Raw genomic sequence first — 57,671 nt, forward strand, 5'->3', positions numbered from 1 at the left:
AGGCGGTCCCTGATCTCCTTCAGGATGCGGACTGCGATCTCGTTCTGCTTGGCGTTGAAGCTGTCGGGCAGCGTTTCGAACCAGTCGCGGGCGACGCGGATCGACATGTCGGTGACCTGGCCGATATGCAGCTTGTTGACCTTCACGGCAAGCGCTTCCGGCTTCAGACGGAAGCCGCCGCAGGACGGGCAGGGTGCGGCCGACATGTAGCGCTCGATCTCCTCGCGCGCCCAGGCGCTGTCGGTTTCCTTCCAGCGGCGCTCGAGGTTGGTGATGATGCCTTCGAAATTCTTGTGCGTCGTGTAGGAGCGGGCGCCATCGACGTAGTGGAATTCGATCTTCTCCTCGGTGCCGTTGAGGATCACGTCCTGCGCCTTGGCGGAGAGGTCGTTCCAGCGGGCGCCGAGCTTGAAGCCGAAGTGCTTGCCGAGCGCTTCCAGCGTCTGGTTGTAATAGGGCGAGGACGACTTGGCCCAGGGGGCGATGGCGCCGTCGCGCAGCGTGCGCTCGGGTTCCGGCACGATCAGGTTGGCGTCGATCTTCTGCTGGGCGCCGAGGCCGTCGCAGGTCGGGCAGGCGCCGGCCGGATTGTTGAAGGAGAAGAGGCGCGGTTCGATCTCGGAGATGGTGAAGCCGGAGACCGGGCAGGCGAATTTTTCCGAGAAGAGAACGCGTTCGTGCGTCTCGTTGAGCGACTTGTTGGCGGAGCCGCCGGCGGCGGTTTCCTCGACCGGCAGTGGCTTGTCGGCGAACTCGGCGATGGCGAGGCCGTCGGCGAGCTTCAGCGAGGTCTCCAAGCTGTCGGCCAGTCGCGCCGAGACGTCGGCACGCACGACGATGCGGTCGACGACGATATCGATATCGTGCTTGTATTTCTTGTCGAGCGCGGGAGCGTCGGCGATCTCGTAGAACTGGCCGTCGATCTTGACGCGCTGGAAGCCCTTCTTCATGAGCTCCGCGAGTTCCTTCTTGTACTCGCCCTTGCGGCCGCGCACGAGTGGCGCGAGGATGAAGAGACGCGTGCCTTCCTCGAAGGCGAGGATGCGGTCGACCATCTGGCTTACGGTTTGGCTCTCGATCGGCAGGCCGGTGGCCGGCGAATAGGGAACGCCGACGCGCGCGAAGAGCAGGCGCATGTAGTCGTAGATCTCGGTGACGGTACCGACCGTCGAGCGCGGGTTGCGCGAGGTCGTCTTCTGCTCGATGGAGATCGCCGGCGACAGGCCGTCGATCTGGTCGACATCAGGCTTCTGCATCATCTCGAGGAACTGGCGGGCATAGGCCGACAGGCTCTCGACATAGCGGCGCTGGCCCTCGGCATAGATGGTGTCGAAGGCGAGCGAGGATTTGCCCGATCCCGACAGGCCCGTCATGACGATCAGCTTGTTGCGCGGCAGATCGAGGTCGATGCCCTTCAGGTTATGCTCGCGCGCGCCACGGATTGAAATCGTCTTCAGTTCGCTCATCGTCTTCTGCTTCTGTGCTGGAACAAGCCCCTTATTTAGTGATGCCGGCGGGCGAGTCGAGGCTGAATATCTTGAAGGTGCAAGGTTTTCGATTCGGTTGACACGATCATAGGGATAAAATAGAACAAATAAAGAACAAAATTCCTTGTGGATGAACCGCTATGGACGTCCATCGCACCGCCTCTATGGTTTAAGGTGCACCGATTGTTTCAAGCGCCGCCGGGCAGGGCGGCAGGTAGGGTGAAAAGTATGGCTGGCAGCGTGAACAAGGTAATTCTGATCGGAAACGTGGGTGCAGACCCCGAGATCCGTCGGACGCAGGACGGCCGGCCGATCGCCAACCTCCGCATCGCGACCTCCGAGACCTGGCGCGACCGCAATTCCGGCGAGCGTCGCGAAAAGACCGAGTGGCACACTGTCGTCGTGTTCAACGAAGGCCTGTGCAAGGTCGTCGAGCAGTATGTCAAGAAGGGCGCCAAGCTCTATATCGAAGGCGCGCTGCAGACCCGCAAGTGGCAGGACCAGCAGGGCCAGGACCGTTATTCCACGGAAGTCGTGCTGCAGGGCTTCGGCTCGACGCTGACGATGCTCGATGGACGCGGCGAAGGCGGTGGTGATCGTTCTGGCGGTGGTTACGGCGGTGGCCGTGGCGGCAATGCCGGTGGTGGTGATTTCGGCGGTGGCGGCGGTTATGGCGACGATTACGGTTCGCCTTCGCAGTCGTCGGGCCGTGGCGGCTCGGGCGGCGGTTCGTCTTCCGGCGGTGGCGGTAATTTCTCGCGCGACCTCGACGACGATATTCCGTTTTGATCGGACGACAGACCGCAGGGTTTCAAACGGCGCGCCAGATGGTGCGCCGTTTGCGTTTTGACTTGGGTTTGACTTCGAGCGATGGCCTTGACCGGGAGCGATGGGCTCAGACGGGCGAGGGAGCGAGGTTCATCGCCGACTTGATGCCATCGACGACGAACTGGGTCGCCAGCGCCGCCAGGATAACGCCGAGCAGCCGGGTCAGGATGGCGCGGCCGGTGACGCCGAGGAAGCGGTCGAGCCGGTCGGCGATCAGGAGTGCCAGGAAGAGAAGCAGCAGGCTTGCGGCGATGACGATGATGAGCTGCGCCAGCTCGAAGGCCGTCTGCATCGAGCCTGCGATCAGGATGGTCGCGGAGATGGCGCCCGGGCCCGAAATCAGCGGAATGGCCAGCGGGAAGACGGCGATGTTCTGGATGTGGTCGACGGTGATCGCGGCCGTGCCGGTCTTCTCCTTGCGGTCCTGGCGCTTCTCGAACACCATTTCGAAGGCGATCCAGAAGAGCAGCAGGCCGCCGGCGATGCGGAAGGCGCCGATCGAGATGCCGAGGACGCCGAGCACGCTCGATCCGAAGAGCGCGAAGACGGCGAGGATGATGAAAGCGATGATCGTGCCGCGCAGCGCCACCTGCTTGCGCTGGGCCCTGCTCATGCCGACGGTGAGGCCGAGAAAGATCGGCGCGAGACCGGGCGGATCGATCGTCACGAGCAGGGTGGTGAAGGCGTTGATCAGTTGGTCGGCGCTTGCCATCATGTCTCCGTATGCCCATATCCGGGCCTGATTTTCGCGCGATTGTGAGGTGGGCAAACCAATTTTGCAAACGGCGCGGCGTGCGTGACGGAGATTGGGGCCGATAAGCCTCGTTTTGCCCTGATTAGACCGTAAAAGCCTGTTCAAAACCTCCGGCAAAATTGGCTTAGGAACAGCCTTTCCGCTATAAATCTTCAAGTGATTCTAGAAGAGATGTGATCCATTTTGACTGAGCAAACACCCCCCGGCGGCGGGAAGCTCCCGCCAGGCATCGAGCCCATCTCCATTATGGAGGAAATGCAGCGGTCGTATCTCGATTACGCGATGAGCGTCATCGTCAGCCGCGCGCTTCCTGACGTGCGCGACGGCCTCAAGCCCGTGCACCGGCGCATCCTCTACGGCATGTCCGAGCTCGGCATCGACTGGAACAAGAAATACGTCAAATGCGCCCGCGTGACCGGGGACGTGATGGGTAAATACCATCCGCACGGCAACACCGCGATCTACGACGCGCTGGCGCGCATGGCGCAGGACTGGTCTCTTCGCCTGCCCCTCATCGACGGCCAGGGCAACTTCGGCTCCGTCGACGGCGATCCGCCGGCGGCCGAACGCTACACCGAATGCCGTCTCGAGAAGGCGGCGCATTCGCTGCTCGACGATCTCGACAAGGAAACGGTCGATTTCCGCGATAACTACGACGGTACGCTCTCCGAGCCCGTGGTCGTTCCCGCGAAATTCCCGAACCTGCTCGTCAACGGCGCCGGCGGTATCGCCGTCGGCATGGCGACCAACATTCCGCCGCACAATCTCGGCGAGGTGATCAATGGCTGTATCGCGCTGATCGACGATCCGGCGATCGAACTGCCCGAGATGATGCAGATCATTCCCGGTCCCGATTTTCCGACCGGCGCCAAGATCCTCGGCCGCTCCGGCATCCGTTCGGCCTACGAGACGGGCCGTGGTTCGGTGATCATGCGCGGTGTCGCGACGATCGAGCCGATGCGCGGCGATCGCGAGCAGATCATCATCACCGAGATCCCGTATCAGGTGAACAAGTCGACGATGATCGAGAAGATGGCCGAACTGGTGCGCGACAAGCGTATCGAGGGCATCTCCGACCTGCGCGATGAATCCGACCGCCAGGGCTACCGCGTCGTCGTCGAGCTGAAGCGCGACGCCAATGCGGACGTCATCCTCAACCAGCTCTACCGCTACACGCCGCTGCAGACCTCTTTCGGCTGCAACATGGTGGCGCTCAACGGCGGCAAGCCGGAACAGATGCAGCTGCTCGACATGCTGCGCGCCTTCGTCTCGTTCCGCGAGGATGTCGTTAGCCGGCGTACCAAGTTCCTGCTGCGCAAGGCTCGCGAGCGCGCGCACGTCTTGGTCGGTCTGGCGATCGCTGTCGCCAATATCGACGAAGTGATCCGCGTCATCCGCCAGGCGCCGGACCCACAGTCGGCCCGCGAAGAGCTGATGACCCGCCGCTGGCCGGCGCATGACGTCGAAAGCCTGATCCGGCTGATCGACGATCCGCGCCACCGCATCAACGACGACATGACCTACAACCTCTCGGAAGAGCAGGCACGGGCCATTCTCGAACTGCGTCTCGCCCGTCTGACGGCCCTTGGCCGCGACGAAATCGGCGATGAACTCAACAAGATCGGCGAGGAAATCAAGGATTACCTCGATATCCTGTCGTCGCGTGTGCGCATCCAGTCGATCGTCAAGGACGAGCTCGCGGCTGTTCGCGACGAGTTCGGCACGCCGCGTCGCACCGAGATCATGGATGGCGGCCTCGAGATGGACGATGAAGACCTCATCGCCCGCGAGGACATGGTCGTCACCGTCTCGCATCTCGGCTACATCAAGCGTGTGCCGCTGACGACCTATCGCGCGCAGCGTCGCGGCGGCAAGGGCCGCTCCGGCATGACCACGCGTGACGAAGATTTCGTTAGCCAGCTATTCGTGCTCAACACGCATACGCCGGTTCTGTTCTTCTCGTCGCGCGGCATCGTCTACAAGGAAAAGGTCTATCGTCTGCCGATCGGCACGCCGACCTCGCGCGGCAAGGCGATGATCAACATGCTGCCGCTGGCCCCAGGCGAGCGCATCACCACCATCCTGCCGCTGCCGGAGGACGAGGACAGCTGGGCAACGCTCGACGTGATGTTCTCGACGACGCGCGGCACCGTGCGCCGCAACAAGCTCAGCGACTTCGTCCAGGTCAACCGCAACGGCAAGATCGCGATGAAGCTCGAGGAAGAGGGCGACGAAATCCTCTCCGTCGAGACCTGCACCGAGCATGACGACGTGCTGCTGACGACGGCGCTCGGCCAGTGCATCCGCTTCGCGGTCGACGACGTCCGCGTCTTCGCGGGCCGCAACTCGATCGGCGTGCGCGGGATCAACCTCGGCGATAACGACCGCATCATTTCGATGACGATCGTCGGCCATGTGGATGCCGAGCCGTGGGAGCGCGCGGCCTATCTGAAGCGCGCCGCCAACGAGCGTCGCCTGACGACAGGCGAGGCCGAGGAAATCGCGCTTGTTGGCGAGGAAGTCACCGAAGAGGGACAGCTCAGCGACGAGCGCTACGAAGAGCTGAAGGCACGTGAACAGTACGTGCTGACGGTTTCCGAGAAGGGCTACGGCAAGCGGTCTTCCTCCTACGACTTCCGCATCTCCGGCCGTGGCGGCAAGGGCATCCGCGCCACCGACACGTCGAAGACGGGCGAGATCGGCGAACTCGTCGCTGCCTTCCCCGTGGATGACAACGACCAGATCATGCTGGTTTCGGATGGCGGTCAGCTGATCCGCGTGCCGGTTGGCGGTATCCGCATCGCCAGCCGCGCGACCAAGGGCGTGACCATCTTCTCGACCGCCAAGGACGAGAAGGTCGTGTCGGTCGAGCGCATCCGCGATCCGGAAGACGAGGTCGAGGAAGGCGCCGAGAACGGCGACGAGACCGCCGTTTTGCCGGGCGAAGAGCCGGCCGCTGAGGCGGGTGACGAAACGCCGCCGGACGCCGAGGCGTAAGAGTTTCCGCGCACCGGCTTTCCCGGTGGGTGGATATGAATTGAAAGAGAAGGGGTCGGACCTGATGGGTTCGGCCCTTTTTGTTTCGGGTGGCGTGACCTTGCCGCAGGTCACTGCGCGCTTTCCGCGCGGGATGCAGATGGCTCTTCGGAGGCGGAGAGCCTTTGTTTTTCCTGGCAAATACCGGGGTTGCGGTCGTCGTTGCTTTTGGTGAATATTCCTCACGATGCAACCAGATGGCGATTCGCGGGCATGATGGAGGATCCGCTCGCCAATCGCTCAAGGGCCGGTGAGGAGGATGTCATGCACCCGTATCTGTTACAGTCACTCGAGACCGCTCAAGCCTCGGGCCGCCTTGAAGGGTCCGACGCCGCGCAGAAGCGTGCGCTCGTCATATTGGCCGCGAGAGCGATCAACCGCATGCATGCCGAACTGGGTATCGATCTCGCGGAAAGCGAGTTGCGGCGCGGCCATATCGTCTATGATCTCGCGGAACTTGCGACGCTGATCGATGACGGCGTGCCGGATCATGTGGTGGCCTCCGGGCTGAAGGAAGCTGCCGAGGTAATGGCGAGCCTTTGCCATTTAATGATGGAGAATGCCGCCGCGGAGTGAGCTTGCGGCGCCGTTATCTCGTGCGGCGGTGGTCGCGAGCATTGAGTATTCGGCCCAAGCCAACAGAACAAAAAGGCCGCATCGTTTCCGATGCGGCCTTTTTGTTTGTCTCTGGTTCCGCCTTAGTTCAGGCGGCCTGCCGCGTGGGCGAGCATGGTGTAGACCTTGCCGGTGTCGGAGGTCAGGTAGGACTGGGTGATCGTCCGGTCGCGGTCGGTGCGGGCGACGTCGGCGAGCAGCTTTTCGAAGTCGGCGATGTACCGGTTGACGGCGGTGCGGAATTCCGGCTCGCGGTCATACTTGTGCTTGATCTCGTCGAAGGTCTGCTGGCCCTTCAGCGTGTAGAGGCGACGCGTGAAGACGTCGCGCTCGCCGCGCTGGTAGCGGCGCCACAGATCGACCGAGGCATCGTGATCGATGGCGCGGGCGATATCGACGGAGAGCGAGTTCAGCGATTCCACCACATGGCGCGGATTACGGTTGTCGCCGGCGCGCGGCGCCTGGGGTGCCGGTGCCTCGGCGCGGGGCGCCTGCTGACGGGAAACCGCGTCCTCGGCGCTCTCGTCGCGCGATGCGCCACGCAGCAGGTCGCTGATCCAGCCGCCGGATGCCGGCGAAGCGGCGGGCGCCTGGGTTACGGCCGGGGCACGCTGCGGCGTTGCAGGCGTTGCGGCCGTCGGGCCGAGCGAACCGCGCAGGCCGAAGCCTTCGATCGAGGAGGGTGGGATCGAGGAGGGCGGGATGGCGGCGGCGGCCGGGGTCGGCAGCGGCGCGGGTGCCGGAGCCGGCACGGGAGCCGGCTGCTGCTGGATCGCGGACTGTACCGGCGCCTGGCGCGGGGCAGGTTGTGGCTGCGGCTGCTGGGCCAGCGTGCGGGCGGCGGGCTCGGAGACTTCGAGCTGCTGCGTCGAGCGGCCGACGATCTGCGAGATGTCCTGCAGCGCCTTGATCTGCTCGGAAACGGCGCGGCGCATGGCGGCGGCGCTCTCCTTGGCTTCCTCGGGCAGGTCGAACGCGCCGCGCTTCAGCTCGCTGCGCGTCATGTCGAGTTCCTTGCGGATATCGCCGGCGGAGCGGCGGATTTCCTCGGTGGCGCCGGAGAAGCGGGCGACTGCTTCGTCGACGGCTTCGCGCAGCGATTCACGCATCTGCTGTGCGGCGCCATCCGACAGACGGCCTGCGTCGCCCATCATCCGCTCGACTTCCGACAGCGATGCCGTCAGGCCGCCGCGAACGCGGTTGGCGAGTTCGCCGGAGCGGCGTTCGGCATTGCCGAGCGTGGTGTCGAGCGTCGCGTTGACGTCGTCGCTCGCCTGGCTGACGCTGCTGCGCATCGCGTCAGCTGCTTCGGCGGCGCGCTTTTCGGCATCCGAGAGCGTGGCGCTGATATCGGCGAAGGAGGACTGGACGCCCTGGCGCAGGTTGTTGCTGACCTGGTTCGAGCGCTGCTCGGCGCGATCGAATGCCGAGTCGACCATGCTGCCGAGGGCACGCATCGTCTTTTCGATGTCTTCCGAGCGCTGCACGAGGCCGACCGACAGCGTCTGCAATGCGGATTCGCGATCTTCCAGCGTCGAAACGAGGTTGGACTGCGCGGCGCCGAGCAGGTTGGACGCCTGCGTCAAAACCTTGGAGTGCTCGTCGAAGCGGCCGATGATGCTGCCGACCTGCGACAGCGTCTGGCCCGAGATGTCGGAGAGGCGGTCTACCTTGCCTTCGAGAAGGCGGGTGGAGGCCGCGACCATTTCGGCGGCCTTGGAGGCCGAGTCGGTGAAGCGCGAGGTGGTGTCGCCGAGCCGGCCATCCACGGCGCTGAGTTCCTCGGCGGCGCGGCTCATCATCTGGCCCATGACCATGCTGTTGTCGGACAGGCGGTCGATCAGGCGGTTGACGTTGGAGAGCAGGCTGTTTTCGATCGCATCGACGGCCGAGGTGGCGCGTTCGGTGCGGGCGTTGATGGCGTCGATCAGCGCGTTGTTTTCAGTGCGCAAACGCTCGGCGCTCTGCTCGCCGGCCGAGGTGATCTGCGCCGCGGCATCCCGGCCGGTCTGCGCGTAGCGATCGATCATCGGGCGGGCGGTCTCATCGAGAATGCGCGACAGTTCGGTCGTGCGGCCCGCGAGCATCGAGTTCAGTTCGCGGGTGCGGTCGTCGAGGGCGGCGCGGATGGAGCTGCCGCGTGCCTCGAGCGCCTGCTCGACGGTGTTGAGCGTGCCGTCGAGTTCGCGCGAGCGCTCCTCGAGGCCGCTGCGGATCGCATTGCCGCGGGCTTCGAGCGCGCGATCGACCTCGGCCATCGTCGAGGCGATCTCTTCGCTGGCGCTCGATATCGTCGTGCGGATATCGGTGCCGTGGCTGGCGAAGGTCGTCTGCGCGTCGTTCAGCGCCTTGGAGATGGCGCCGACCTGGCCGCTGACCAGCGTTTCGGCCTCGGCCACCTTGTTGATGATGGCGTTGCCGGCTTCGGAGAAGGTCTGGGCGACGGCTGCGGCCTGGCCGGCGAGGCGGTTCTGTGCCTCGGAGACGCGGCTGACGATCTGCTCGGAGCGCTCGCCCATGGAGCGGGCGAAATCGCTGCTCTTGGCGTCGAGACCTTCGGCGAACTGCTGGCCGGTCTGGTTGAGGGAGGCTGCGGCGCGTGCGGCTTCCTCGTCCATGCCCTGCGTGGTGTCGGCCACCGCGCTGCGCAGCGAGGCGGCGAGGCCGGCGGCCTTGCCTTCGATGGTGCGGTTGACGGCGTCGAGGCCGACATTCAGCGCGCGGTCCATGGTCGACAGGCGCTCGTCGATCTTGGCGGTGCCACGCTCCATGGCCTCGCCGATGCCAGCGGTGCGGGCGTCGATGTCGGAGGTCAGGCTTGCCGCGCGGCTGTCGATCTCGGCGGCGAGGTGGCTGGTGCGGCCATCGATCGTCTCGGAGAACTTGGCGATGCTGTTGTCAACTGCGGATGCGATGCGGCCCGAGGTCTCGTCGCTCAGCGCGCCAAGTCTGGAGATGCCGTCGGTGAGCGTGCCGGTCAGGCGTTCGCCCGCGGCATCGACCTGCTGGGCAACGCCGCCGACGCCGTCGCGGATGCGGTTTTCGAGCGCGGCGAGGCCGGCCTCGACGCGCGATCCGGTGTCGGCGAAGCGGCCGGTCATGCCCTCGATGGACTGGTCGAGGTGCGAGGCGAAGCTCTCGGTCGAGCGGGAGATTTCGTCGGCCGCGTTCTGGAAGCGACCGGCGATGTTGCCGGTGCTGTCGCGAAGGCGGTCCTCGAGCGACTGGGCGCTGTTGTCGATCGCCTGGCGAATGGAGGCTTCGCGATCTTCCAGCGACATTTCAAGCATGCTGACGCTCGCGGCGATCGAGGCGCCGATGGTCGTGGCCTGGTCGGACAGCGTCTCGCCGATCTGGGTCTGCGCTTCGTTGAGCGTCAGGTTGATCGCCTGGGTGCGGTCGTCGAGCGTCGCGCGGATGCGGGCATGCGCCGAGACAAGGCCGTCTTCCAGCCTGGTCGTGGCGTTGCCGGTCAGCGCCTCGAAGCGATCGGCGGCCGAGGTCAGGCCGCCTTCGATACGGTCGGTTCCGTCGGTGATGGTGCTGGAGATGGACGAGGCGTGTTCGGCGAGCGTGCGCTCCAGGCGCTGCTGGTTTTCCGTGTAGGCGCCGCGGATTTCCTGGGCCTTGTCGGTGAACGCGCCGGCCACGCGGGCTTCTGCTCCGGCGACGGTATCGATGAGCGCGCTGGTGCGGGCGTCCAGAACCTCGTCGAAGCGGTTCTGGCTATCGCCGAGCGAGATCGCCAGCGCCATCGACTTTTCGGCGAGCGTGTCGGCGAGGCGGTCGTGGACGTCGGCAACCGTGTCGTTGATCGACTTGGCGTTCTGCGAAAGCGTGCTCTCGATGCGATCGTGGCCGCTGACGAGCGAGCTCGCGATGCTTTCGGCATGATGGCCGAGCGTGTCCTCGAGGCGCGAATGGCTTTCGTTGAGCGCGATCGCCAGGCCCATGGCCTTGTCGTCGAGGGCTTCGCTGATGCGCTCGTGACCGGTGGAGAGCGAGGCCGCGATGCCATCGGCATGGTGCGCCAGCGTGTCGGCGAGGCGGCCCTGGCTATCATCCATCGAGATGGCAAAGGCCATGGCGCGGTCGTCGATCGCTTCTGTGAGCTTTTCCTGGCCGGCGGCGAGCGATTGCGAGATGGCCTGCGCGCGGCTGTCGAGCGCGGTCTCGATCAGGCCACGGCCCTCGTTCATCGACGCGGTGAAGGCGGCGCTGCGTTCGGCCATGGTGTCGGAAAGCTTGCGCTCGCCCGTCGCCAGCGACTGCGAGATCGCGCCGGCATGGGTGCCGAGCGTTTCCTCGATGCGGCTGTGGCCTTCGTTCAGCGAGATGGCGAGCGCCATGGCGCGGTCGTCGAGCGTCTCGGCTAGGCGATCGTGGCCGGAGGCGATCGAACCGGCGATGGCATCCACCTGCGTCCCAAGCGTCTCCTCGAAGCGGTTCTGGCTTTCGTTGAGCGAGATGGCCAGCGACATGGCCTTGTCGTCGAGCGTATCGGCGAGGCGGTCATGGCTGCCGGTGACGGCTTCGATGATCGCTTCGGAGCGGCTGGCGAGGGTGTTTTCGAAGCGCGACTGGCTGTCGGACAGGGCGCCGAGGAAGACACCGCTGCGCGCCGACATCACGTCGTCGATGCGCTCATGGGCGGAATCCAGCGCCTGGGTGATATCCTGGGCGCGCCTGGAGATCGTGGTGTTCAGCTCGTCGGCGCGGCCGAAGGCCGAGGTGATCTGATCGGTTCCGGCCGAAACCGCCGAGCTCAGATCCGAGGTCGTCGACAGCAGCGTGTCGCGGAATTCGGTGGCGCGGGCGGACAGGTTGTTGTGGAGCTCCGAGGTGCCGGAGGCAAGCGCCAGCGAGATTTCGGAGGTGGCATGGCTGAGCGCCGAGGTCATTTCGGCCGTGCGGGCGCCGATCGCGCTCGTGACTTCGTCGACCTTGCCGGAAAGCGTGCTTTCAAGCACTTCCTGGCCGGTCGAAAGCGCCGTGGTCAGCGCGAAGGACTGGTCGGTCAGCGACGAGCCGATGCGCTCGATGCTGGAGCTCAGGATGCCGTTCAGCGAGTCCGAGCCGCCGGTCAGCGTGTCGTTGATGCGGTTCAGGCTTTCCATCAGCTTGGTGTCGAGCGTGCCGGCGCGCTTGTCGAAGGCGTTGGCGAATTCGGCGACGCGTTCGTCGAAGGAGGTGGAAAGCTGCGCGACGGTCGCCTGCAGGCGCTCGTCGAAGAAGCCGGAGCGCAGGTCGAGATCCATGATGGTGTCGTCGACGCTGGACTGCAGGCTGTGGCGGAAGCTGGTGCCGCGCTCGTCGAGCGTGCTGTTCAGCTTGGCGAGAACGTCATCCAGCGTGCTGGTGATAGTGCGTTCGCCGCCCGTCAGGCTCTCGTTGATATCGCGGGTGCGCGCGATCAGGATCTCGTTCAGCTGGCGGGCGCGGTCGTTGAGCGCGGCGTTCAGCTTCTCGGCGTTGCTGTCCATGGTGGACGCACGCGTCTCGAACTGGCTGAGAATCGTGTTGCCATGGTCGCTCAGGCTAGACGTCAACAGATCCAGGCGGTTATCGAACTCGTTGGCGAGCGCGAAACCGGAGGAGGTGAGGGTCTGCAGCAGCAGATCCGTCTTGGCGGCAAGCAGCGTTCCAAGCGACTGGATGGCGGATTCCGACTTCTCGGTGATCGTGGCGGCGCGGGTGTCGATCATCGAGGCGAAGGCTTCGCCCGAGGTCGCCAGGCGCACGGCGATTTCTTCGGTCGCCAGCGACAGGTCTTCGCGCAGCTGGTCGTGAACGCCGACGATCGAGGTGCGGATACGCTCGGCGTGATTGACGATCGCCTCGCGCTCGGAGCCGAGTTCGTGAACGAGGCCGCGCACGCGCAGTTCGTTGTCGGCGTAGCTGCGCTCCAGCGCGTTGACTTCGGAGTGGACGAGGGTCTCGAGCTCGGAGGCGCGGGCGATGGTGCGCTCGATGCCTTCGTTCATGGCGGAGACTTCACGACGCACGGCCTGGCCGACCGTCATGATGCGTTCCGACGCGATCGTTTCCGGTTCGGAGAGGCGAAGTGCCACTTCCGCCATCGAGCGGGCGGCGTTTCGCATGTCCTGAGCGCGCGCCATCATGATGGCGAAGGCGTAGAACAGGAGAACAGGGATGATGATGCCGACAAGGCCGGCGATCACGCCGGGCAGGGCGACGAGGTCGGCCAGCGAACGGATCTGCCAGATCTGCGGCGAATAGAGGAGCGACATCAGGCCGAGACCGCCGACGATCCACAGAAGCGAAACAAGCGTGGCGTTGCGCAGCGCCGGACGGGCGGAGCCGTTGTCGAGCGATTTCAAAAGCGAAGCGGGGCTGACCCTGCTGCCATCGTTGGCGGCGAATGCCGGCGCGCGCGATCCCTGCTCGGCGGAGCGGGGCGTTGCGGCGGGGCGCTGCTGCTTGGCATCGTCTTTACGCTGATTGCGGACAGTTGGCTTTTCGGACACTTTTGCCTCCGAGGCGTCTTGCTTCCTGACTTGTGGAGACGGCGTATCATCGTCCTCGAAGTCGATCTGCAGGGCTTCATCAAGCGCCTTGAACGCCTTGTCCTCGATCGATTCGTTGTACTTGTTGTTCGCCATTCCGTTACGCCTCGTTACATCTCAGCCGGTTTACTACGCATCCGGGATTTCCGCGTCACCCGAACAAACCTTGCCTCTGAACCTGTCCGCCCCGAATTCGTAGAGCGGATAAGTATGTCATTTCAGAGTGGATAGCTGCTTTCGCACACTTACGGTATCAAAACATTACCATTATCCACTTGGAGAGCAAAGGCATCCACAACCCAGCTCTCCCAGTCGTATCGTAGTGACACATCCGGGCCTGCGAGACAATTAACGCCTTCGGTCAAATGCCAGGTTATTAACGCTTGATTAACCCGACTTAACGCCGGGGCGGCCTTGAAATCCAATGTGTTAGAGGCGTTTGACCGGCGTTAACCATATGGCGAGAAATTCGCCCTCATTGCGCCCGAATTTAACGCGATTGGCACCGCGCCCCCGCAACATCATTGAAACGGCGGGACCTAAGACGGGAGAATTGGCATATGGCAGCAGTCAGTATTGCGTTCGCGGCGCCAGATCATGGCAAGGGACAGGTTCCCTCGCAACAGCGGCCGGTCGACCTTGTTCACCTGGCCAACCAGACGATGGGCGACAAGACGCTTGAATTGGAAGTCCTGCAGATGTTCGCGCGCCAGGCCCGCGCCTGCCTGCAGGACATGTCTTCCGGCGACCGCAAGGCGGTTGCGGCAGCCGCCCACAAGCTGAAGGGTGCCGCGGGCGCCGTCGGCGCCTTCCGGGTGCGCGATGCCGCCGAAGCGCTGGAGGGCAATTGCGGCGATGCCTCGAACATGGCGGCCGTCGGCGTCGCCGTCATCGAGGCGGAGAATTTCATTCTGAAGCTCTGCCGCTAACGTCAGACAGCGCTGGCAAGTGTTCGATCATGGGACCCGTTGATCCATTGCGGAGCAACGGGTCTTTTTGCTCGCGGCGTGGCGCAATCTGACAAGCGTGTCGCTTCCAAATCTGGAATGAAGAGCACAAGGGCGGTCGTTGTTGACTGCCTCGCGTAATTGTTGGAAGTAAAAATCCAAACCCATCCCATTGATGATCACCGGAAAACACCATGCCTAAACTGACCATTGTCGCTTTCGACGGTACGCGCTTCGATCTTGATGTCGATCAGGGATCGACCGTCATGGAAAACGCCGTGCGCAACTCCGTGCCGGGCATCGAGGCCGAATGTGGCGGCGCCTGCGCCTGCGCGACCTGTCATGTCTACATCGACGAGGAGTGGACCGAGCGCGTCGGTCCGCCCGAAGCGATGGAAGAAGACATGCTCGACTTCGCCTTCGACGTCCGTCCGACCTCGCGGCTCTCCTGTCAGGTCCGCATGAAGGCGGCGCTGGACGGCTTGACCGTGCACGTGCCGGAGCGCCAGGCTTAATCCTCCCGAGGAAGAGCCGTCCAAAAAAAGCCTCGCTTGCCGATGTGACGAGCGAGGCGAGGTAGGCGCATTACCTACGATCGAGGGAGGATCGACCGCGGCTTCGCAACGCGCCAGGAGAACCCAGAGAACGAAAGTCCAGACTGACCGATCTGAACTTTCGAATGACTGAATATTAGCGCGTTGTGTTTCACAAAGCTATGGTGAGAAATAACCATTCATTGGCTGGGGCCGTGCCGGTTTCGCACAATTTTCATTGCGCGGCTAAGTTTCAGCCGTCGTTTTTCGCCCGGGAATCAGCTATCTTTCGCCGCCGGATGGTTTGAGGCGGTTGTTGAGAAGGCGCAGCATCCGCTTCTGGAAGTTGACCGCCTCGACCTGATCGAATCGCGCCTGCAGCCTGTCATGCTCGGCGATCCCGCGTGTCGATACCTCGGTCACCAGTTCCTGCATGGCTTCGCAATTGGGTTGCGGCGGCAGCGCGAGTATCTTGCGCTCCATGCTGCGCGCCTGGGTCCGGGCGATCTCGGCGTGGCGTTCCTCGTGCCGCTTGATGTCGCTCGACAGCGTGTCCCAGATCATCGACAGCTCGGGGCTGGCGCCGCGACGGTTGTTCCAGCGCGGCAGGATGATCTGCGTATGCACGGTGACGCGGGCGGTGCCGACGCGGCAGCGGCCGTTTTCCTCGACATAGGTGGCATCGCCGCCGAAGCGGATCTTGGTGGCGCCGGGGTGGCGGGCCGACGAGCCATTGGCCGTGGGGCCGCGCATGCTCAGCTGCTCGTCCAGTTCGTCGGCGGTTTTGCCCTTGATGCTGAAATACGAATAGCTCTTTGTGGCCACCACGGCGGCGCTTGCGGGATTGCCAGCGGACAGCGAAACGGAAATGGCGAGGAGGAGCGGCATATAACGCGACACGGACGGCATTCTGCAAATACTCATGTTGAAGTTTGCGGGAGCTTGGGGCATAGCCACGCCTAGCGCAATATGATGACGCTGTTTTTTCGATCGATAGGATGAATGCAGGTGGCACAGCTTGGCGGCGGTTTCTGGCGGGTCGGGCATGGCCGCGAGATTGAGCTCGGTTCGACGGCGGTCATCATGGCGATCGTCAACGTGACGCCGGACTCCTTTTCCGACGGCGGTCGCTACGACAGTGTCGACAAGGCCGTGGCGCATGCCCTTGATGCAGTCCAGGCGGGTGCCGGCATTGTCGATATCGGCGGGGATCCACGCGGCCGGACGCCGAGAGCGTCGATGCGCGCGAGGAGCAGGCGCGGGTGCTGCCTGTGATCGAGGCGTTGCGCGGCAGGACCGAGGCGCTGATCTCCATCGATACCTATCGCGCCGAGACCGCCCGCCTTGCGGTCGCCGCGGGCGCGCATATCGTCAACGATGTCTTCGGGCTGCAGAAGGAGCCTGAGATCGCCGATATCGCCGCGAAGACCGGCGCCGGGCTCTGCGTGATGCATACCGGCCGCGACCGCGACAAGCTGGACGACGTCATCGCCGATCAGTTGCTGTTCCTGGAACGGTCTTTGGAGATCGCCGGACGCGCAGGCGTGGCGCGGGACCGCATCGTGCTCGATCCCGGCTTCGGCTTTGCCAAGGATACGCAGGAAAACCTGGAACTGATGGCGCGCGCCGACGAGCTTCAACACCTCGGCTTTCCGATCCTGGCCGGCACGTCGCGCAAGCGTTTCGTCGGCGCGGTCACGGGCCGCGAGGCGGCTGAGCGCGACGCCGGCACGGCCGCCACCAGCGTGCTTTTGAGACTGAAGGGCGCTGCGATTTTTCGGGTGCACGATGTCGCAATCAACAGGGACGCGCTTGCCGTGACTGATGCTATGCTGAAGGCACGCGACGCATTCGAGCGGAAGGGCACCTCATGAGCACCACCTACACCATCACCCTGCAAAACTGCGCCTTCTTCGCCCGCCACGGCGTTCACGATGAAGAGGAGTTTCTGGGCCAGCGTTTCTTCGTCGACGCCGAGCTGGATGTCGTCTCCGGCAATGCGCTCGAGACGGATTCCATCGACGATACCGTCAATTACGGGATCGCGTTCACCGTCATCGAGGAGATCGTCACGGGCAAGCGACGCTATCTCATCGAGGCGCTGGCGCTCGATATCGCCAAGGGGCTCTGTCAGAAATTCCCGCAGATCAAGCGGGCCAGGATTACCGTCCGCAAGCCGAACGCGCCGGTTCCAGGCGTACTCGATTTCGTTCAGGTGAGCGTCGAACATTTTGTCTGACATGGATTTTCAGAACGCCACGCTCGGGCTTGGCGGCAATATCGGCGATCCTGTCCACGCCATGGCTCTTGCGCTGAGGGCGCTTGACGCGCGCGCGGATTGCCGTGTGGTCGCGGTCTCCAGGCTTTACCGGACGCCGCCCTGGGGCAAGACGGACCAGTCGTTTTTCTTCAATTGCTGCGCGCAAGTGGCGACGTCGCTTCAGCCGGAAGCGCTGCTCGACGTCTGCCTCGACATAGAGCGCGGCATGAAGCGGGAGCGCATCGAACGCTGGGGGCCGCGTACGCTCGACATCGATGTCCTGACCTACGGTGATATCAGCCAGGACGCGCCGAGGCTGGAGCTTCCGCATCCGAGGATGACGGATCGAGGCTTCGTGCTGATGCCGCTTGCCGACTTCGCTCCAGACCTGATCGTCAATGGTGTCGCCGTGCGCGACTGGCTTGCCCGCGCCGACATCGCGGGCATCGAGGTGGCCAACCCAGGCACCGACTGGTGGCGCAACGCCTGAAACGCGAGAAGCGGCCATCCGGCCGCTTCGTCGAGTGCTTCGTTCGTCTGAATCGTTTACTGGACCGAGCCGACCGTTATCTCGTCGAGCTGGCGCGACAACGTCAGCCCGATGACGGGGATCATCTGGCTCTCCACCTTCACGGACACAGTCACGTTCATCGTCTTGTCGTCGCGGACGCGGGCAATCATCGCGCCGTTGAGCTTGGCACGGTTGAGGCCGACCACGACGGTGTCGTCGGTGACGGTGCCGGAGACGACGTCGAGACCCTTGCCGGCGGCGCCGTCCAAGAACTTGCCCTTGTAGCTGCTTCCGGACTGGGTGATCAGCGCGGTCATCGGCTGCTTGAAGACACCGACGCGGCAGGTGCCGTCGAGCTTGACGCCCGTGCCATTACCGTCGGTGACGGGCTCGCCGATCAGGTTGCAGGTGAACTTCGTGCCCTTGTACTTGCCGGCGACGATTTCGCCCGGACCGCGCCAGGAGCCAGCGACGGATTCGAAGAATGCCTTGTCACGCGTGGCGGCGGTAGCCGCCGGAGCCGTGTCGGCGATAGGCGACAAAGCGATTGCCGCGAGACCGAAGAGATAGAGAAACTTGCGCGAGTACATGGATTTTCCTTGGCGAACCATATCGCTTAACTGACGCCAAGTTTTGCCGAAAAATGGTTAATGCTTGGTTTCTAATGGGTCGAAAGCGGCGCGTTTGCGGGCTTTTCAACGCGAGCCAGGCTCATGCCTTGCTTCTGTAAGCCATTGAAACGCATCGGATTCCAAAAATCGGCTGGCTGGAGCGAATGGTTTACGGATATCGGCCTAATTCCGACCGTTGCCATCCGTCTTCGTCATCGACGGGGTCAGGTCGCCGATGAAATCACCGATTCCCGGGCGCTTCAGGGCGCGGAACGCCAGCGGACGGCAGAGGTCCATGGCGGCGATTCCGATGCGGGCGGTCATCAGCCCGTTGATCACGCCTTCGCCGAGGCGAGCCGAGAGCTTGGATGCCAGGCCGTGGCCGAGAACCTGCTGGACGAGGCTGTCGCCGACGGCGATCGAGCCGGTGACGGCAAGATGGGCCAGCACGTCGCGCATCAGCCGCAACATGCCGAAGGTGCCGGGGCGGCCGCCGTAGAGGTCGGCCATGGCGCGGATGAGCTTCGCGGCCTCGTAGAGAACGTAGAGCAGGTCGACGATGGCGCGGGGGCTGACGGCGGTGACGACCGAGACGCGTTTGGAGGCGTTGAGGATGAGGTTGCGGGCCTGCCGGTCGAGCGGCGCGAGCAGTTCCCGTTCGGCGAGCGCCACCAGATGCGGCGCGTCGATGATATCGGTCTCCGCCGCCTTCAGCGTCGCGCGGCCGCGCGCGGTCTCGGGCTTGTTGGACAGAAGATGCTCCAGGCTCTTGACGAGCGCGCGCGCCTTGGCGGGCTTGGTCTCGAGGATCGCCGCTTCCGCTTCGGCCTTGATCGTCTGCACAGCGGCGAGCCGCATGATGCCGGCGGTTTCCCTGATAACCACGGCAATGACCGCCAGGACGCCGATGCCGACGGCGGCGAGCGCGGCATAGCCGAGCCAGTCGGCGCGGGTGAAGAGGTCGCGGATCAGGCTGTCCGTCCAGAGCCCGAAGGCGAGCGAGAACAGCACGCCAAAGGCGCCAAGCGCGATCTTGCCGAAGGAGGCGCCACGCCTGCGCGGCCGGGCGACGGGCAGGGCCGGGAGGTCCTTGTCCGGATTGATGAAGGGATCGTCCTCGTCCGATGTCAGCGTGATCTCGCCCGAGAAGGCGGCCGGCTTGCGGGGCTCCGCCGTCGGTCGGCCGGCTTTGGTCTCTGGCTTCTGCTGCTCGCGTTCGTCCTCATAGGCGAAGGCCGCGGGCGCGCGGCGCGGGGGCTGGTCGGCGGGCGGCTTGATCATGCGAGGCGATCTCCGAACAGAAACTGCATTGCCCTGTCGAGCCGGATGTGCGGCACCGACAGCTTTATGCCGCCGCCGGTCTCCTCGAGACTGGGCGGGCGAAAGCGGACGACGTTCACGTCGGGCAGCCCGATAGCGCTGTCTCCGGCCTCGATGCTTGCGAACAGGGCGGAGGGGTCTTCGGGCAGGTCGCCGGGGAAGATCGCGGTTTTCCTGATGCCGTCGAAGGTTTCGCCTGAAATCGTCTCTCCCTCGATCGGCGTTCCGACGATGACGGGCAGTTCGTGGCCGTCGCGCTTGACCGTCGCCTCGCGCGTTGCCCGCACGGAGGCAAGCGCCATGACGTCGATGCCGGCGCCCGCCATGCCGATGCGCTGGATGGCGCGGTCGACGAGGCGGCGCGTCAGGGCGTCGAGGCGGTGGTGGCTCTCATGATGCAGGTGGTCGGCTTTGGTGGCGGCGACGAGAACGCGGTCGATGCGGCGGCCGAGCAGCGACGACAGCAGCGAATTCGTGCCTGGGCGGAAGCAGGCGAGCACATCCGTCAGCGCGCGCTCCAGATCCTGCACGGCCTCGGGGCCGCGATTGATCGCCTGCAGGGCATCGACAAGGACGATCTGGCGGTCGATGCGGGAGAAATGCTCGCGGAAGAACGGCTTGACGACCACGGACTTGTAGGCCTCGTAGCGCCGCTCCATCATCGCCCAGAGCGATCCCTTTTCCGGCTTTCCGGTCGGCGGCAGAACCAGCGGCGCGAAGGTGAGCGCGGGCGAGCCGTCGAGATCGCCGGGCAGAAGGAAGCGGCCGGGTGGCAGCGTCGACAATGAGCGCTCGTCGGCCTTGCAGGCCTTGAGATAATCCGCGAAGGCGGTGGCGAGTTCGCGGGCGCGCATCTCATCCGCGGCGGCTGCGATGTCGCAATTGTCGGTGAGTGTCAGCCATGGCCGGGAGAGTTCGGTGCGTATGCCCGAGCGGGCCAGCGCGATCGTATCCTCGCTGAAAGTGCGGTAGTCCTTGGCCAGGAGCGGCAGGTCTAGCAGCCATTCACCGGGATAGTCGACGATGTCGATCGAGAGCCTGCCCGGCGAGAAGAAGCGGGCCCAGCCGCTGGCGCTCTGATAATCGATGGTCAGCCGAAGCTCTGATATGGCGCGGGTCAGATCGGGCCAGATGCGGTCCCTGACCAGCGCCTTGATGTGGTCCTCGTACTGGAAGCGCGGCACGCTATCGTCCGGCTGCTCTTCGAGGCGAACGGCGGAGACGCGGCCCGACTGGACGGCCTCGAACAAGGGCAGGCGGCCGCCATGCAGCAGGTTATGGACCAGCGAGGAGATGAAGACCGTCTTGCCGGCTCGCGACAGGCCGGTGACGCCGAGGCGGATCGTCGGGTTTACAAGGCCCGAGGCGCGATCCGACAGGTTGTCGAATGCGATGCGCGCGTCGTCGGTGAAGGATGTCATGCTTGGCGGCAAGGCGAAATTCCGATTGCTGGTGGACGCCATATAGGAACCGGCACGCCGAAGAAAAAGACGTCTGGCGCCCGTCAGTCGATCATGAAGTCGATCAGGCGCCAGTTGTTTCGGCCCTGGTCGAAATCGAGTACCGCGAGACCGCCCGGCGGAAAGCCGTTCGGGAGCGCCTGCGCCAGCAGCTGGTGGCCGATCAGCGCTTCGAGCGTCTGTTCGATGACGGGGTTGTGGCCGACGAGCATGACGGCTCCCATGTCCTGTTGCGCGCCGAGGATGTCGAGATAGATCTCGGGCGTCGCGTTATAGAGCGCGTCGACGAAGCGGATATCGAGGTTTTCACCCATGGCGCGGTGCATGGCCTCGGCCGTCTGCCGGCAGCGTATGGCAGTGGAGCTGACGACCAAATCCGGCTTGTAGCTTTTGTCGGCCGCGTTCTCGGCGAGGATCTCGGCAGCGGCATAGCCGCGCTCGCTCAGCGGGCGGTCGAAATCGCTCTGTCCGGGGGCGGGAAATGCCGCTTCGGCATGTCTCAAAAGATAAATCCGGGAAGGCGGCGGCACGATTGCTGTCATCGGAAAGTCCCCGGTCGATTGATCTATTTCAGTAGCGCCAGCCCGGTGTCTTCGTCAACCGGCGCGCGGAATCCAGTGGGCAAGTTGCGCGGCAAATGCTACTTCAGCTAGCAGGCGAAAAGCCGGGTCTTGAAAAATAGTGATGTAAAAATAGTCCGTTAGCTCAAAATTGTGACAGATTTAAAAATGTGTTTACCTAGCGGATTGGGCTTGAATCGGACGCCGTGGTCGGGATATACAGCCGCCAGATGAGATGTTCTTCAGGAGAATCGCGTTGAGTGAGAAGATCGATCTTAGCAAATACGTGCCCTCGGAAGAGGAAGAGTTCATGAACGGAAACCAGCGCGCCTATTTCAGGGCGAAGCTGGTGGCCTGGAAGAACGACATCCTCAGAGAGGCGCGCGAAACCCTCGAGCACCTTGCCGAGGAAAGCGCAAACCATCCGGATCTCGCCGACAGGGCGTCGTCCGAGACGGACAGAGCCATCGAGCTGCGCGCCCGTGACCGCCAGAGAAAGCTGATATCCAAGATCGACGCCGCACTGCAGCGTATTGAGGAAGGCACTTACGGCTATTGCGAGGAAACCGGTGAACCGATCGGCCTCAAGCGTCTGGACGCTCGCCCGATCGCAACGCTGTCCATCGAAGCGCAAGAACGCCACGAGCGTCGCGAGAAAGTCTACAGGGACGAATAATCCCGGATATACCGCAAACTAAAAAAGGCACCGCTCTCGCGCGGTGCCTTTTTTAGTTTGCGTAAAAGGGGACGGCCTTGGCCGCCCGCCGATCACTTATCGCGGTTGACGCTCATTTCGCCGAAGATGCGGGCCACCTCGTTCTGGAGGGCGGCGTCGGCGCCCGTGATCGGCGCCATCTCGGGATCGCGGCGCGGCATGTTGCCGGGCACGGGGCGGGCCGGAGCATTCTGCGTCGGCGCGCTCTGCACATGAACCGGGCGTTCAGCCGCCAGATTGCTCGTCATCTCTTCTTCGAGAACGCGCTGGAAATCGCTGGGCTGGGCCGAGGGCGCCGGGCGCGCGACGGGCTGAAATGCCGTCGGCTGCGGAGCGGGCGCCTGCGGTGCCGGCGGATAGAGATCGACGCGCTGCGGCGGAGAGGGCGGGCTCATCACCTGCGGCTCGATCCTCTGCGGGGTCAGGACACGCTGGCGCGCCGAATCGAGAATATCGACGGCCGCCGCCGTTTCGATGGGGCCGGGTTCCTGTCGCGAGAAGGCCGGAGGTTGTGGGCGCGGCGCGACAGGGGCCACCGACGCCGGCGCGATCGATGCCGGGAGGGGGCGCGGCGCGGGTTCGATCTCGGTTTCGATCTCGGGTTCGAAGACCTCATGCTGCTGCCGCTGCGCTGGCTGCGGTGCGATCGGCGGCGTCTCCAGGCGGTCGGAGACCGGCGCGAACTCTTCTATCGGCGACAGGCCGCGCGTGGGCGCCGGGCGCGGCGCCGGCGGAACGATGACGGATGGCGCGGCTTCGGCCATGGCGGCGCTCACAGCTGGCTCGGCGGGTGGCGCGCTGGCGGCTGCCGGCTGCGGTGCTTCGGGGCGAGCCGGTTCGCGTGTGATCTCGATCTGCCCATCCGGCAGGATGCGGCTTTCGATGACGACATCGGACGGCCCCCGATCAAGATGAGGTGTTCGACATCGTCGCGGCGCACCAGCACCAGGCGGCGGCGGGCATCGACGGCGGCTGCGTCGAGAACCTGGAGGCGTGGCTGGCGGTTGCGGCCGCCGCGAACGAAGGGCGAGGATGCCCGGTTGCGCATGATCCAGAGGACCGCGACGAGAAGCAGCAGGGCGATGGCAACGCCGCCCGCGGCAATGATGAAGCGGCTGCCATAAGATTCCATGATGCCATCGAACATAGTCACGTACTCCTTTGCGGCGTTCAACCACATGACGACTTTTAAGCTTCCTAGACAAGGGGGAGGCGGCTTGTCCAGTCACCGAAAGGTGCGATGCAACGTCTGTGGATCGTCTCATCACGACATTTAACGGCAAAACTGGCGCTGTAGCTTGTGAATTCAATCACTCTTCATGGAGTGTGGTGTTTTTGGCGAGGCAGCAAATTGCTAAGAAGGAAAAGGCGCCTGATTCCTGCTTCGTCTGTTTGTCACGAATGAAGGCCGGCGGGCAATGCGAGGAAGTACATGACGAAATCCCGTCAGGCCGACAATTTTAGCGAACCGCTCGTGGACCGCGGAGGGCGGGCCGGAACCGCCGTGCGGATCCTGCTTCTGGCGCTGGTGCTGATCGGCGTCGCCGCCGCCTTCGTCGTGTTCAAGACCTCGCTCGACAACGAGATGGTGCTCGGCGTTCTCGGCGTGCTTGCCATGGTCGGCATCTTCTTCCTGGTGTCGTCGATCATCGGCTTCATCGAGGTGATGCCGCAGCGCCAGTCCGACAGTCTCGCCCGCGCCTTTCTCAACAGTCATCCCGACGGATCGCTGATCACGGACGAGAAGGGCCGGATCGTCTACGCCAATGCCGCCTATGGCGCGCTGACCGGCGCCCGCAAGCCGACGGAGGTGCAGACGCTCGAAGCGCTTCTGTCGCGCCACCGCGGATCGAACGAGGCGCTCTACCGGCTCTCCAACGGGCTGCGCGAGGGCCGTGAGGGACGCGAGGAATTCCGGCTGCTGCGCGCGCTCGGTCCGTCGCTGAACGGGTCCGGCGCCCATTGGTACCGGCTGAAGGCGCGTATCCTGCAGAGCGAGGAGAGCGGCGGCCGGCCGCTGCATATCTGGCAGATCAGCGACATCACGTCGGAGCGCGACGACCAGGAGCGCTTCTTCAAGGAGTTGCAGAACGCCATCGATTATCTCGACCACGCGCCTGCCGGCTTCTTTTCGGCGGGCCGCAAGGGCGAGATCTTCTATCTCAACGCGACGCTTGCCGAATGGCTGGGGATCGATCTCACCAAGTTCATCCCCGGCTCGATGACGATCGGCGACATGGTGGCCGGCGAGGGGCTGGCGCTGATCCAGTCCGTGCAGGCCGATCCCGGGCTGCAGAAGACGGTGACGCTCGATCTCGACCTGAAGAAATCGAACGGCCAGGGCGTTCCGGTGCAGATCGTGCACAGCGTTACCTCGATGCGCGACGGTGCGCCCGGCGAAAGCCGCTCGATCGTTCTGACGCGGCGCGACAACACGAATGGCGACCAGTCGGCGTCGGCCGCGTCGATGCGCTTCACGCGCTTCTTCAACAACACGCCGATGGCGATCGCCTCGGTCGATGGCGACGGCCGCATCCTCCGGACCAACGCGCCGTTCCTGAAACTCTTCTCCGGCATCGTTTCGCGCGATGACGTCGAGAACGGCGCGCTGTTCGAAACCATCGTGCAGGATGTCGACAAGCCGAGGCTGCAGGGGGCGCTTGCCGCCGCGAAGGACCGGCAGGGCGATATTCCGCCGCTCGATTCCAAGACGCAAGCCGACGATAGCAGGCATTTCCGCTTCTACGTCAATGCCGTGATCGACCAGAGCGACGAAGCGCCGGAAGAGGCCGCGATCGTCTACGCCGTCGAGGTGACCGAGCAGAAGGCGCTCGAGGCGCAGATGGCGCAGACGCAGAAGATGAATGCCGTGGGCACGCTCGCCGGCGGCATCGCGCACGACTTCAACAACGTTTTGACCGCCATTCTTCTGTCGTCCGACCATCTGCTGCTGCAGGCGCGGCCGGCCGATCCCGGCTTCGCGGATCTGATGGAGATCAAGCGCAACGCCAACCGCGCCGCCGTCTTGGTGCGCCAGCTGCTCGCCTTCTCGCGCAAGCGAACGATGCGGCCGAGCGTGCTCAATCTCACCGACGTGGTCGGCGATCTCAGGATGCTGGTCGACCGGCTGCTGTCGGGCACCAACGTGAAGCTCGACGTCGAATACGGGCGCGATCTCTGGCCGGTGAAGACCGACTTGTCGCAGTTCGAGCAGGTGCTGATCAACCTTTGCGTCAATGCGCGCGACGCGATGCCGGAGGGCGGCAAGCTGACGGTGCGGACGAAGAACGCGACGGCCACTGAGGTCGCCGCCTTCAACTATTCCTACATGCCGCACGAGGACATGGTTCTGGTCGAGGTGTCGGATAACGGCACGGGTATCGCGCCCGAAATCATGGACAAGATCTTCGAGCCCTTCTTCACCACCAAGGAGGTGGGCAAAGGCACGGGCCTCGGGCTTGCGATGGTGTACGGTATCGTCAAGCAATCCGGCGGCTACATCCAGCCGGAATCGGAAGTCGGCAAGGGCACGACCTTCCGTGTGTTCCTGCCGCGCCATATCGTCGAGCCGGCGATCGCCGCCGAAGCCGACGCGGTCACGCCGAGCGCCGACAACGTCGTTTCGCTGGTGCCCGCCAAGGCCGAGCAGCCGGAGGATCTGACGGGATCGGCCGTCATCCTGCTCGTCGAGGACGAAGAAGCGGTTCGTCGCGGCGGCAAGCGCATGCTGGAGACGCGCGGCTACACCGTGCACGAAGCGGGATCGGGCGTGGAAGCGCTCGATATCATGGACGAGCTCGACGGCAAGGTGGATATCGTCGTATCGGACGTCGTCATGCCTGAAATGGACGGGCCGTCGCTGTTGCGCGAGCTGCGCAAGAAATATCCGGATCTGAAGTTCATCTTCGTGTCGGGCTACGCCGAGGACGCATTCGCCCGCAACCTGCCGCCGGACTCCAAGTTCGGCTTCCTGCCGAAGCCGTTCTCGCTGAAGCAGCTGGCCGTGGTGGTCAAGGAGACGCTGGAGGGGTGAGGTGGGGGCGCTGGCAGGCCTGGATGCTAGTGTTTTTCCTGCGGTTTGCCGGGACGCGTTGTGCGGTTTGGCCCCCTCATCTGCCTACCGGCATCTTCTCCCGCGGGGGAGAAGAGTCTCGGGGCCGGCCGCTCGCTCCATCTCCCCTTCTCCCCCATGGGGAGAAGGTGCCCGAAGGGCGGATGAGGGGGCTGCGCGGTACAAGGTTCACGAGACGCGTGACCGCACCAAAGAAAGATGTAACAGAGGAAGAGGGCAGCCTGGCGCCGCCCCCGGTTGTTTATCTTCAGGCGTTGAGCGCAACCGCGATTTCGCCGGCGAGGCGGGCGTTGTTTTCCACCAGTGCGATATTGGTCTTCAGGCTCTGGCCGTCGGTCAGGTCGAAGATGGTGCTGAGCAGATAGGGCGTGACCGCCTTGCCGGAGATTTCATCGCGTTCGGCGCTGTCGAGCGCGCGCTGGATGTAGATTTCCATCTCTTCCGCCGGGATTTCGTCGGCCTCGGGCACCGGATTGGCGATCAGCATGCCGCCGTCGATGCCGAGCTGTTCGCGCACCATCTGGAAATTGGCGATTGCCGCCGGGCTGTTCAGCGTCAGCGGGCTGCGCAGGCCGGATGACCGCGACCAGAAGGCCGGGAATTCCTCGCTCTCGTAGGTGACCACGGGCACGCCAGCGGTTTCCAGCACTTCCAGCGTCTTCGGCACGTCGAGGATCGCCTTGGCGCCGGCGCAGACGACGATGACGCCGGTGCGGGCGAGCTCTTCCAGGTCGGCGGAGATGTCGAAGCTCTCCTCCGCGCCGCGATGCACGCCGCCGATGCCGCCGGTGGCGAAGACCTTGATGCCGGCGCGTTCGGCGGCGATCATCGTGGCGGCGACCGTGGTGGCGCCATGGCGGCGCTCGGCGATCGCGAAGGCGAGGTCGGCGCGCGAGACTTTCAGCACATCCTTGGCCTTGGCCAGCTGCTCGAGTTCCTCGGCCTCCAGGCCGATGTGGAGCGTGCCGTGGATGACGGCGATGGTGGCGGGGACGGCGCCCTGCTCACGGATGATCGATTCGACGCTGCGGGCCATCTCGATATTCCCGGGGTAGGGCATGCCGTGGGTGATGATCGTCGATTCGAGTGCCACGATCGGCGCGCCGCGCTGCTTGGCGCTCGCCACTTCCTTGGAATAGGTGATCGGCAGCTGGGGGGATAGAGAGTTCGTCATCGGAGCTTCCATTTCGTCTGATCGGGTTTCAATGCAGAATTCTTGCCGGCGGAACAAGAGCCAGAGCCTGTTTCAGCAGATCGGCGGAGAGATTTTCGTTGACCGCGTTGGGCGACTGGACCGTCAGCGCCGCCGCGGCGGCACCCTCGCGGATCGCCTCGCTCATCGGCAGCCCGCGCAACAGTGCCGCGATGACGCCCGAGGCAAGGGAATCGCCGGCGCCGGTCACGTCGGAGACATGCTCGACATCGGCCGGCTGCAGCGCCGCCACGTGACCGGCGGAAAATGCAATCAGCTCGCGCTGTCCCCGGGTGACGACGCCGCCTCTGAGGCCGATGTCACCGAGCAGGGACGGCCAGTGGACAGGGTTTTCCGGCCGCTCGCCGGTGAGCGCCGTGGCTTCGGCCTCGTTGAGAAAGAGATAATCGATCCCCTGCATGCAGGCCTTCAGTTTCACCGCCTTTGCCGGCGAGATGGCGATCGCCGCCACCGGCTTGCCGAGCGCCTTGGCGCGTGTCGTGATCGAGACCAGGGTTTCCTCCGGCAGGTTCGCGTCGAAGAGGATCATGTCGGTGGCGGCGAACGCGTCGCGCACCGAACGGATCGACAGGCGGCGCGGCACGAACATGCGGTAGAGATCCATGTCGGCCAGCGCGATCACCAGATTGCCGTCGCGCTCGATGATCGCGGTATAGCTCGGCGTCTTGCGGTCGAGAAAGATGAAGGGGCGGTCGTTGACGCCGGCGAGATCGGCGGCTTCGCTCACCATCTCTCCGGTCGGGTCGCCGCCACGCGGCGAGATCATGGTGACGTCGAAGCCGAGGCGGGCGAGGTTGCGGGCCGCGTTGAAGCCGCCGCCGCCGGCCTCCTCGAACCAGGAGCCGGGGTTGCTGGCGCCATCGGCCGTCGCGCCCGATATGCGGCCGCGGCGATCGACATGGGCGCCGCCAAGCACGAGAATCTTCTTGCTCATCTCATCGCTCCGAAATGCGGTCGTGGCCGAGATCGTGCGGTCTTTCGCATGGCGGGGAGCCGCCGTCCAAGCGTTGTAAGCTCTTGCTTTGCATGGATAAAACAAATGTAGAACACAGGCCGTTTTACCTCTTTCTTTCAATGCCTTGAACGGCACTTGCGTGATGAGAACAAATGCGGTACAAAATCGACATCGGCGGCGACATTGCTTGAGCGGCTTCAATAACCTAAAGGTGGATCGAATGTCACAGAATACATTGCGGCTTGTAGAGGACAAATCGGTGGACAAAAGCAAGGCACTTGAAGCGGCACTCTCACAGATCGAGCGGTCGTTCGGCAAGGGCTCTATCATGAAGCTCGGCTCGAACGAGGGCGTCGTCGAGATCGAGACCGTTTCGACGGGCTCTCTCGGACTGGATATCGCGCTCGGGATCGGCGGTCTTCCCAAAGGGCGTATCATCGAGATTTACGGGCCGGAAAGCTCGGGTAAGACGACACTGGCGCTGCAGACGATCGCGGAAGCCCAGAAGAAGGGCGGCATCTGCGCCTTCGTCGACGCAGAACACGCGCTTGATCCGGTTTACGCTCGCAAACTGGGCGTCGATCTGCACAATCTGCTGATCTCGCAGCCGGATACCGGCGAGCAGGCGCTCGAAATCACCGACACGCTGGTGCGCTCCGGCGCCGTCGACGTGCTGGTCGTGGACTCGGTCGCGGCGCTGACGCCGCGCGCCGAAATCGAAGGCGAGATGGGCGACAGCCTTCCCGGCCTGCAGGCCCGACTGATGAGCCAGGCGCTGCGCAAGCTGACGGCCTCGATCTCGAAGTCGAAGACCATGGTCATCTTCATCAACCAGATCCGCATGAAGATCGGCGTCATGTTCGGTTCGCCGGAAACGACGACGGGTGGCAACGCGCTGAAGTTCTACGCCTCGGTGCGCCTCGACATCCGCCGCATCGGCGCCGTCAAGGAGCGCGAAGAGGTGATCGGCAACCAGACGCGCGTCAAGGTCGTCAAGAACAAGATGGCGCCTCCCTTCAAGCAGGTCGAATTCGACATCATGTATGGCGAAGGCGTGTCGAAGACCGGCGAGCTGGTCGACCTCGGCGTCAAGGCCGGGATCGTCGAAAAGTCGGGCGCCTGGTTCTCCTACAACAGCCAGCGTCTCGGCCAGGGTCGCGAGAACGCCAAGATGTTCCTGCGCGACAATCCGGAGCTGATGCGCGAGATCGAAACCTCGATCCGCCAGAACGCCGGCCTGATCGCCGACCAGCTGCAGAATGGCGGTCCCGACGCCAACGATGCGGACGGTGAATAAGCCTCATCCGCGCTGAACGCTTCAAAACCGGCTGCATTCCTTGATCAGAATGCAGCCGGTTTTGTTTGTCTGCTGGACAGTGGTTAACGTCAGCGATAAAAGCCACTGAATTTTCAAGATCTGACCTGCCTTGGGCAGCACTGAAGGGCATAGCATGAGCGGTGTGAACGAAATCCGGTCGACCTTCCTCGACTACTTCAAGAAGAACGGCCACGAGATCGTTTCCTCGAGCCCGCTGGTGCCGCGCAACGACCCGACGCTGATGTTCACGAACGCCGGCATGGTGCAATTCAAGAACGTCTTCACCGGTCTCGAGCAGCGCCCCTACAAGACGGCGGCGACGGCGCAGAAGTGCGTGCGCGCCGGCGGCAAGCACAACGACCTCGACAATGTCGGCTATACCGCGCGCCACCATACCTTCTTCGAAATGCTCGGCAATTTCTCCTTTGGGGATTACTTCAAGGAGCAGGCGATCGAGCATGCCTGGACGCTGATCACCAAGGAGTTCGGCATCGACGCCAAGCGCCTGCTGGTCACCGTCTATCACACCGACGACGAAGCGTTTAATCTCTGGAAGAAGATCGCGGGCCTGTCCGACGACAAGATCATCCGCATTCCGACCAGCGACAATTTCTGGGCGATGGGCGATACCGGCCCATGCGGCCCCTGTTCGGAGATATTCTACGACCACGGCGACCATATCTGGGGCGGCCCTCCAGGTTCGCCGGAGGAAGACGGTGACCGTTTCATCGAGATCTGGAACCTCGTCTTCATGCAGTACGAGCAGATCACCAAGGAGGAGCGCGTCGACCTGCCGCGTCCGTCGATCGACACCGGCATGGGTCTCGAGCGTATCGCAGCGCTGCTGCAGGGCAAGCACGACAACTACGACATCGACCTGTTCCGCGCCCTGATCGCCGCTTCCGAGGAAGCGACCGGTGTCAAGGCCGACGGTGAGCAGCGCGCCAGCCATCGCGTCATTGCCGATCACCTGCGCTCGTCCGCCTTCCTGATCGCCGACGGCGTTCTGCCATCGGCCGAAGGCCGCGGCTACGTGCTTCGCCGCATCATGCGCCGCGCCATGCGCCATGCCGAACTGCTCGGCGCCCGCGAGCCGCTGATGTGGAAGCTCCTGCCGGCGCTGATCCAGCAGATGGGCCGCGCCTATCCGGAGCTGGTGCGCGCGGAAGCCTTGATCACCGAGACGCTGAAGCTGGAAGAGACCAAGTTCCGCACGACGCTGAAGCGCGGCCTGTCGCTTCTGTCGGATGCCACGACCACGCTCGGCAAGGGCGACATGCTCGACGGCGAGACCGCCTTCAAGCTCTACGACACCTACGGCTTCCCGCTCGACCTCACGCAGGACGCGCTGCGCGCCCGCGAAATCAACGTCGATCTCGCCGGCTTTACCGACGCGATGGAGCGCCAGAAGGCGGAAGCGCGGTCGCATTGGGCCGGCTCGGGCGACAAGGCGACCGAGACCATCTGGTTCGAGCTGCGCGACAAGCACGGCGCCACCGAATTCCTCGGCTATGACACAGAGACCGCTGAGGGTGTCGTCCAGGCGGTCGTCAAGGACGGCGCCGCCGTCGGCGAGGCCGCCAAGGGCGACAAGGTTCAGATCGTCGTCAACCAGACGCCGTTCTATGGCGAATCCGGCGGCCAGATGGGCGATACGGGCGTCATTTCGTCCGACAATGCCAGGATCGAGATCACGGATACCCAAAAGCGCGGCGAGGGCCTGTTCGTCCACACCGGTACCGTCGTCGATGGCACGGTCAAGACCGGCGACGCGGTCGCGATGACGGTCGATCACGCCCGCCGCTCGCGCATCCGCGCCAACCATTCGGCGACCCACCTGCTGCACGAGGCGCTGCGCGAGGTGCTCGGCACCCATGTCGCCCAGAAGGGCTCGCTGGTCGCGCCAGAGCGCCTGCGCTTCGACGTTTCGCATCCCAAGCCGATGACGGCGGAAGAGCTGAAGCAGGTCGAGGACATGGCCAACGAGATCATCCTGCAGAACGCGCCGGTGACGACGCGGCTGATGAGCGTGGACGATGCGATCGCCGAGGGCGCCATGGCGCTGTTCGGCGAGAAGTACGGCGAGGAAGTGCGCGTGGTCGCCATGGGGCAGGGCCTGCATGGCGCCAAGAGCAACCGGCCTTACTCGGTCGAATTGTGCGGCGGCACGCATGTGTCGGCGACCGGTGACATCGGCCTGGTGCGCATTCTCGGCGACAGCGCGGTCAGCTCCGGCGTTCGCCGCCTGGAAGCCGTTACCGGTGAGACGGCGCGCGCCTATCTCGCCGAGCAGGACGAACGCGTGAAGGCGCTCGCCACCTCGCTCAAAGTGCAGCCGGCCGAGGTGCTGACGCGCGTCGAAGCGCTGATGGACGAGCGCCGCAAGCTCGAAAAGGAGTTGGCGGACGCCAAGCGCAAGCTCGCCATGGGCGGCGGCCAGGGCGGCTCGGAAAAGGCCGTACGCGACATCGGCGGCGTCAAGTTCCTCGGCAAGGCCATCTCCGGCGTCGATCCGAAGGATCTGAAGGGTCTGGCCGACGACGGCAAGGCTGGCCTCGGCTCCGGCGTCGTGACGCTGATCGGCGTCTCCGACGATGGCAAGGCGAGCGCCGTGGTCGCGGTCACCGCTGATCTCGTCGACCGCTTCAGCGCCGTCGACCTGGTCCGTATCGCGTCCGCCGCTCTCGGCGGCAAGGGCGGCGGCGGTCGTCCCGACATGGCGCAGGCCGGTGGCCCCGATGGATCGAAGGCCGACGAGGCGCTCGAGGCCGTGGCAGCCGCGCTGGCTGGCTGATCGGCCCGTTTTTGATTGAATTGCGAAAGGCGGGTGCTTCGGGTGCCCGCCTTTTTCTTTTGCGCCGGCAACTCAGCAGGATTTGTCAAATCGCGTTATGCTTGTCTGCAGTCGGTCAACTGGCATGAGGTTTCGACATGAACGGCAGCACGGCATGGGCACTCTATGAAAGCCGCCTGAGGCGGGTTTCTGCCTATATCCATGATCATCTCGATGAAGAGTTGGATATGGACAAGCTTGCCGGGATCGCCTGCATGTCGAGCTATCACTGGCACCGGATCTATCGCGCGGTTCATGGAGAGACGCTGGCGGCGACCGTCAAGCGGCTGCGATTGCATCGCGCGGCGGGCGACATCGTCCGTTCGGATCTCGGGATCGGGGAGATTGCCAGGCGATCCGGCTATCCCAACCTCCAGTCTTTCAACCGCATCTTCAAGTCGGTCTACGGCATGCCGCCGGCCCGTTACCGGAAAGAGGGAAGCCACCAGGAGTTCCAACCCTCACCCAACGGAAGGACCAAAGCCATGTTCAACGTTACCTTACGGAAGATCGAGCCGATCGCGCTCATCGGTGTGCGCCATTCCGGCCCCTACATGCAGATCAGCAAGGCGTTCGAGGTTCTCTTCGGCACGCTCCACGCGCGCGGGCTGGCGGAGCCTGATAAGCGGATGATCGGCGTCTATTTCGACGATCCCGATCTCGTGCCGGCCGAAGAGCTTCGCTCCATCGCCTGCGTGGCCGTCGACAGCGAGCTTACGGTCGAGGCGCCGCTCGAACCGTTCACGCTCGAGGGCGGGGAATATGCCGTGCTCCGCCACAAGGGCCCCTATGCCGATATGTACAAGGCCTATCAGTGGCTGTTTTCGGAATGGCTGCCGAGCTCTGGTCGGCAGTTGCGCGACGGGCTGATGTTCGAGGATTACCTCAACAATCCGCGCGACGTGCCGCCGACCGAACTCGTGACCGAGATCTACATGCCTCTGATCTGAACCCTCAAGCGCCCGGTCAGGCGCTCTTCTGCAGCGCTTCGGTGGCTTCGTCGTCGATCGCGCGCGCCCGCTTGGAGGCGGCGCGGTCGGTGACGCGACCGACGTAATCGGCAAATGCCTGGCGCTTCTCGAAGGTGCCGAAGGAGAGCCCCCAGCCCACATGCGACCCGACATAGACATCGGCCGCCGTGAAGCGGTTGCCGGCGATATAGGGCGAGGCGCTGACGGCCTTTTCGAGCGTGTCCATCACGTCGGCATAGCTGCCATAGCCGGCCATCCGGCTCTTGTCGGCGGGCGTGTGAAAGCCGAGCGCGCGGTTGGTGGTTGCGGCTTCCAGAGGGCCGGCGGCGAAGAACATCCAGCGATAGTAGCTGCCGCGTTCTTCCGCGGTCGGCGCAAGGCCTGCTTCTGGAAAGGCTTCGGCCAGATAGGCGCAGATGGCTGCGCATTCGGTGACCACGGTCTTGCCGTGGCGGATCGCCGGCACCTTGCCCATCGGGTTGATGGCAAGATAATCCGGCGCCTTCATGCTGCTTTCGAAGCCGAGGATCTCCGTGGTGTACGGAGCTCCGGTTTCCTCCAGCATCCAGCGGGCGATCCGTCCGCGTGACATCGGGTTGGTGTAGAAGATCAGTTCGTCTGCCATGGTGTTCTCCTCTTTCCGGTCATAACTGGTGTGGGCCAGCCGGGAGGCAACGTCTATGGCATGCCGGTGTCAGATTTTGGCAGTAGTGGCGGCGGGCGGTTCTCAGAGCGCCTTGCGATACTGGATGAAGCCGGAGCGCTCGGCGATGCGGTCGTAGAGCTTTCGCGCCGTGGCGTTTGTCTCGTGCGTCATCCAGTAGAGCCGGCCGGCGCCATGCTCGCGCGCAAGGTCGGCGACGGCCTCGATCAACGCTGCGCCTGTGCCGAGACCGCGCCCGATGTCGTCGACATAGAGATCCTGCAGGTAGCAGGTCCATTTGGGAAGCCAGGTGGAGCGGTGAAAGATCGCGTGCACGATACCGACAAGCCTGCCGTCGCTATCGAAGGCGCCGAGCGCGTGCATCGGCTCTTCGGGGTCATGGAAGCGACCCCAGGTCAGGTCCGTCGTTTCCTCAGGGATCGTGACTTCGTAGAAGCGCTGATAACCCGCCCAGAGCGGCTCCCAGGCGCCGCGGTCCGATGGCCGCAGCGGGCGGATGGTCGTGGTCTTCGTCATCGTCTTTTCCCCTCCTGATATCCCTGAAACGAAAACGGCGGGGAAAACCCCGCCGCATCGTTCGCATATTCCGTATGGCTTATGCCATGGCCTTCTGCAGGTTCTCGTCGATCTTGTCGAGGAAAGCCGTGGTCGAGAGCCAGGGCTGATCCGGGCCGATCAGCAGCGCCAGGTCCTTGGTCATGAAGCCGGCTTCGACGGTGTCGACGCAGACCTTTTCCAGCGTCGCCGCGAACTTCGCCAGTTCGGCGTTGTCGTCGAGCTTGGCGCGGTGCGCGAGGCCACGGGTCCAGGCGAAGATCGAGGCGATCGAGTTCGTCGAGGTTTCCTGGCCCTTCTGGTGCTGGCGGTAGTGACGCGTCACCGTGCCGTGGGCGGCTTCGGCTTCGACGGTCTTGCCGTCCGGCGTCAAAAGAACCGAGGTCATCAGGCCGAGCGAGCCGAAGCCCTGGGCAACGGTGTCGGACTGGACGTCGCCGTCGTAGTTCTTGCAGGCCCAGACGTAACCGCCGGACCACTTCAAAGCGGATGCGACCATGTCGTCGATCAGGCGGTGCTCGTAGGTGATGCCGATTTCCTTGAACTGATCCTGGAATTCAGCCTCGTAGACTTCCTGGAAGATGTCCTTGAAGCGGCCGTCATAGGCCTTGAGGATGGTGTTCTTGGTCGACAGATAAACCGGCCACTTGCGCATCAGGCCGTACATCATCGAGGCGCGCGCGAATTCGCGGATCGACTCGTCGAGGTTGTACATGGCCATGGCCACGCCGGCGCCGGGAGCGTCGAACACTTCCTTCTCGATGACCTGGCCGTCTTCACCGACGAACTTGATGGTCAGCTTGCCCTTGCCCGGGAATTTGAAGTCGGTGGCGCGGTACTGGTCGCCGAAGGCATGACGGCCGACGACGATCGGCTTGGTCCAGCCGGGAACGAGACGCGGCACGTTCTGGCAGATGATCGGCTCGCGGAAGATGACGCCGCCGAGGATGTTGCGGATCGTGCCGTTCGGGCTCTTCCACATCTGCTTGAGGTTGAATTCCTTGACGCGGTCTTCGTCCGGCGTGATCGTCGCGCACTTGATGCCGACACCGTGCTTCTTGATGGCGTTGGCGGCGTCGATGGTCACCTGGTCGTTGGTGGCGTCGCGGTTTTCGACGGAGAGGTCGAAATAGTCGATGTCGAGGTCGAGATACGGGTGGATCAGCTTGTCCTTGATAAGCTGCCAGATGATGCGCGTCATTTCATCGCCGTCGAGATCGGCGACGGGATTGGCGACCTTGATCTTTTTCATATATCTGCCTCGTTAAGCTTATGAGGGACATGCGTCCCGGGTGGGTGATATAAAATCCCGAGGGCTATAGCATTGTGAGCCCGGAGTGCAAAGCCGCATGCAGGGCAGATTTGTGTGTTTTTGCGGCATTGCCAAGAGATGGAAAATGGCTAGTCTCCGCGCGAAACCATTGCCTTGGACATTTGATCATGAAGACGATTTCGCTTGCCTCAGCCGTCCTGCTCGGCCTCACCGCCACCGTACTCGCCGCTGACGCGACGGCGCCGGTCAAGGAGATCATGGAGGCCACCGCCAAGAACTGGTCGGGCGCTGACGAGGACTGGCAGGATATCTTCGACGACAGCAGGCTCGGGCGCATCTACAGCAAGGATTTCGTTGCCAAGTACCGCGCGGCGATGCAAAATCCGGCCGCCGACGAGGACGGTGTTTCGCCGTTCGATTACGATGTCATCGTCAATGGCGAAGATGCCTGCCCGCTGCAGGACATGACCTACACGCCGAAGCCGGGCGAAAGCGGCGCGACCGAAGTGGTGGTCACCTTCAAGAAGCAGACGTGCATGGACGGGGTCGACGACAAGCAGGCGCTGACCACGGTGCGGTTCGAGGTGATGGACGAGGGTGGCAAGCCTGTCGTCGACGACGTGTTCACCGAAGGCGATCCCGGCCAGCCGGCGAACTCGCTGAAGAACACGATGGTGCAGATCTCCAAGGGCCAGTGAACGACACCGGTCTGTTGACGCGCGGCGCCAGGCGTCGCGGCGGCGATCGGGAAGATTGATTTGCTTTGGGGCCTGTGGCGATATGTAAGCGGTGAACACCATTCCTGCGCTCCGGGGCCCGAACAGCTTGTTTTCCGGTTTTGATTTCCGCGATTGGCTGCTTGCCAACGATCCGGCGCTGTCTCGGCTGAGGATGGCGTTGCGCGTCACATTGTCGGTGGCGCTGTCGTTCGGCGTGCTGCTTGTCATTCATTCGTTGCTGTTTCCGCTGCCGACGGCGTCCTACGGGCTCGGGATCGTGCTGGCCATCGAAGGCGGCGTGGCGGTGCGCGACAAGGGCGGCGGGCGGCAGCTGGTAACCCGGCTTCTGGGCTGCGCCGCCAGTCTCGTGGTCGTCGTCATCGCCGCCGGGCTGGAAGGGAACCGGCTGATCTCCGACGCCGCTTTTCTTCTGATCATCTTCCTCGCGGCTTCCGCGCGTGTCCTTGGCCCCCGCGGTCATGCGATCGGCATGTTCGCCTTCATGTCGTATTTCCTCGGCGCTTATTTCCAGCCGCCGATCGCCGAGCTGCCTTTCGTCGCGATCGGCCCGGTCGTCTCCTCGCTGATCGCGCATGCGGTGCGGTCCGTCGTGCTGCCCGACGACTGGCGGCGCGACCTGTTGCGGTCGCTCGAAAGCGTGCAGGGGCGGATCAACCAGATCCTGTTCAAGATCGCGGCGCTCGCCGCGGTGAAAAGCGTTTCGGAGGCGGACCGGCAGGAACTCAATCAGCTGGAGGAGCGGTTGAAGGACGTCGTGCTGATGGCCGAGAGCTTCATCCCACGGCCTGCGAGCGGCGTGTTCGATCCGGGCACGGAGCCGGCGGGCGAACTGGCGATCCGCTTGTTCGACGTGCATCTGGCAGCCGAGGGCGCGATCATGCTCTGCTCGCAAGCGCTGCCGCCCTTCGAGCTGGTGCATGGGATCATCGAGGGCCATTCCGTGCGCTCGCCCGGCGAGGACGACGATAGCTCCACGGCCGAGGCGACACGAGCGTTGATCAGGCTCGGCAATGCGCGGGCTGAGCTCGTCGCGACCATCGACGAGGGCAACCGGACCGGATCTCGCCGATATCGCCGCCGTGGCCGAGGCGCCGGCTCAGGCGTCGCGGCCCGATTTTTCGTTTCGCAATCCGCTGATGCGCTCGGCGCTGCAGATCACGGTCGCATCGGCGATCGCCATGACGCTCGGTCTCGGCCTTTCGCGCGAGCGCTGGTTCTGGGCGGTGCTCGCGTCCTTCCTTGTCTTTACCAACACGAATTCGCGTGGCGATACGGCGATGAAGGCGCTGCAGCGATCGGTGGGGACACTGTTCGGGATCGGGATCGGACTTCTGCTCGCGACGCTGCTTGCCGGCCACCAGCTGCCGGCGCTGGCAATCACGAGTCTCGCCATCTTCCTGGCCTTCTACTTCCTGCAGACAAGCTATGCGACGATGACCTTCTTCGTGTCGATCGCGCTTTGCCTTGTTTACGGGATGATCGGGTCGCTGACGCTCGATCTCCTCTTGCTGCGCGTCGAGGAGACGGCGCTCGGCGCGGCGGTGGGCACGCTGGTCGCCTTCGTCGTCTTTCCGGCACGCACCCGCGGCGCGCTCGACCTCGTGCTCGACAAATGGTTCGCGGCGCTTACCGCGCTGCTGAATGCCGCCGCCGCCGGCGAGCCGCGCCATGTGCTGATCGGCCTGTCGCAGACGCTGGATGCCGCCTACAAGGATCTGGCGACGGCGGCGCGGCCGCTCGGGTCGTCATGGTCGGTTGTCACCAGGCCGGGACAGGTCCGTCAGACGCTGGCGATCTTCCTCGCCGCCACCTACTGGGCGCGGATGATGGCGAAGAACCGGGAGGCATCGATCACCGACGACGATGCGCGCCAGTTGATCGACGCCAGCCTCGCACGCGTCACGTCTTCATCGGCGCGGCGCTCGGCGTGTTTCTTTGTCGATCGCAATATCCCGGTGCCCTCCGCGCGCCACCATCCGCACGCCAGCAAGGGATGGCGGCAGGGGCTCGAGATGATCGGGCTGACGCTCGAGCGGCTGTATCCGGACGCATAAGCCATGGCGATCGGCGATACCGGGGCGCATTTGCGCTGGTATGCGATTTGTCTTACAATGTCTTGCAGGTTCTATCTTGCTTCAGGAGACGACGATGGCGAAAGCGACCATGTCCGAATCCGTCACGCTTCGCATTCCCGGTGAGGTGCTGTCGGCTATTCAAACCATTGCCGATGCGACGGACCGATCCAGAAGCTACATCATCGTTCGCGCGCTGAGGACTTATCTCCTGAACGAAGGCGCGGACATTTTTGCCGCGATGAAGGGGCGTGAGCAGATCGCATCGGGCGAGTACGAAGACCTCGACGATGTGATCGCCGAAATGGACAGGATCATCGCCGGGAAGGTCGCATGATCCCTGTCCGGCTTTCTAGGGATGCGGCCAATTATGTCCGCCAGGAAGCCGAATACCTGCGCCACCACAGCCCCACCGCCGCCCGCAAATTCTCGCAGGCCGTGAAGGAGGCGAGGGAATTGCTTCGCACCTTTCCGGAGGTCGGAAACCACATGCATGGCCTGCAGATTTCGGGCAACCGAACGCTGGTGGTCGGCGACTACCTGCTCGACTATTCCTACGACGGCGAAGCTATCGAGGTCACGTCCATCCGCCATGGCCGCACCGTCGCACAAACTCCTGATCTTGATCTCGATGCCGGCCTTGACGACGACGCGGAATAAGGCGCGCAACACCGCATAAGCCTTGCCGTTTCAGCCCGTCTTGGCTATTTGCGCGCCTAGCAAAAGGATTTTGACTTCATGGCAGGCACGAACAGCGAGCGTCTTCTTCTGACGGAAGGTCCCGTCATCATTCTGGTCGAGCCGCAGATGGGCGAGAATATCGGGATGGTGGCGCGGGCCATGGCGAATTTCGGACTGTCCGAACTGCGCCTCGTCAATCCGCGCGACGGATGGCCGAACGAGAAGGCGCAGGCCGCAGCGTCGAAGGCCGACCACGTGATCGAGGGCACCAAGGTGTACGACACGCTGGAAGAGGCGATATCGGATCTCAATTTCGTCTATGCGACGACGGCGCGCGAGCGCGACGGCTTCAAGCCGGTGCGTTCGCCCGTCGTGGCGGCGCGGACGTTGCGTGCGCGGTTTGCGGCGGGCGAGGGGACCGGTATCCTCTTCGGGCGCGAGCGATGGGGCCTCTCCAACGAAGAGGTGGCGCTGGCCGACGAGATCGTGACCTTCCCGGTCAACCCCGCCTTCGCCTCGCTCAACATCGCGCAGGCGGTTCTGCTCATGTCCTACGAGTGGATGAAATCGGGCATGGAGGATCTCGGCAGCGTTCCCTTCCAGGCGACCGAGCAGACGCCATCGACGAAGGAACAATTGCACGGGCTCTACGACCAGTTGGAAGAAGCGCTGGAATCGCGCAATTATTTCCATCCGCCCGCGAAAAAGCCGAAAATGATCGACAATCTCAGGGCGGTCCTTTCCCGCCGCGCCTTCACGGAGCAGGAAATCAGCGTGATGCGCGGCGTGATCTCCTCCCTCGACCGTTTCTCGCGGCAATATCCGCGCGGAAGCCGTGCGCCCGCAGACGTCAAGGAACATCAGGAAGATGACAGCAGCGACGCATGAGCTGAAACCCGTCCTGGTCTTCGATTCAGGCATTGGCGGGCTGACGGTGCTGCGCGAGGCGCGGGTGCTGATGCCCGAGCGCGGTTTCATCTATGTCGCCGACGATGCCGGCTTCCCCTACGGTGGATGGGAAGAGCAGGCGCTGAAGGAGCGGGTCATCGATCTGTTCGCAACGTTGCTTCGCGAGCACGACCCCGAGGTCTGCATCATCGCCTGCAACACTGCATTTACGCTCGCCGGCGCCGATTTGCGTGCTGCATTCCCCGGCATGACTTTCGTCGGCACCGTGCCGGCGATCAAGCCGGCGGCGGAGCGGACGCGCTCGGGCCTCGTCTCGGTGCTTGCGACACCCGGAACCGTCAAGCGCGCCTATACGCGCGATCTCATCCAGTCCTTCGCGCAGCAGTGCCATGTGCGGCTCGTCGGCTCGGAAAATCTGGCGCGCATGGCGGAGGCCTATATTCGCGGCGATACGCTCTCCGATGAAGCCGTCATGGGCGAGATCGCCCAGTGCTTCGTCGAAAAGGATGGCAGGAAGACGGATATCGTGGTGCTTGCCTGCACGCACTATCCGTTCATGGCCAACATCTTCAGAAGGCTGGCGCCGTGGCCGGTGGATTGGCTGGATCCGGCGGAAGCCATCGCGCGCCGCGCGCGCAGCCTCGTTCCCGAGGTGGCCGATGCCGTCCATCCCGACAATTTCGACTTCGCCGTCTTTACGTCGGGCAATCCGGATTTTTCGACGAAACGGCTGATGCAGGGATTTGGTCTCACCGTCAGGTGACATCGTTTCGTCGCGGCGATCTTTCGCGCCGCCGACGCTTTCCTTCGTGATGCCGATATCGCAAGCTCACAGATGGGGAATCGTTCGCGGGCTCTCGCTCTGAAGCGAACAGGGGATGTCTGATGTCGTTTCAAAGACTTGTGATGCTGATCTTCTTCCTGCAGCCGATCGCCTTCGGCAGCTGGCTGCCGCGCATTCCCGATGTGCAGGCGAAGCTCGGCATGGGGCCGGCCGATCTTGCCATCGCGCTGCTCGGGCTGCCGATCGGCACGCTGATGACCTTGCCCTTCGCTGGCCGTCTGGTCGCGAAGATCGGCGGACGAGCGACGATCATCTACGGTTTCGTGGCCTTTCTCGCGGTCGCCTCGCTACCGGCTTTCGCCGACAGCATGACGACGCTGTTCTTCACGCTGATGATCCTTGGCGTCACGCTGTCGACGCTCGAGCTCGGCCTCAATGTCGAGGCCGACCGGGCGGAGAAGACGACCGGGCTTGTCATCATGAGCCGCTGCCATGGCTTCTGGAGCCTCGGCATCATGGTGGGCAGCCTGCTCGGCGTCGGTGCCGCGGCGTTGCATCTGCCGGCGAACTGGTCGATCGCCCTGATCGCGCTGCTGGTGCTGCCTATCGCGCTCTTCGTCAGCGTCCGGTTGCCGCTCGGCCCCGATCCGGCGGCCGAGACGTCGCATGCGCGAAGCGCGCCGTTCAAGCTGCCGAGTGCCGCCCTTCTCGGCATCTGCGCCTTCACCTTCGGCATCACCATGACCGAGGGCGCGATCGCCGACTGGTCGGCGGTCTATCTGCGCGACGTGCTGTTTGCGACCGGTGCGCTGACCGGTCTCGGCTATTCGGTCTTCGCCTGCCTGGTTGCAACAGGGCGCTTCGGCGGCGATTACATGAAGAGCCGCTTCGGCGCCGTTGCCATCGCGCGGGTCTGCGGCTGCGCGTCGCTGACGGGTATGGTGGTCGTGCTCTTGGCGCCGAACACGGCGGTGGCGCTGATCGGTTTCGCGGCGATCGGCGTCGGCGTGTCGGTCGGCTTCCCGCTGGCGGTCACGGCATCGGCCAGCCTGACGGACCGACCGGCGGCCGCAAGCGTCGCCATCCTGACCTTCATCGCGCTCAGCGGTTTTCTCGTCGGCCCGCCGGCAATCGGCTTCGTCGCCGAAGCCTTCGGCCTGCGTGTCGGGCTGGGCATCCTGTTGATCCCGCTTGCCGTCAGCCTGCTCTTCACGCGGATGCTGATACCGAGCGCAGCGGGCGATGCAAGCGCGGTCGTGTCGGACAAGGCGGCTTGATCTGAAACGGCGCGATTGGCTGTGGGTTTTGTTCGGTAGGCCGAGCATTCCGCCACGAATCTGCTAAAGAGTGGCGTTGATTTCAGAAGGGGAATGGGACTTGCAGGTTGGTATCGATATGGGATCGGCGTCGGGAGGCAATCCGGCCACGCTCGATATCGAGGAGCTTCTGGCGACCCGTCTCCTTGTTCAGGGCAACTCCGGCTCCGGAAAGTCGCATTTGCTGCGGCGCCTGCTCGAGCAATCCGCGCCGTGGGTGCAGCAGGTCATCATCGACCCCGAGGGCGATTTCGTCACGCTGAGCGACAAGTTCGGCCATGTGGTCGTCGATGGCGAGCGCACCGAGGCGGAGCTCGCCGGCATTGCCAACCGCATTCGCCAGCACCGCGTCTCCTGCGTTCTCACGCTCGAAGGACTCGAGATCGAGCAGCAGATGCGTGCCGCCGCCGCCTTTCTCAACGGCATGTTCGATGCCGATCGCGAATTCTGGTATCCGGTCCTCGTCGTCGTCGACGAAGCGCAGATGTTCGCGCCGTCGGTTGCCGGCGAAGTCTCCGACGATGCGCGCAAGATGTCGCTCGGCGCGATGACCAACCTGATGTGCCGCGGCCGCAAGCGCGGTCTGGCCGGCGTCATCGCCACGCAGCGTCTGGCGAAGCTCGCCAAGAACGTCGCCGCCGAAGCCTCGAATTTCCTCATGGGGCGCACCTTCCTCGATATCGACATGGCGCGCGCCGCCGACCTGCTCGGCATGGACCGTCGCCAGGCGGAGATGTTTCGCGATCTGAAGCGCGGTAACTTCGTCGCTCTCGGTCCGGCCCTGTCGCGCCGTCCGCTGCCGATCCAGATCGGCAATGTCGAGACCTCGGCGCGTTCGTCGAGCCCGAAGCTGATGCCGCTGCCGGACTCTCCTCAGGATGTCGAAGACCTGATCTTCACGCCCGATCCGGAAGAATTCCAGCGGCCTATCGTGCGCCGCGCCGCTCCCGCACCCCGCCCGACCACCGATATCCTGGCCGAGCTTTCCCGCTCCGCGCCGGCGGCAACCGCGCCGCAGCCGGCCGAAGGCCGCGCCAGCCAGCCGGAGATGTCGGCGGAAGAGCGCGAGGAGCGCGTGTCGGCCGTCTTGAGCGAGATCCTCGACGATCCGGGCTCTGGTTTCCGCACGGATTCGGTGCTCTATCAGGAGTTCCTCGTGCGCCTTCGAATGCGCCGCGTGCCGGGATCGCCGATGTCGCTGCCGGAGTTCCGCCGCCGCGTCGCCGTATCGCGCTCGGGCGTCGACCCCGACACCGCCGAAACCGAAGCCTGGGCGACGGCGCTGTCGCTGTCGTCAGGCGTGACGGATGATCTGCAGGGCGTCTTCCTGATGCTCGCCAAGGCCGCCGTCTGCGGCGAGCCGTGCCCGTCGGATGCCCGCATCGCGCGCGCCTACGGCACGCATTCGGCGCGCCGCGCCCGGCGTCTCCTCGGCTATTTCGAGGAGCAGGGGACGGTGGTCGTGCACACCGATTTCTCCGGCAAGCGGATCGTCGCTTTCCCCGACATGAACTGCCAGACGGCGCCTGGCGATGCCAATGCGCCGGATGTCGACGACGTGCGCTCGGCGGCCGAGTAATCCACAGGCATTCCCTGATCGCTATCGCCTGGCAGGGCGCGTTTTCACGTCATGCGAGCGCGTTTCTACACGATAGGGTTGCTTCTGTCATATCGAGTTCATCTACCGGGCGGATAAGGCTTGCATGCCCTTTGGGGGCACACACTTTGACCTTTTGCCCAAGGAGATGTTGGCCATGTCGAATTTCACCCGTTCACACGCGATCAAGGCATTCGCGACAGCGCTGCTTGCCACCGTTGCCGTTCAGCCGGCTTATGCCCAGGATGCCGCGGCGACCAAGCTTCTGGAGCGCGGCGCAGGCGAGGACTTGAGCAAGCCGGGTGGCGCGCGCCGCATCTCCGGCGACATCACCGAGGCGTACCGCGCCGCGATCGTCGATGGCCGCCCGAAGAATGTGATCCTCCTGATCGGCGACGGCATGGGCGATTCCGAAATCACCGTCGCGCGCAACTATGCCGTCGGCGCCGGCCAGTATTTCAAGGGCCTCGATGCGCTGCCGATCACCGGCCAGTACACGCATTATTCGCTCGACAAGAAGACCGGCAAGCCGACCTACGTGACCGATTCGGCCGCGTCGGGCACCGCCTGGGCGAGCGGCGTGAAGAGCTATAACGGCGCGATCGGCGTCGACATCCGCGAAGAGGCGCAGGAGACGCTGCTGGAGAAGGCCAAGGCCGCGGGTCTTGCCACGGGCAACGTTTCGACCGCCGAACTGCAGGACGCGACGCCTGCCGTGCAGGTCGCCCACGTCACGCAGCGCAAGTGCTACGGCCCGGAAGCAACGACCGAGAAGTGCGCCAGCAACGCGCTCGAGAACGGCGGCAAGGGTTCGATCACCGAGCAGCTCATCGGCACGCGCGCCGACGTGACGCTCGGTGGCGGCGCCAAGAGCTTCGGCGAGACCGCCAAGGCCGGTGACTGGAAGGGCAAGACGTTGCGCCAGCAGGCCGAAGAGCGCGGCTACAAGATCGTCACCAACGCCGACGAGCTTGCCGCCGTCAAGCAGGCCAGTGACAGCGCCCCGGTTCTCGGCCTGTTCGCCGAAGGCAACATGCCGGTTCGCTGGCAGGGCCCGCAGGCGAGCCGCAACGGCAATATCGACAAGGAGCCCGTCGTCTGCCAGCCGAACGAGAAGCGCACGGCCGCCACGCCGACGCTGGCGCAGATGACCTCGAAGGCGATCGACCTCCTCAAGACCAATGAGAAGGGCTTCTTCCTGCAGGTCGAGGGCGCCTCGATCGACAAGCAGGACCACGCCTCCAATCCTTGCGCCCAGATCGGCGAAACCGTCGATCTCGACGAAGCCGTTCAGGAAGCACTGAAGTTCGCCAAGGAGAAGGGTGACACGCTCGTGATCGTCACCGCCGACCATGCCCACTCCAGCCAGATCATCGACCCGAGCTCCAAGGCTCCAGGCTTCACGGAAACGCTGATGACCAAGGACGGCGCTGTGATGGCCGTGAGCTACGGCAACGCGGAAGAGGCCGAGGACCAGGGGCATACCGGTTCGCAGCTGCGCATCGCCGGCTATGGTCCGCGCGCCGCCAACGTCAGCGGTTTGACCGACCAGACGGATCTGTTCTACACGATCAGCGACGCGCTCGGCCTCAAGCCGCAGAAGGCAGCAATGAAGTAAGTCTCTCCGGCTTTCTTGAGATCATACGGTTTTGCCGGTGCCATCCATGGATTGTGATTGACATTCCAGTGACTTCACCCTAAAGACCGCGCCAGCACGGGGCAGCAATGTCCCGTGTTTCATTTGACATGTCCCGTGGAGTTTCCAGTTCGCGTAACCGGAAAATCCTGTCGGGCCTCCTCAAAAGAGGCCAAAGGAGGGCGTGTTTCCTTCGAGCGGTTTGGAAACAGGCCGCCGTAACATTCTGAAAGGAAATACGATGAGCAAGCGCGAATCGTCCAAGTATAAAATTGACCGCCGTATGGGCGAAAACATCTGGGGCCGTCCTAAGTCCCCGGTGAACCGCCGCGAATACGGCCCGGGCCAGCACGGCCAGCGCCGCAAGGGCAAGCTTTCGGACTTCGGTGTGCAGCTGCGCGCCAAGCAGAAGCTCAAGGGTTACTACGGTGACCTGCGCGAGAAGCAGTTCCGCGCGATCTTCGCCGAAGCTTCGCGCCGCAAGGGCGACACTTCTGAAAACCTCATCGGTCTGCTGGAATCCCGCCTGGATGCGATCGTCTATCGCGCCAAGTTCGTTCCGACCGTCTTCGCTGCCCGTCAGTTCGTCAACCACGGCCACGTGACCGTGAACGGCGTTCGCGTCAACATCGGTTCCTACCGTTGCAAGGCCGGCGATGTCATCGAAGTTCGTCAGAAGTCCAAGCAGCTGGTTTCGGTTCTCGAATCCATCAGCCTGGCTGAACGCGACGTTCCTGAGTACATCGAAGTCGACCACAACAAGATGGTCGCTACCTTCGCTCGTGTACCGGCTCTCAGCGACGTACCGTACGCTGTTGTCATGGAACCGCATCTGGTGGTCGAATTCTACTCGCGTTAATCGCGACGTTTTCGCATACGGAAAAGCCGCCTCTCGGGGCGGCTTTTTTGTTATCTTGAGAGGGGTCGTGATGACGGATTTGCAGGCAGTCCTCGACAGTATCCATACCGAGCTCCAGCCGCGTATCGGCGAGGGCAAGGTCGCAGACTATATTCCCGAGCTCGCCAAGATCGATCCCGCCCAGTTCGGGCTCTCGGTCGTGACTGTCGATGGCAAGGTCTATAGCGTCGGCGATGCGGCCGTGCCGTTTTCGATCCAGAGTATCTCCAAGGTCTTCATGCTGACGCTGGCGCTCGGCAAGGTCGGCGAGGGGCTATGGAAACGGGTCGGGCGCGAGCCGTCGGGCAATGCCTTCAACTCGATCGTCCAGCTCGAGCAGGAAGCCGGCATCCCCCGCAATCCCTTCATCAATGCGGGCGCCATCGCCGTTGCCGACGTGGTGCTCGCCGGCCACGAGCCGCGCGAGGCGATCGGCGAAGTCCTGCGCTTCGTGCGCTATCTGGCCGATGACGAGACGGTGACGATCGACGACAAGGTCGCCAGGTCGGAGACGCAGACGGGTTACCGCAATTTCGCGCTGGCCAATTTCATGCGCGCCTACAAGAATATCGATCATCCGGTCGAGCACGTGCTCGGCGTTTATTTCCACCAGTGCGCGCTGTCGATGAGCTGCGAGCAGCTGGCCCGCGCTGGGCTGTTTCTTGCCGCTCGCGGCGCAAACCCCATGACCGGCCATTCGGTCGTCTCGCCGAAGCGGGCGCGGCGTATCAACGCGCTGATGCTGACCTGCGGTCACTATGACGGCTCCGGCGATTTCGCCTATCACGTCGGCCTTCCCGGCAAGAGCGGCGTCGGCGGCGGCATCTTCGCGGTGGCGCCCGGCATCGCCTCGATCGCGGTGTGGTCGCCGGGGCTGAACAGGGTCGGCAATTCGCAGCTCGGCGCTGTGGCGCTGGAAATGCTGGCGGCGCGCACGGGATGGTCGGTTTTCGGCGATTGATGCTGTGTTATGGCGCAGCTTTCTGCTAGACGGGATTTGGTTTCGACCTGGGGCCTGAACGGATGAGACAATGAATATCGCAGCCAATATCGCGGATGAGCTGGAAACGCCCGAGATCGAGGGCGCGATCGCGCATGCGCTGTTTGCCGATGCGCCAAGCTCCGTGTCGTTCAACAAGCTGCGCAAGCGGCTGCTGCGCCAGGTGCGCCAGGCCTTCGACGATTTCGGCATGCTGAAGGGCCAGCAGCGCTGGCTGATCGGGCTTTCCGGCGGCAAGGATTCCTACGGCCTGTTGGCCCTGCTGCTCGATCTGCAATGGCGCGGCCTGCTGCCGGTCGAGCTCGTCGCCTGCAACCTCGACCAGGGGCAGCCGAACTTCCCGAAGCACATCCTGCCGGAGTATCTGGCGAAGATCGGCGTCAGGCACCGGATCGAATATCGCGACACCTATTCGATCGTGAAGGAGAAGGTTCCGGCCGGCGGCACCTACTGCTCGCTCTGTTCGCGCCTGCGCCGCGGCAATCTCTACCGGATCGCCCGCGAGGAGGGCTGCGACGCGCTGGTGCTCGGCCACCACCGCGAGGATATTCTCGAAACCTTCTTCATGAACTTCTTCCACGGCGGCCGCCTGGCCGCGATGCCGGCGAAGCTCCTCAACGACGAGGGCGACCTGATGGTGCTGCGGCCGCTGGCCTACTGCGCCGAGGACGACATGGCGAAATTCGCCGCCGCCATGCAGTTTCCGATCATCCCCTGCGACCTCTGCGGCTCGCAGGACGGGCTGCAGCGCAACGCCATGAAGGACATGCTCGCCGATATCGAGCGCCGCATGCCGGGCCGCAAGGACACGATGCTGCGCGCGCTTTCGCACGTGAACCCGTCGCACCTGCTCGACCCCAAGCTTTTCGACTTCGCCGGCCTGATGGCGGGCGAAGCCGCGCCGGAAAAGTGAACTTCCGCGCGCGCTTAAGTTCTTGTTTTGACACATGTCGTTGTCGCAAAATCGCGGCATAGTCTTTCGGCATGTCACAACGCCAGGAAGGATGAACCATGGTCTCCAAGATAGATGTCACCACGCTTGCCGATCTCTTGCGGCGGGCGGCGAAGGCGGAGATATTGCCGCGCTTCCGCCGGCTCGGCAGCGACGACGTGCGCGCCAAGACCGAGGCGACCGATCTTGTGACGGAAGCCGATCTCGAAGCCGAGCGCATGATCAAGGCCGAGGTCGCCACGCTGTGGCCGGAGGCGTTGTTCATCGGTGAGGAGTCGGTCGCGGCCGATCCGGCGCTGCTTGGGAAACTGAAGGATGCGTCCTTGTCGATCATCGTCGATCCCGTCGATGGCACCTTCAATTTCGCATCCGGCATCCCCGCCTTCGGCGTCATGGCCTCGGTGGTCGCGAATGGCGAATGCATCGCCGGCATCATCTACGATCCGATGGGCGACGACTGGGTCATCGCGGAAAAGGGCGCCGGCACATGGCTGAAGCGCCCCGACGGCGATACGCAGCGGCTTCGCACGGCCGCGCCCGTGGCGCTCGAGCAGATGGTCGGCATGGCCTCGACCGGCTTTCTGGCGCCGGGCAAGCGGGCCGAAGTGCTCGCCAACCTCGCCAAGGTCCGTTTCATCTGCAACTACCGCTGTGCCGCGCACGAACACCGGGCATTCGCCGGCGGCCATGTGCATTACCTCATGTATAACAAGCTGATGCCCTGGGACCATCTCGGCGGCACGCTCGCCTGCGTCGAGGCCGGCGGCTATGCCGCGCGTTTCGACGGTTCGACCTATCTGCCGGAGCACGTCGACGGCGGCCTGCTGATCGCGCCGGACAAGGAAAGCTGGGAGCTGCTGCGGCGCGAGGTGTTTACGGTGTAAAATAGAAGAAGCCCGCCAAATCGGCGGGCTTCGTGTTTTAGAAATGCCCCGCGCCCGGATCGAGCTGCGGATCGTCGCCCGGGTGGGTGAAGAGCTTGCCGCCCTCAGCCCAGAGCGTGGCCACGATGCTGATCAGGCCGAACAGCGCGAAGCCGCCGAAGAGCGGCTGCACGGTGCCGTTGAACAGCTGGCCGACCGCGCCGCCGAGGATGGCGCCGAAGGTGGTCGAGACGAAGCCGGTGATCGAGGTCGCGGTGCCGGCGAGATTGCCCATTGGCTCCAGGCTGATCGCCGTGAAGTTGGTGGCGATCACCGCGAACATCATCAGCAGGATCGTGAAGAGCGCATAGGCCAGCGTGAAGCTTGGCGTGCCGCCGAGCGCCTTCACGAAGCCGATCGCCGAGATGATGGTGAAGAGGATCATCGCGACATGCGAGATGCGGCGCATGCCGAACTTGCGCACGAAGAAGCCGTTGGCGAAGTTGGCGACCGCGATACCGCCCGCGGTGGCGGCAAAGGCGATCGGCAGCCAGTCGCCAAGCCCGTAGACCTCGCCGAAGACCTGCTGAACGGAGATGACATAGGCGCTGATGACGGCGGTGAACATGGTCAGGCCGATCATGTAGCCGCAAGTGATCCTGTTGGTGAGCACCGTCTTGAAGCCGTCGACCACATTGCCGAAGGAGAGCGGGATGCGCTCTTCGCGCGGCAGCGATTCCTTCAGGCGCAGGGATGCCCAGACGAACAGGATGGCGCCGACGATGCCGAGCAGGATGAAGATCCAGTGCCAGTTGGCGTAGGTGATGATCAGCTGGCCGACCGAGGGAGCGACGATCGGCACGATCATGAAGACGATCATGACGTAGGACATGACACGTGCCATCTCACGGCCACCGAAGCAGTCGCGGACGACGGCCATGGTGGTGATGCGGACGGCAGCGCCGCCGAGGCCCTGGATGAAGCGCATGACGAGCAACATCTCGAAGCTGCCGGTCGCCGCCGCGCCGAACATGGCCAGCACATAGACGGCGAGGCCGCCGAGCAGAATGTTGCGGCGGCCGAACGTGTCGGACAGGCTGCCGAAGATGATCTGCGATACGCCGAAGCCGAGGAAGAAGACGCCGATGACGAGCTGCGCGTCGTTGGCGTTCACCACGTTGAGCGCTCGGCCCATGGCGGGCAAAGCGGGCAACATGCTGTCGATCGCCATGGCGACGCTGGCGGTCATGATGGCGATGGTGATGACGAATTCGAGGAAGCCCATGCCGATGCGGCTGGACCCCTGGTTTTCGGTGTGCGGCTTATGGGGCGGCGTCATGGAATTGTCCTGAAATATGAAACTGTCTCGACCGGCGAATGCTTCAGGCCGCCGGATTATGCGGCTGGAACAGCTGGCCTTTCTCGGCGATCAGCACGAAGACGAGGCCGATGATCGAGACCGTGAAGTAGCCGGCGACCATGGGAAGCGCCGTGCCGTTGAAGGCCTGGCCGATGCCGGCGCCGATCAGCGCGCCGCCGACGGTGCTCATGAAGCCGAGGACCGACGAGGCGGTGCCGGCGACGTGGCCGAGCGGCTCCATCGCCAGCGAGTTGAAGTTCGAGCCGATCCAGCCGAACTGGAACATCGCCAGACCGAAGAAACCGATGAACAGGAAGAACGGCATGGGATGCGGCCCGAACACCAGGGCCAGCAGCCAGATGGTGTTGATGGTGATGAAGCCGAGCAAGGCGCCATGCGACAGGCGGCGCATGCCGAACTTGCCGACAAGGCGCGAATTGAGGAACGACGACATCGACATGAAGACCGCGACGCCGGCGAAGGCGAGGGGGAAATAGACGCCGAGGCCGTAGATGCCGACATAGATCTGCTGCGCCGAGTTGATGAAACCGAACAGCGAGCCGAAGATGAAGGTGCTGGCGATGGTGTAGCAAAGCGCGACGCGATTGGTGAGAACCAGCTTGAAGCCGCCGAGCACCGATTTCACGGTGAAGGGACGAACGTTTTCCGGACGCAGCGTTTCGGGCAGGCGGATATAGGCCCATGCGGCGATGATGGCCGCCATGACGGCGATGAACAGGAAGATCAGGTGCCAGCTGCCGAACAGCATGATGATCTGGCCGCTTCCCGGCGCGATGACGGGAACGATCATGAAGACCATCATGATCAGCGACATGACCTCGGCCATCTGCCGGCCGCCGTAGATATCGCGAACGATGGAGATGGTGATGACGCGGGTGGCGGCGGAGCCGAGGCCCTGGATGAAGCGCAGGATGAGCAGGCCCTCGAAGGTCGGGACCAGTGCGCTGCCGAGCGAGGAACAGATATAGATGCCGATGCCGGCGAGCAGCGGCAGCCGGCGACCGAAACGATCCGACAAGGGGCCGTAGACAAGCTGGGCGACGCCGAAGCCGAGAAGGTAGCTCGAGACGACGAACTGGCGGTTGTTTTCGTTCTCGACGTTGAGGCTGGCGCCGATCTGCTGCAGCGCCGGCAGCATGATGTCGATCGCCAGCGAGTTGATCGCCATCAGGAAGGCCGCAAGCGCGATGAACTCACCCTTGCGCATGGGGATGCGGCCCACATGCGCGGCTTGTGATGAATCTGTCACAATGTAATTCCCAAAAACAGGCCAAGGCGCTGTTCAGCACAGCGCCTCGGACTCAAAATACAGAAATGGAAACCGGGCTGACGTCCGGTGACCGGTCAGGTCAAGCGGCGCCGCGAACGGTTACGCCGTTGTCCTGAAAGTGCTGCTGCAATTCGCCAGCCTGGAACATTTCCTTGACGATGTCGCAGCCGCCGATGAATTCACCCTTGACGTAAAGCTGGGGAATGGTCGGCCAGTTGGAGTAATCCTTGATGCCCTGGCGGATTTCCGAATCAGCGAGCACGTCGACGCTCTTGTAGTCGACGCCGATGTAATCAAGAATCTGCACGACCTGGCCGGAGAAACCACACTGGGGAAACTGCGGCGAGCCCTTCATGAAAAGGACGACGTCGTTGGTCTTGATTTCGTTGTCGATGAATTCGTTGATGCCGCTCATGGGACCTAATCCTTTCAACAGGCGAGTTAAAGGCCCGCCGTTTCAATCGTTCAGCTTAGATAGCATGTGACGATCGGAATTCCAGCGGGTGCGAACAAAAAAAGAAGGGCCCTATCGGTCTGACGTCCTGGCTGTTGCCGATCCGTTACGGATTGAGGTTCGGCAACGGCTGCGCGCCTTGTCCGGTGTCGATCAAGCCTTGCGCGCCTGGCTGGCGACCGGGAATCAAAAATGCCCGGCGGAACCGGGCATTTTTCAACAGGCCTTGACCGCCGTATTTATTCCGGCGCCGAGGTCTGCAGCGCCAGTGCGTGCAGAACGCCGCCCATGTTGCCCTTCAGCGCGTCGTAGATCATCTTGTGCTGCTGCACGCGGCTCTTGCCGCGGAAGGCCTCGGCTACGACTTCGGCGGCGTAGTGATCGCCGTCGCCGGCCAGATCACGGATGACCACCTTGGCGCCGGGGATGCCGGCCTTGATCATGTCTTCGATGTCACCGGGTTTCATGGCCATGGTCGATTACTCCTTGCGCATCATTCCGCGGCAGCGAGCGTGCCGCTGCCATCCATGAACTCAGGGAACCACGATTCATGGGCGTGGCGCAATTGCTGAATTGGCAGCGACAGCAGATCGTCGATGACAAGCGCGTCACCCGCGACCGTGCCGAGGCGGCGGAACGGAACGCCCGCGCCTTCCGCGTTGGCGCAGACGAAGTCGGCGACATCGGCAGGGACGGTGAGCACGTAGCGCGCCTGGTCCTCGCCGAAGAGAAGCCCGTGGGTTTCGCCGCGGCCTTCGCTGAGGCTGATCTTCAGGCCCTTGCCCGAGGACATCGCCATTTCCGCCAGAGCGAGCGCAAGGCCGCCCGAGGAAAGGTCGTGGCAGGCGGTTGCCTGGCCGTTGCGAATGACGGACCGCACGAAGTTGCCGTTGCGGCGTTCGGCGAAGAGATCGACTTCCGGCGGCGGGCCGTCGGTGCTGCCGAGGATGTCGCGAAGGTAGATCGAGGAGCCGAGGTGGCTGCCGTCGGTGCCGATCATGATGACCTTGTCACCATCGGATGCACCGCCGATGCGCGCCATCTTCTTCCAGTCGCCGAGAAGGCCGACGCCGGCGATGGTGGGGGTCGGAAGGATCGCGACGCCGTTGGTCTCGTTGTAGAGCGATACGTTGCCCGAGACGATCGGGAAATCGAGCGCGCGGCAGGCTTCGCCGATGCCCTTCACGGCCTGCACCAGCTGGCCCATGATCTCGGGCTTTTCCGGGTTGCCGAAGTTGAGGTTGTCGGTGGCCGCCAGCGGCTCGGCGCCGGTCGCGGTGATGTTGCGCCAGCATTCGGCCACGGCCTGCTTGCCGCCTTCGAACGGATCGGCCTCGACATAGCGCGGCGTCACGTCCGAGGAGAAGGCGAGCGCCTTGGTCGGATGCGTGTCGACGCGCACGACGCCGGCATCGCCACCCGGCAGCTGCAGAGAGTTGCCCTGGATCAGCGTGTCGTACTGTTCGTAGACCCAGCGGCGGCTGGATTCGTTTGGCGAGCCGACGAGCTTGAGCAGCGTCTGGCCGTAATCCTCCGGCGCCGCGACCAGATTGGCAGGGAGCGGCGCGCGCTTGTCGGCCTCGCGCCAGGGGCGGTCATATTCCGGTGCCTGATCGCCGAGATCCTTGATCGGCAGGTCGGCGACCTGTTCGCCCTGGTGCATGACGCGGAAGCGCAGGTCGTCGGTGGTCTTGCCGACGATCGCGAAATCGAGGCCCCACTTGACGAAGATCGCCTTGGCGACTTCTTCCTTGGCGGGCTCGAGAACCATGAGCATGCGCTCCTGGCTTTCCGACAGCATCATTTCGTAGGCGGTCATCTGGTCCTCGCGCACCGGGACGGTGTCGAGGTCGAGCAGGATGCCGAGGTCGCCCTTGGCGCCCATTTCGACGGCCGAACAGGTGAGACCCGCCGCACCCATGTCCTGGATGGCGATGACGGCGCCGGTCTGCATCAGCTCGAGGCAGGCTTCGAGCAGGCACTTTTCGGTGAAGGGGTCGCCGACCTGAACGGTCGGGCGCTTCTCTTCGATCGATTCGTCGAATTCGGCCGATGCCATGGTCGCGCCGCCGACGCCATCGCGGCCGGTCTTGGCGCCGAGATAGACGACGGGAAGGCCGACGCCCTTGGCTTCGGAGAGGAAGATACCATCCGACTTGGCAAGGCCGGCCGCGAAGGCGTTGACCAGGATGTTGCCGTTATAGCGCGCGTCGAACTCGACTTCGCCGCCGACCGTCGGAACGCCGAAGGAATTGCCGTAGCCGCCGACGCCGGAGACGACGCCGGAGACGAGATGCTTCGTCTTCGGGTGATCGGGCGAGCCGAAACGCAGCGCGTTCATGGCGGCGATCGGGCGGGCACCCATGGTGAAGACGTCGCGCAGAATGCCACCGACGCCGGTTGCCGCACCCTGATAGGGCTCGATGTAGGACGGGTGGTTGTGGCTCTCCATCTTGAACACGACGACGTCGCCGTCATCGATATCGACGACACCGGCGTTTTCGCCCGGTCCCTGGACGACGCGCGGGCCTTTTGTCGGCAGCGTGCGGAGCCATTTCTTGGAGGATTTGTAGGAGCAGTGCTCGTTCCACATGGCCGAGAAGATGCCGAGCTCGGTGAAGGTCGGCTCCCTGCCGATCAGATCCAGAATCCGCTGGTATTCGTCCGGCTTCAAGCCGTGGGCGGCGATCAATTCTGGAGTGATCGGGCGGGTATTGGAAATGGTCATGAGCTCTGCGAAGTCCCTGCCGTTGCGCGATTTCGGTGTCTTTAGCCTAAGTGGGTGCGGCGCGCGACAGAAAAAAGCCCGCTGTTCACAGAGAGCGGGCCCGCGAGGGCAATATCGGGACGGTTCAGAACTTGTAGCCGACCTGAAGACCGGCACGAGTCATGCCGTTGTTCGGTCCGTCGCACAGGTTGGCGTGCGAGGAATGGGCGACTTGCGCGATCACGCTCCAGTTCGCATCGATACGGTAGCCGGCGCCGACATATTCGTGGAACAGGAAACGACAGCCAAGATTCTGGCCCGTCGGCGCTGTTGTTGAGATTGCCGTTGTGCCAGACGCCGCCAAATCCGGCTTCCGCGAAGAGCTTCTCGTTGAAGTTCACGGTCCATGACAGGCCGCCGAAGATCTGCGTCGCTTCGCCCGACGTGCCGATCGAAGTGCCGACGTTCACGCGGGGGCGGGCGAGGGCCTGTTTCCAGTCCGTTGCCGTATCCTGATTGAACGGGTCGAAGAAGACCGTCACCTCGGGAAACACGCCGTCTTCGCGACTGTCGCCGCCCTGGATCGACGCTGAGGCGCCGAAGCGCAGTTCGTCGAAGATCTTGTCATCCGCATGGGCCGAGACCGGCATAAGCGACGTGTTCGCAAGGATCGCCGCGAGGAGTAGTCCGCAGCCAGTCGATGCCGATGCCATGCTGTTCATTGTCATGCGCCGCCCTTGGTGCCGGCTAGATCGCCGTCCTCGCGCCAATTGGTAGCATGCAAATCGATTCGGTAAAGCAGGCAGGTGCTCACGGAACCGGATTTCGTCCGGTGCTGCCGATCGGCAACAGCGTCAGACCTCGCCGTCGTATCCGGCGCCGCCACTTTCAAGCAGGCGTCGAACTGTCATCAAGCCCGCAACCATTTCGCCTCTATCCCTGGGGGATGAGAAGCTGATGCGCACGCGGTGATAGACCTTGTCGGTGCGCGCCGCCTTGAATTCGTCCTCGTCGTCGATCAGCACGCCGTCGCGGAAGGCGGCGTTCTTGAAGGTGCCGGAGAGCCAGGGATCGGGCAGCTTGAGCCAGATGAACGGCACATGCGGATGCGAGATGAAGTCGAATCCCTGTAGCGTTTCGCGCGCCAGCCGTTCGCGTCCAGCAAGCTCGGTGACACAGGCGTCGCGAATGTCGTGAGCCTCGCCGCTCTCCACCAGACGGGCGCAGGCTTCGGCAAGGATGAAGGGCAGGCCGCCGGTGATCATCTTGTGGGTGACCTTGATGCGCTGCGCGAAATGCGGCGGGCAGGCGACCCAGCCGCCGCGGATGCCGGCGGCTACCGATTTCGACAGTCCGCTGATGAGGAAGGTGCGATCGGGCGCAAGCGAGGCGAGCAGCGGGTTCTCGTCGCCGGTCATGCCGCCATAGAGGTCGTCCTCGATCAGCCAGACACCATGCTTGCGCGCGATTTCGGCTATCCTGGCACGCCGTTCATGCGGCATGGTCGCAAGCGTCGGGTTGTGGGCTGTCGGCATCAGGAAGGCGAGCTTCGGATGCTGTTGCGAGCAGAGCCGCTCGAAATCATCGGGAATGACGCCATGCTCGTCGGAATCAACGGTGATGGTCCGCCGGCCAAGGATGCGGGCACTGCGGCTCACCTGCGTATAGCTCAGGTTTTCGAAAACGATCTTGTCACCGGGCGATGATATCGCCGAGATCACGGCGATGGCGGCTGCGTGCGCGCCGAGCGTGGGGACGATGTTTTCGGTGTCGGGCGCCCAGCCGTTGCGCGACAGCCAGCGACGTCCGGCCTCATACCAGTTCTGCGGAAAGACGCGCGAATAGGAGGAGATCTCGGCAAGCTGCTGCTCGCCGATATCGGCAAGTATGCGGCCGATGGCCTTTCCCTGGCCAAGATCGGGTGCCGCCGTCGTGTCGAAGCGTATCTTGTCCGACGGCGCGTCGATTGTCCTGGTGCCGCCGAGAGCGATGGTCAGCGGATCGGGCTGATTTCCCGGCGCCGTCTCCGCGCGGTCCAGCACATAGGTGCCGCGCCCGACTTCGCCCGCCACCAGTCCGCGCTCATGCACCAGCGCGTAGGCGCGGCCGATTGTACCGATTGTCACGCCGATATCGTAAGCCAGATTGCGCTGCGGCGGCAGCTTGCTGCCAGCTGGCAATGCGCCGCTGGCGATGGCGGATTCTGATATTGTCCGCAAGGCGCAGATAGACGGGACCGGAACCACGCGAGAGATCAGGGAGCCAATTTGTCATGATGACAATTTCCTATATTGTCACCATCCTCCTGTCAAGTTTATCAGGGCAAATGCATACAATCAGAGATAGGATCGAGACATGTCGGTAGCCCCTGACTGCAGGAGAGACAATGGATT

Annotated in this window: 43 protein-coding genes and 5 pseudogenes (2 of these 48 cut by a window edge); 27 read left to right on the forward strand and 21 right to left on the reverse strand. The window is 63.8% G+C overall.

The features are described from left to right. Window positions 1-1,466, reverse strand: partial view of an excinuclease ABC subunit UvrA gene (uvrA, locus tag P3R82_RS15455; protein ID WP_283194477.1) — the 5' portion only. The gene continues 1,456 nt to the left of window position 1, outside the view; the window shows 1,466 of its 2,922 coding nt (coding positions 1-1,466); it begins with the start codon at window positions 1,464-1,466; the stop codon falls past the left edge of the window. Window positions 1,467-1,715: 249 nt separating this feature from the next. On the opposite strand from uvrA, the gene P3R82_RS15460 reads away from it, so the two are divergent. Continuing rightward, window positions 1,716-2,276 (forward strand): single-stranded DNA-binding protein, encoded by a 561-nt coding sequence (locus P3R82_RS15460; protein WP_047512240.1) that lies wholly within the window; start codon window positions 1,716-1,718, stop codon window positions 2,274-2,276. 106 nt (window positions 2,277-2,382) lie between these two features. On the opposite strand, the gene P3R82_RS15465 is transcribed toward P3R82_RS15460, so the two are convergent. After that, entirely contained in the window at window positions 2,383-3,027 is a 645-nt protein-coding gene (locus P3R82_RS15465; RefSeq protein ID WP_283194478.1) for a MarC family protein, read from the reverse strand. A gap of 225 nt (window positions 3,028-3,252) precedes the next feature. Between P3R82_RS15465 and gyrA the strand changes: the two genes are divergently transcribed. Both gyrA and P3R82_RS15475 read left to right on the forward strand, forming a co-directional pair. After that, window positions 3,253-6,066: a DNA gyrase subunit A gene (gyrA, locus tag P3R82_RS15470; RefSeq protein ID WP_283194479.1), complete on the forward strand. Its 2,814-nt coding sequence runs from the start codon at window positions 3,253-3,255 to the stop codon at window positions 6,064-6,066. Between the two features lie 189 nt (window positions 6,067-6,255). Further along, window positions 6,256-6,681: a hypothetical protein gene (locus tag P3R82_RS15475; protein ID WP_283194480.1), complete on the forward strand. Its 426-nt coding sequence runs from the start codon at window positions 6,256-6,258 to the stop codon at window positions 6,679-6,681. A gap of 122 nt (window positions 6,682-6,803) precedes the next feature. Here the strand turns inward: P3R82_RS15475 and P3R82_RS15480 are convergent, their stop codons facing one another. Beyond that, window positions 6,804-13,343: a hypothetical protein gene (locus P3R82_RS15480; RefSeq protein WP_283194481.1), complete on the reverse strand. Its 6,540-nt coding sequence runs from the start codon at window positions 13,341-13,343 to the stop codon at window positions 6,804-6,806. Window positions 13,344-13,807: 464 nt separating this feature from the next. On the opposite strand from P3R82_RS15480, the gene P3R82_RS15485 reads away from it, so the two are divergent. Together P3R82_RS15485 and P3R82_RS15490 are read left to right on the forward strand one after the other, a co-directional pair. Next, window positions 13,808-14,176, forward strand: coding sequence for an Hpt domain-containing protein (locus P3R82_RS15485; RefSeq protein ID WP_183901841.1), 369 nt, complete (start codon window positions 13,808-13,810; stop codon window positions 14,174-14,176). A gap of 212 nt (window positions 14,177-14,388) precedes the next feature. Beyond that, entirely contained in the window at window positions 14,389-14,709 is a 321-nt protein-coding gene (locus P3R82_RS15490) for a 2Fe-2S iron-sulfur cluster-binding protein (protein WP_283194482.1), read from the forward strand. A 300-nt stretch (window positions 14,710-15,009) separates the two neighbouring features. Here the strand turns inward: P3R82_RS15490 and P3R82_RS15495 are convergent, their stop codons facing one another. Then, entirely contained in the window at window positions 15,010-15,636 is a 627-nt protein-coding gene (locus P3R82_RS15495) for a DUF922 domain-containing protein (protein WP_183901858.1), read from the reverse strand. A 93-nt stretch (window positions 15,637-15,729) separates the two neighbouring features. Between P3R82_RS15495 and folP the strand changes: the two are divergent. From folP to folK, 3 genes and pseudogenes are all read left to right on the forward strand, one after another. After that, window positions 15,730-16,601: pseudogene (gene folP, locus P3R82_RS15500) on the forward strand (dihydropteroate synthase). Further along, window positions 16,598-16,966 (forward strand): dihydroneopterin aldolase, encoded by a 369-nt coding sequence (folB, locus tag P3R82_RS15505; protein ID WP_183901839.1) that lies wholly within the window; start codon window positions 16,598-16,600, stop codon window positions 16,964-16,966. Before folP ends, folB begins: the two are co-directional and overlap by 4 nt. Before the next feature lies 1 nt (window position 16,967). Continuing rightward, window positions 16,968-17,477 (forward strand): 2-amino-4-hydroxy-6-hydroxymethyldihydropteridine diphosphokinase, encoded by a 510-nt coding sequence (gene folK / locus P3R82_RS15510; RefSeq protein WP_283194483.1) that lies wholly within the window; start codon window positions 16,968-16,970, stop codon window positions 17,475-17,477. 56 nt (window positions 17,478-17,533) lie between these two features. On the opposite strand, the gene P3R82_RS15515 is transcribed toward folK, so the two are convergent. From P3R82_RS15515 to P3R82_RS15530, 4 genes are all read right to left on the reverse strand, one after another. Further along, on the reverse strand, window positions 17,534-18,088 hold the full coding sequence (locus P3R82_RS15515; RefSeq protein ID WP_283194484.1) for a hypothetical protein: 555 nt from the start codon (window positions 18,086-18,088) through the stop codon (window positions 17,534-17,536). Window positions 18,089-18,292: 204 nt separating this feature from the next. Next, window positions 18,293-19,390 (reverse strand): TIGR01620 family protein, encoded by a 1,098-nt coding sequence (locus tag P3R82_RS15520; RefSeq protein ID WP_283194485.1) that lies wholly within the window; start codon window positions 19,388-19,390, stop codon window positions 18,293-18,295. Then, window positions 19,387-20,862 carry a YcjX family protein gene (locus P3R82_RS15525; RefSeq protein WP_283194486.1) on the reverse strand — a complete coding sequence of 492 codons (1,476 nt, stop codon included), beginning with the start codon at window positions 20,860-20,862 and terminating at the stop codon, window positions 19,387-19,389. The genes P3R82_RS15520 and P3R82_RS15525 overlap by 4 nt, the downstream gene beginning before the upstream one ends. A 71-nt stretch (window positions 20,863-20,933) precedes the next feature. Beyond that, window positions 20,934-21,431, reverse strand: coding sequence for a histidine phosphatase family protein (locus P3R82_RS15530; protein WP_283194487.1), 498 nt, complete (start codon window positions 21,429-21,431; stop codon window positions 20,934-20,936). Between the two features lie 274 nt (window positions 21,432-21,705). Here P3R82_RS15530 and dksA point away from each other — a divergent pair, with 274 nt between their 5' ends. Then, window positions 21,706-22,125 carry an RNA polymerase-binding protein DksA gene (dksA, locus tag P3R82_RS15535; RefSeq protein WP_183901834.1) on the forward strand — a complete coding sequence of 140 codons (420 nt, stop codon included), beginning with the start codon at window positions 21,706-21,708 and terminating at the stop codon, window positions 22,123-22,125. 92 nt (window positions 22,126-22,217) lie between these two features. Here the strand turns inward: dksA and P3R82_RS15540 are convergent. Next, window positions 22,218-23,311 (reverse strand): annotated as a pseudogene (locus tag P3R82_RS15540) (flagellar biosynthetic protein FliO). Window positions 23,312-23,596: 285 nt separating this feature from the next. On the opposite strand from P3R82_RS15540, the gene P3R82_RS15545 reads away from it, so the two are divergent. Further along, window positions 23,597-26,197, forward strand: a complete 2,601-nt coding sequence (locus P3R82_RS15545) for a cell cycle histidine kinase CckA (protein WP_283194488.1) — start codon at window positions 23,597-23,599, stop codon at window positions 26,195-26,197. A 286-nt stretch (window positions 26,198-26,483) separates the two neighbouring features. Here P3R82_RS15545 and P3R82_RS15550 read toward each other — a convergent pair whose 3' ends face one another. Both P3R82_RS15550 and P3R82_RS15555 read right to left on the reverse strand, forming a co-directional pair. Then, window positions 26,484-27,410, reverse strand: coding sequence for a pseudouridine-5'-phosphate glycosidase (locus P3R82_RS15550; RefSeq protein ID WP_183901831.1), 927 nt, complete (start codon window positions 27,408-27,410; stop codon window positions 26,484-26,486). A 28-nt stretch (window positions 27,411-27,438) separates the two neighbouring features. Continuing rightward, entirely contained in the window at window positions 27,439-28,383 is a 945-nt protein-coding gene (locus P3R82_RS15555; protein ID WP_183901830.1) for a carbohydrate kinase family protein, read from the reverse strand. A gap of 241 nt (window positions 28,384-28,624) precedes the next feature. On the opposite strand from P3R82_RS15555, the gene recA reads away from it, so the two are divergent. From recA to P3R82_RS15570, 3 genes are all read left to right on the forward strand, one after another. Further along, a complete protein-coding gene (gene recA / locus P3R82_RS15560) occupies window positions 28,625-29,701 on the forward strand; it encodes a recombinase RecA (RefSeq protein ID WP_183901829.1) in 1,077 nt (358 codons plus the stop codon). A gap of 154 nt (window positions 29,702-29,855) precedes the next feature. Next, complete coding sequence (gene alaS / locus P3R82_RS15565) at window positions 29,856-32,516, forward strand: alanine--tRNA ligase (RefSeq protein ID WP_283194489.1); 2,661 nt, start codon at window positions 29,856-29,858, stop codon at window positions 32,514-32,516. 137 nt (window positions 32,517-32,653) lie between these two features. Then, window positions 32,654-33,505, forward strand: a complete 852-nt coding sequence (locus P3R82_RS15570) for an AraC family transcriptional regulator (RefSeq protein WP_283194490.1) — start codon at window positions 32,654-32,656, stop codon at window positions 33,503-33,505. A gap of 16 nt (window positions 33,506-33,521) precedes the next feature. Here P3R82_RS15570 and P3R82_RS15575 read toward each other — a convergent pair whose 3' ends face one another. From P3R82_RS15575 to P3R82_RS15585, 3 genes are all read right to left on the reverse strand, one after another. Continuing rightward, on the reverse strand, window positions 33,522-34,151 hold the full coding sequence (locus P3R82_RS15575) for a glutathione S-transferase family protein (RefSeq protein ID WP_283194491.1): 630 nt from the start codon (window positions 34,149-34,151) through the stop codon (window positions 33,522-33,524). Window positions 34,152-34,253: 102 nt separating this feature from the next. Next, window positions 34,254-34,706, reverse strand: a complete 453-nt coding sequence (locus tag P3R82_RS15580) for a GNAT family N-acetyltransferase (protein WP_283194492.1) — start codon at window positions 34,704-34,706, stop codon at window positions 34,254-34,256. Between the two features lie 79 nt (window positions 34,707-34,785). After that, window positions 34,786-35,997 carry an NADP-dependent isocitrate dehydrogenase gene (locus P3R82_RS15585; RefSeq protein WP_018902180.1) on the reverse strand — a complete coding sequence of 404 codons (1,212 nt, stop codon included), beginning with the start codon at window positions 35,995-35,997 and terminating at the stop codon, window positions 34,786-34,788. Between the two features lie 188 nt (window positions 35,998-36,185). On the opposite strand from P3R82_RS15585, the gene P3R82_RS15590 reads away from it, so the two are divergent. The 13 genes and pseudogenes from P3R82_RS15590 (at window position 36,186) to P3R82_RS15650 (ending at window position 49,487) form a co-directional block, all read left to right on the forward strand. Further along, a complete protein-coding gene (locus P3R82_RS15590) occupies window positions 36,186-36,716 on the forward strand; it encodes a hypothetical protein (protein WP_283194493.1) in 531 nt (176 codons plus the stop codon). A gap of 127 nt (window positions 36,717-36,843) precedes the next feature. Next, window positions 36,844-38,812 (forward strand): annotated as a pseudogene (locus P3R82_RS15595) (FUSC family protein). Between the two features lie 94 nt (window positions 38,813-38,906). After that, complete coding sequence (locus P3R82_RS15600; protein WP_283194494.1) at window positions 38,907-39,167, forward strand: ribbon-helix-helix protein, CopG family; 261 nt, start codon at window positions 38,907-38,909, stop codon at window positions 39,165-39,167. Next, window positions 39,164-39,490, forward strand: a complete 327-nt coding sequence (locus tag P3R82_RS15605; RefSeq protein WP_283194495.1) for a type II toxin-antitoxin system RelE/ParE family toxin — start codon at window positions 39,164-39,166, stop codon at window positions 39,488-39,490. Before P3R82_RS15600 ends, P3R82_RS15605 begins: the two co-directional genes overlap by 4 nt. 78 nt (window positions 39,491-39,568) lie before the next feature. Continuing rightward, window positions 39,569-40,399, forward strand: coding sequence for an RNA methyltransferase (locus P3R82_RS15610; RefSeq protein ID WP_283194496.1), 831 nt, complete (start codon window positions 39,569-39,571; stop codon window positions 40,397-40,399). After that, a complete protein-coding gene (gene murI, locus P3R82_RS15615) occupies window positions 40,380-41,183 on the forward strand; it encodes a glutamate racemase (RefSeq protein ID WP_283194497.1) in 804 nt (267 codons plus the stop codon). The genes P3R82_RS15610 and murI overlap by 20 nt, the downstream gene beginning before the upstream one ends. A 122-nt stretch (window positions 41,184-41,305) precedes the next feature. Further along, window positions 41,306-42,481 carry an MFS transporter gene (locus tag P3R82_RS15620; RefSeq protein ID WP_283194498.1) on the forward strand — a complete coding sequence of 392 codons (1,176 nt, stop codon included), beginning with the start codon at window positions 41,306-41,308 and terminating at the stop codon, window positions 42,479-42,481. A gap of 100 nt (window positions 42,482-42,581) precedes the next feature. Continuing rightward, entirely contained in the window at window positions 42,582-44,099 is a 1,518-nt protein-coding gene (locus tag P3R82_RS15625; protein WP_283194499.1) for an ATP-binding protein, read from the forward strand. Window positions 44,100-44,274: 175 nt separating this feature from the next. Next, entirely contained in the window at window positions 44,275-45,735 is a 1,461-nt protein-coding gene (phoA, locus tag P3R82_RS15630; RefSeq protein WP_283194500.1) for an alkaline phosphatase, read from the forward strand. Between the two features lie 259 nt (window positions 45,736-45,994). Further along, the gene (gene rpsD, locus P3R82_RS15635) at window positions 45,995-46,612 is read left to right on the forward strand and encodes a 30S ribosomal protein S4 (protein WP_283194501.1); all 618 of its coding nucleotides are present in this window, start codon (window positions 45,995-45,997) and stop codon (window positions 46,610-46,612) included. Between the two features lie 70 nt (window positions 46,613-46,682). Next, entirely contained in the window at window positions 46,683-47,612 is a 930-nt protein-coding gene (locus P3R82_RS15640) for a glutaminase (protein WP_283194502.1), read from the forward strand. A gap of 70 nt (window positions 47,613-47,682) precedes the next feature. Continuing rightward, on the forward strand, window positions 47,683-48,564 hold the full coding sequence (gene ttcA / locus P3R82_RS15645; RefSeq protein ID WP_283194503.1) for a tRNA 2-thiocytidine(32) synthetase TtcA: 882 nt from the start codon (window positions 47,683-47,685) through the stop codon (window positions 48,562-48,564). 98 nt (window positions 48,565-48,662) lie between these two features. Further along, a complete protein-coding gene (locus P3R82_RS15650; protein WP_283194504.1) occupies window positions 48,663-49,487 on the forward strand; it encodes an inositol monophosphatase family protein in 825 nt (274 codons plus the stop codon). A gap of 37 nt (window positions 49,488-49,524) precedes the next feature. Here the strand turns inward: P3R82_RS15650 and P3R82_RS15655 are convergent, their stop codons facing one another. The 7 genes and pseudogenes from P3R82_RS15655 to P3R82_RS15685 all read right to left on the reverse strand — a co-directional run bounded on the left by P3R82_RS15655 (window position 49,525) and on the right by P3R82_RS15685 (window position 57,552). Beyond that, the gene (locus P3R82_RS15655; protein WP_183901812.1) at window positions 49,525-50,805 is read right to left on the reverse strand and encodes a multidrug effflux MFS transporter; all 1,281 of its coding nucleotides are present in this window, start codon (window positions 50,803-50,805) and stop codon (window positions 49,525-49,527) included. A 43-nt stretch (window positions 50,806-50,848) separates the two neighbouring features. Then, window positions 50,849-52,054 (reverse strand): multidrug effflux MFS transporter, encoded by a 1,206-nt coding sequence (locus tag P3R82_RS15660; protein ID WP_183901857.1) that lies wholly within the window; start codon window positions 52,052-52,054, stop codon window positions 50,849-50,851. Window positions 52,055-52,196: 142 nt separating this feature from the next. Beyond that, entirely contained in the window at window positions 52,197-52,532 is a 336-nt protein-coding gene (gene grxD / locus P3R82_RS15665; RefSeq protein ID WP_183901811.1) for a Grx4 family monothiol glutaredoxin, read from the reverse strand. Between the two features lie 278 nt (window positions 52,533-52,810). Continuing rightward, entirely contained in the window at window positions 52,811-53,044 is a 234-nt protein-coding gene (locus tag P3R82_RS15670; RefSeq protein WP_283194505.1) for a BolA family transcriptional regulator, read from the reverse strand. 20 nt (window positions 53,045-53,064) lie between these two features. Then, entirely contained in the window at window positions 53,065-55,299 is a 2,235-nt protein-coding gene (gene purL / locus P3R82_RS15675) for a phosphoribosylformylglycinamidine synthase subunit PurL (RefSeq protein ID WP_283194506.1), read from the reverse strand. Between the two features lie 124 nt (window positions 55,300-55,423). After that, window positions 55,424-55,928, reverse strand: a pseudogene (locus P3R82_RS15680) (acyloxyacyl hydrolase). A 204-nt stretch (window positions 55,929-56,132) separates the two neighbouring features. Continuing rightward, window positions 56,133-57,552: pseudogene (locus tag P3R82_RS15685) on the reverse strand (PLP-dependent aminotransferase family protein). 81 nt (window positions 57,553-57,633) lie between these two features. Here P3R82_RS15685 and P3R82_RS15690 point away from each other — a divergent pair. Then, window positions 57,634-57,671, forward strand: partial view of a DUF1127 domain-containing protein gene (locus P3R82_RS15690; RefSeq protein WP_283194507.1) — the 5' end (the start) only. It continues 214 nt past the right edge of the window; 38 of the gene's 252 nt are visible here — the first part of the coding sequence; its start codon is at window positions 57,634-57,636; its stop codon lies off the right edge, out of view.

Origin of the sequence: Rhizobium sp. AN80A (assembly GCF_030053015.1) — a bacterium.
GTDB lineage: Bacteria > Pseudomonadota > Alphaproteobacteria > Rhizobiales > Rhizobiaceae > Rhizobium > Rhizobium metallidurans.

Bases quoted from the DNA above. Each gene is read 5' to 3' on its own strand.
- P3R82_RS15460 (WP_047512240.1), top strand. From the start codon at position 1,716: ATGGCTGGCAGCGTGAACAAGGTAATTCTGATCGGAAACGTGGGTGCA.
- P3R82_RS15465 (WP_283194478.1), bottom strand. From the start codon at position 3,027: ATGGCAAGCGCCGACCAACTGATCAACGCCTTCACCACCCTGCTCGTG.
- P3R82_RS15480 (WP_283194481.1), bottom strand. From the start codon at position 13,343: ATGGCGAACAACAAGTACAACGAATCGATCGAGGACAAGGCGTTCAAG.
- P3R82_RS15485 (WP_183901841.1), top strand. From the start codon at position 13,808: ATGGCAGCAGTCAGTATTGCGTTCGCGGCGCCAGATCATGGCAAGGGA.
- P3R82_RS15490 (WP_283194482.1), top strand. From the start codon at position 14,389: ATGCCTAAACTGACCATTGTCGCTTTCGACGGTACGCGCTTCGATCTT.
- P3R82_RS15495 (WP_183901858.1), bottom strand. From the start codon at position 15,636: ATGCCGTCCGTGTCGCGTTATATGCCGCTCCTCCTCGCCATTTCCGTT.
- folB (WP_183901839.1), top strand. From the start codon at position 16,598: ATGAGCACCACCTACACCATCACCCTGCAAAACTGCGCCTTCTTCGCC.
- folK (WP_283194483.1), top strand. From the start codon at position 16,968: ATGGATTTTCAGAACGCCACGCTCGGGCTTGGCGGCAATATCGGCGAT.
- P3R82_RS15515 (WP_283194484.1), bottom strand. From the start codon at position 18,088: ATGTACTCGCGCAAGTTTCTCTATCTCTTCGGTCTCGCGGCAATCGCT.
- P3R82_RS15520 (WP_283194485.1), bottom strand. From the start codon at position 19,390: ATGATCAAGCCGCCCGCCGACCAGCCCCCGCGCCGCGCGCCCGCGGCC.
- P3R82_RS15530 (WP_283194487.1), bottom strand. From the start codon at position 21,431: ATGACAGCAATCGTGCCGCCGCCTTCCCGGATTTATCTTTTGAGACAT.
- P3R82_RS15545 (WP_283194488.1), top strand. From the start codon at position 23,597: ATGACGAAATCCCGTCAGGCCGACAATTTTAGCGAACCGCTCGTGGAC.
- P3R82_RS15550 (WP_183901831.1), bottom strand. From the start codon at position 27,410: ATGACGAACTCTCTATCCCCCCAGCTGCCGATCACCTATTCCAAGGAA.
- P3R82_RS15555 (WP_183901830.1), bottom strand. From the start codon at position 28,383: ATGAGCAAGAAGATTCTCGTGCTTGGCGGCGCCCATGTCGATCGCCGC.
- recA (WP_183901829.1), top strand. From the start codon at position 28,625: ATGTCACAGAATACATTGCGGCTTGTAGAGGACAAATCGGTGGACAAA.
- alaS (WP_283194489.1), top strand. From the start codon at position 29,856: ATGAGCGGTGTGAACGAAATCCGGTCGACCTTCCTCGACTACTTCAAG.
- P3R82_RS15570 (WP_283194490.1), top strand. From the start codon at position 32,654: ATGAACGGCAGCACGGCATGGGCACTCTATGAAAGCCGCCTGAGGCGG.
- P3R82_RS15575 (WP_283194491.1), bottom strand. From the start codon at position 34,151: ATGGCAGACGAACTGATCTTCTACACCAACCCGATGTCACGCGGACGG.
- P3R82_RS15580 (WP_283194492.1), bottom strand. From the start codon at position 34,706: ATGACGAAGACCACGACCATCCGCCCGCTGCGGCCATCGGACCGCGGC.
- P3R82_RS15585 (WP_018902180.1), bottom strand. From the start codon at position 35,997: ATGAAAAAGATCAAGGTCGCCAATCCCGTCGCCGATCTCGACGGCGAT.
- P3R82_RS15590 (WP_283194493.1), top strand. From the start codon at position 36,186: ATGAAGACGATTTCGCTTGCCTCAGCCGTCCTGCTCGGCCTCACCGCC.
- P3R82_RS15600 (WP_283194494.1), top strand. From the start codon at position 38,907: ATGGCGAAAGCGACCATGTCCGAATCCGTCACGCTTCGCATTCCCGGT.
- P3R82_RS15605 (WP_283194495.1), top strand. From the start codon at position 39,164: ATGATCCCTGTCCGGCTTTCTAGGGATGCGGCCAATTATGTCCGCCAG.
- P3R82_RS15610 (WP_283194496.1), top strand. From the start codon at position 39,569: ATGGCAGGCACGAACAGCGAGCGTCTTCTTCTGACGGAAGGTCCCGTC.
- murI (WP_283194497.1), top strand. From the start codon at position 40,380: ATGACAGCAGCGACGCATGAGCTGAAACCCGTCCTGGTCTTCGATTCA.
- P3R82_RS15620 (WP_283194498.1), top strand. From the start codon at position 41,306: ATGTCGTTTCAAAGACTTGTGATGCTGATCTTCTTCCTGCAGCCGATC.
- phoA (WP_283194500.1), top strand. From the start codon at position 44,275: ATGTCGAATTTCACCCGTTCACACGCGATCAAGGCATTCGCGACAGCG.
- rpsD (WP_283194501.1), top strand. From the start codon at position 45,995: ATGAGCAAGCGCGAATCGTCCAAGTATAAAATTGACCGCCGTATGGGC.
- P3R82_RS15640 (WP_283194502.1), top strand. From the start codon at position 46,683: ATGACGGATTTGCAGGCAGTCCTCGACAGTATCCATACCGAGCTCCAG.
- ttcA (WP_283194503.1), top strand. From the start codon at position 47,683: ATGAATATCGCAGCCAATATCGCGGATGAGCTGGAAACGCCCGAGATC.
- P3R82_RS15650 (WP_283194504.1), top strand. From the start codon at position 48,663: ATGGTCTCCAAGATAGATGTCACCACGCTTGCCGATCTCTTGCGGCGG.
- P3R82_RS15655 (WP_183901812.1), bottom strand. From the start codon at position 50,805: ATGACGCCGCCCCATAAGCCGCACACCGAAAACCAGGGGTCCAGCCGC.
- P3R82_RS15660 (WP_183901857.1), bottom strand. From the start codon at position 52,054: ATGCGCAAGGGTGAGTTCATCGCGCTTGCGGCCTTCCTGATGGCGATC.
- grxD (WP_183901811.1), bottom strand. From the start codon at position 52,532: ATGAGCGGCATCAACGAATTCATCGACAACGAAATCAAGACCAACGAC.
- P3R82_RS15670 (WP_283194505.1), bottom strand. From the start codon at position 53,044: ATGGCCATGAAACCCGGTGACATCGAAGACATGATCAAGGCCGGCATC.
- purL (WP_283194506.1), bottom strand. From the start codon at position 55,299: ATGACCATTTCCAATACCCGCCCGATCACTCCAGAATTGATCGCCGCC.